Below are 57,514 nucleotides of genomic sequence, written 5' to 3' on the forward strand. Positions count from 1 at the left end.
CTCGGCGTCAGCGAAGGTCATCTGCTTCATGGGGAAACTCAGCGGGTGGAATCCGGGTATTTTGCCAAAATCTGGAAGTCTTCTTCAGAGTTTCCCTAGCGTTTTAAGGGCGTAGCATTTGCCGGAAACGGGTGCCCAGCCGAGGCAGTGGCGGCCTGGTGGGCCAAGCGAGGCCAACCCGAGGGCTGAGACTTGAGCCACACACTTGAGGTAACGTGCCCCTTTTTGCGGAGCCTGATCATGCCTGTTAGCCGTTATGTTTCTTTCGCGTTACTGCCCTTGCTTGCCAGTTGCCAAGTGTTTACTGAGCAGCCTGCGTCACCCGTAGCGGCCGATACGCGCCTACAAGGTGAACTGAGCCTGAATGCCGGGCAATTGCGCTTTCGCCCCTGCCAGGAACAGCGTCAGTTTGTGCTGAAAGATACCGACGCACTGGGTTTAAGCCGTGATGCAGCCGCACTGATGAGTGACGGCCACAGCGCGCTGTATGTGGACATGCGCGGGCAGTTGCAAGCCAGCGCACAAACGGGTGTCGACGGGCAATTTCTGCCCAGCCAGGTCTACCGCGTGCAAGCAGAAGGTCACGGTTGCAACGACATCAACTTCGTCCGCACAGTATTGCGCGCCAGTGGCCATGAGCCGGACTGGAGCGTCGCGGTCAGTCGTGAGGGTTTGATCCTCAATCGTCCGGGATTGGAGCCGCAGGCCCTGCCCTACTTGGAAGAGCAATTGCCGGAAGGCCGCTTGAGCCTGAGCAGCGAAGCCAACGGTCAACGTCTCGAATTATGGGTGGCCAAACAACGCTGTGTGGATGGCATGAGTGGCGCGGTGCAGCATATGAGCGCCGAATTGCGCCTTAACGGTGAAGTCCTGCGTGGCTGCGCTTACTTGGGTGGCGCACGCAACGACTGAGACACCTGTGCCATCGCGCCGATGACTGAGATAGATCAGCCCAGCGCGGGGTGATTGACCTAAGCTGAAAGGGAAGTCAGCCAAAGGAAGATCACTATGCTGCGTATTGCCATTAACGGCTATGGACGGATCGGTCGCTGCCTGGTGCGCGCCTTGTATGAGCGCAACCTTGACCAGCAGATCCAGCTTGTTGCAATCAACGACCTGGGTGAGCAAAGCACCCTCGCCCACCTCACACGTTTCGACTCCACCTTCGGTCGCTTTCCCGGTCAGATTGAACTACACGGCAACGAGTTGCGGGTCAACGGCCAGCCCATTCAACTGCTGCGTGAAGCGGAGGTCAGCAACCTGCCGTGGCATACGCTCGGGCTTGATGCGGTGCTGGAATGTTCGGGCAAGATGAAAAAGCGCCCCCAGGTCGAGCAGCATCTGGCCGCTGGCGCTCCGCGCGTACTGCTCTCGCACCCACTCGACAGTGCCGATTTAACCGTGGTGTATGGCGTCAACCATCACCTGCTAGGCACGCAACAGATTGTCTCCAACGCCTCTTGCACCACCAATTGCCTGGCACCGCTGGTCAAGGTGCTGCATGAGGCCGTGGGCATTCGCCAGGGCTTGGTCAACACCATCCACTCTTATACCAATGACCAGAACCTGCTGGATAAAACCCACAGCGACCTTTACCGCGCCCGCGCAGCGGCCTTGTCGATGATTCCAACCAGCACCGGCGCGGCCAAGGCCATTGGCTTGGTGATGCCAGAGTTGGCCGGTCGCTTAGATGGGCTGTCGATTCGTGTGCCGACGCCGAATGTGTCGCTGGTTGACCTGAGCTTTACCTGCGAACGGCCCGCCAGCCGTGAGGCGATCAATGCGGCGCTGGTGCACGGCGCGCAGCAGATGCCGCCGGGGGTGATGGAGTGCAACGAACTGCCGCTGGTCTCCAGCGACTTCAACGGCTACCCGGTGTCGTGCGTGGCGGATCTCAACCACACCCGCGTGCAGGGCGAATTGGTCAAGGTGCTCGCTTGGTACGACAACGAGTGGGCCTTCGCCAACCGTATGCTGGATGTGCTGCTGGCCTGGGTTAAGCATTAACAGCATCGCCAGCGCGCGGTCACCGGCAATCGCGCCACACAAGCGAGCGACGCTTATTCGCGCGTATAATCGCCGCCTTTTACAAAGCTGCCGGGTTGCCTCCGGCCCTGAATGTGGACCGCACCATGCTACGCATCACCGAACTCAAGCTGCCGCTCGATCACACCGAAGACGCCCTGCGCCCGGCCATTGTCCAGCGTCTGGGCATTGCCGACAGCGAGTTGCTCGACTTCACCCTGTTCAAGCGCAGCTACGACGCGCGTAAAAAATCCACCGAACTGCATTTCATCTACACAATCGATTGCCAACTGAGCGATGAAGCCGTTGTGCTGCAGCGCCTGGCGGATGACCGGCATATCAGCATCGCCCCTGACACCGCCTATAAGCCTGTTGGCCATGCGCCGGACGATCTAGCCGAGCGGCCGCTGGTGGTGGGCTTTGGTCCGTGCGGGATTTTCGCCGCGCTGATTCTGGCGCAAGCGGGGCTCAAGCCGATTGTGCTGGAGCGCGGCACCGAAGTGCGCCAACGCACCAAAGACACCTGGGGCCTGTGGCGCAAGAATGTGCTCAACCCGGAGTCCAACGTGCAGTTTGGTGAAGGCGGCGCAGGCACCTTCTCCGACGGCAAGCTCTACAGCCAGATCAAAGACCCCAAACATTACGGGCGCAAAGTGCTGCAGGAGTTCGTCAAAGCCGGTGCACCGGATGAGATTCTCTACGTCAGCAAGCCGCATATCGGCACCTTCCGCCTCACCGGCGTGGTCGCCACCATGCGTGAAGAAATCAAGGCACTGGGCGGCGAAGTGCGTTTTCAGCAGCGCGTCAGTGATGTGCTGATTGAGGGCGACCGGCTGGGTGGTCAACTCAAGGGCGTGGTGCTCGACAGCGGCGAGCAGATCCTCAGTCGTCAGGTGATTCTGGCCCTGGGCCACAGCTCGCGAGACACCTTCCGCATGCTGCATCAGCGTGACGTGTTTATGGAAGCCAAGCCCTTCTCCGTGGGTTTTCGGATCGAACACCCGCAGGGCTTGATCGACCGCGCCCGCTTGGGCAAATACGCCGGTCACCCCAAGCTCGGCGCCGCCGATTACAAACTGGTGCACCACGCCAAAAACGGCCGCTCGGTCTACAGCTTCTGCATGTGCCCAGGCGGTACGGTGGTCGCGGCGACTTCCGAGCCGAACCGTGTGGTAACCAACGGCATGAGCCAGTACTCGCGTAACGAGCGTAATGCCAACGCGGGCATCGTGGTCGGCATCACCCCGGAGCAGGATTATCCCGGTGGCCCGCTGGCCGGTGTGGAGTTGCAGGAGCGCTTGGAGTCGCAGGCTTATTTGCTCGGTGGCAGCACCTACGAAGCGCCGGGGCAATTGGTCGGCGACTTTATCGCCGGCAAACCGTCGAGTGCGCTGGGCAGTGTCGAGCCGTCCTACAAACCCGGCATTAAGCTGGGCGACCTGGCTTTAGCGCTGCCGGATTTTGCCATCGAGGCCATCCGTGAAGCGCTGCCGGCCTTCGGTAAGCAAATTAAAGGGTTTGATATGCATGACGCGGTGCTGACTGGCATCGAAACCCGCACCTCCTCGCCGCTGCGCATCACCCGTGGCGCGGACATGCAGAGCCTCAACGTGCGCGGTTTGTATCCGGCTGGCGAAGGCGCGGGTTACGCCGGCGGCATTCTCTCCGCCGGGGTGGATGGCATTCGCGTGGCCGAAGCGCTGATTCGCGACATGCTGGGGATTGCAGAGGCTTGATCCGCCGCTGATGCCAAACTTGATCGCCGCTAAAGCGCCTCCCACGAAACCGCGCAGCTCGTAGCCCGGATGGAATCCGGGACGGGTTTGGCAGGCGCTGGATTTCCCGGATTGCATCCGGGCTACGGTGATTCAGTCACTCCAACCTTGTAGGAGGGGCTTTAGCCGCGAATGGGCTGGCAACTGCTCGCCGCTGAAGCGCCTCTCACAAAGCCGCGCAACCTTATTGCGCTAAAGCCCTGCGCTGGGCAGATCGATTGGCAAAGGGATACCGCGCTCGGCGCAGTCGGCCACGGCTGCGATGAGCTCAGTCAGCTCGAAACCCTGAGCACTGAGCCAGGCAGGGTTGTAGTAGGTATCGGCATAGCGTTCGCCGCCGTCGCAGAGAATCGTCACCACGGAACCGGACTCCCCCGCCGCGACCATGCGCTTTGCCACCAGCAACGCGCCAATCAGGTTGGTGCCGCTGGAGCCACCCACTTTGCGCCCTAAGCGCTGCGCCAGGTAGTGCATGGCCGCCAGCGATAAGGCATCCGGTACTTTGCACATGGCATCAATCACCGACGGCAGAAACGACGCCTCGACGCGTGGGCGGCCGATGCCTTCGATGCGCGAGCCGTGGTTTAGGCTCAAGCGGGCATCACCGGTGCGGTAATAATCAAAGAACACCGAGCGCTCTGCGTCGGCACACAACACCCGCGTACTGTGCCGGCGATAGCGCACATAACGCCCCAACGTCGCCACAGTACCGCCTGTGCCGGGGCTGGAGACCAGCCAGCTCGGCTCGGGGAAGCGTTCACTGCGCAACTGCTGGAAAATCGATTCGGCGATGTTGTTGTTGGCGCGCCAGTCGGTGGCACGCTCGGCGTAAGTGAACTGGTCCATAAAATGCCCACCCGTTTCACGGGCCAGGCGTTCGGATTCAGCGTAAATCTGCGTCGGGTCATCCACCAAGTGGCTTTGCCCGCCGTAAAAGGCGATCTGCGCGATCTTCTCCTTCGAGGTGCTGGCCGGCATGACCGCAATAAACGGCAAGCCCAACAAGCGGGCGAAGTAGGCTTCGGAAATCGCCGTAGAACCGCTTGAGGCTTCGATCACCGGCGCACCCGGCTTCAGCCAGCCGTTACACAGTGCATAGAGAAACAGCGAGCGCGCCAACCGGTGCTTGAGACTGCCGGTGGGATGGCTGGACTCATCCTTGAAGTACAACTCAACGCCCGGTAAACCCGGCAACGCCAGTGGTAATAAATGGGTGTCGGCGCTGCGCTGAAAGTCGGCCTCGATCATGCGGATCGCTTCGCGTGCCCAGGTGCGTGGGTCAGTCATCATTTATCCCTCAATCCATAACACCGGCGGGCAGCGGGCGCGGTCCTCGCCATTGGCTCAACAACACCCCGGCGAACACCACGGCCGCCGCCAACATCTGCATAAAATTCAGCCGCTCACCGAGCAGCACAATGGCAAACAGCAAGGTGAATACGGGAATCAGATTGGTAAAGCCTGAGGCCTGACTGGCGGGCAAACGGCTGACACCAAAATTGTAGAGGCCATAAGCACCCACCGTTACCACAATACCGAGGTAGACGACTGCACCCAACGCCAAGGGGCTGACGCTGCTTGGTATCGGCGCACTGAAAAACGCCAGCGGGAAGAAAAACACGCTGCCGACAAAGGCCACCATGGCCGTCAGCAGAAATGGCGAATAACGCGCCGACAGGTGCTTGAGGATCAAGGTGTAGCCCATGGCGCAGAGCATGGCGAGCAACTCATAGAAGTTGCCCAGCACCGGGTTACTGGCATGCTCATCGGCACTGCCGGCCAGACTCAGCCAGACTGCACCCGCCATAGCGATGAGGAATCCCGCCCAGGTGGTGCGGCTAACCTGCTCGCGCAGGAAGACATACGCGCCCACGGCCACCAGCAGCGGTAACAACGCCGTGACCATGCCCGCCTGAGCGGCGCTGGTGTATTGCAGGGCCAAGGCTTCAAAGAGGAAGTACAGACAGGGTTCACAGGCCGCCAGGCCCAGCAGGTACTTCCAGTCGCCGGCGCGGTAATGCATCTTGCCGCGCCAGCGCCAGGCCAGCAAAAATACCAGGCTGCCCAAAGCCATGCGGCCAAAGATCACCCACATCGCCGGCAATTCGGCAAAGGCCACTTTCAACGCAATAAAGGAACTGCCCCATAACGCCATGGCGACGACCAGGCAGGTCATCGCCACCGCTCTTCCCTGCCCTTGCCCCTGCATACGGCCTCCTGATCAAAGGCTGCAGTGTAAAGGGCCGATCAGGTGGCTGACAGGTACAGTCAGCCAAGCGAACTGTGTGCGTTTACTGATCCCAGGGCTTGCCGCGAGTCTGCTCGCTGATGCGCAGCTTTTGCTGCAGCGCGGCCTTGGCCAGCATGTGCGCGCTAACTGGCGCGGTGATAAACAGGAACAGGGTAATCAGCAGTTCATGCAGGCTCAGGCCATTACCTTGCGTGCTGAAATACAGCATCGAGGCCAGCACCATACCGCCCACACCCAGCGTCGTGGCTTTGGTTGGGCCATGCAGGCGCATGAAAAAATCCGGCAGGCGGTAGAGGCCGATTGCACCTACCAGTGCAAACAGACTCCCCAGTAGCAGGAACAACGCCACCAGCGCTTCGATCCAAAATGCCATCAGATAATCCTCACTCGATGATATCGCCGCGCAGCAGGTATTTCGTCACTGCCACTGTGCCGATGAAGCCCATAATCGCAATCAACAAGGCAGCTTCGAAATAAAGCGTTGAATTCAACCAAATGCCAAACAACACCAGCAATGCAATTGCGTTGATATACAGCGTATCGAGCGCCAGGATGCGATCCGGCAGATCCGGCCCAATGACCAGGCGAGCCATGGTCAATACCAGCGCCAGACCAATGATCACCAGGCATACGGGAATTACGTAGGCGAGCATGTGAATACCTCCAACAGGGGCGCTTCGTAACGCTGTTTGATTTCCACAACCAGGGCCTCGGTATCCGCCACATCCAGGCTGTGTACCAGCAGGGTCTTGCGGTCATCGCTGAGATCAGCAGAGACGGTGCCGGGGGTTAACGAAATGATGCTCGCCAACATGGTCAGCGCCAATTCATCCTCCAGCAGCATGGGGATTTCTACAAACGCAGGCCGCAGCTTGGCAGTCGAACCCAGGATCAGCTTGGCCACCTGCAGGTTGGCGGTGACGATATCGAGCAAAATGCGCAGCAGAAACAAGCACAACTTGATGGGCTTATAGACCCGCGGTGGGTTGATCCAGAACAGCTGAGTGAGCAGCGGAATCGTCCAACCCAGGAAGGCCCCCAAGATCCAGTGCCCGATGCTGAAATCGTTAATCAATAACAGCCACACCAGCATCAAACTCACGCTGAGCAGCGGATGGGGTAACCAGCGGCGTGCTCTCATTGCGCAGCTCCCGATTCAATGATCTGACGATACAAAGCCAAGTCATGGAGCTGGCTGGCCGTTGCCTCAACGTAACTGAGCAGCGGCGCAGCACCGACCATCAATGCCAGGCTAAGCACAAGCAAGCCAGCGCAGGCAAAAAGCCGGCCGTGGTCAAGTTCGGCACTGCCCAACTGACTCAGCCCAACACGCCAAAACAGCGTACTGCCTGCACGACTCAGCGCCACCAGGGTTAGCAAGCCGCCGCCAAGCACCACCGACCATAGCAACACCGCCTGCACTCCAGGCTCCACCGACCGAAGCAACAGAAGTTTGCCTAAGAACCCGGAAAGAGGCGGCAAACCGGCCAGCGCAATGGCGCCGAAGAAGAATAAACCGCCCAGCACGTGCGGATTCTGCAATGCCGGACCCTGCACCAATAGACCTTGCTTATCACCACGTTGACGGGCGATCAGGTCGGCCAGCAGGAACAGTCCTCCGGCAACCCAGGTGCTATGCACCAGATAAAACAGCGCCGCTGCCAGGGCTTGTTCAGTGCCAATGGCGATACCCGCAAGCAAGGTACCGACCGACACCACCACCATATAAGCCAACAGACCTTGCAAGCTAACGGCTGCCAAGGCGCCTATAACCCCCAGTGCGAGGGTCAGAAGCGCAAGGGGCCAGAGCCAGTCATTGGCCATGTTGGCCAGGCTGCCGGCCTCGTCGCCAAAAATCAGGGTGTAGACGCGAATGATCGAATAAAGCCCAACCTTGGTCATGATCGCAAACAGCGCCGCAACCGGTGCGGAGGCCGAGGCATAGGCCTTGGGCAGCCAGAAATACAGCGGCAGAAACGCTGCTTTAAGACCAAACACCACCAGTAACAACATCCCGGCAGCGCCCAAAAGCGCCGCATCTTCCGGGCCGGCTGCCGCCACACGAATCGCCATATCGGCCATATTCAGGGTGCCGGTGATGCCATACAGCACCCCAACGGCGAGCAGGAAGAACGAGGAGCCCACCAGGTTCAACACGACGTAATGCAAGCCCGCCCTGACGCGATCCACGCCACCGCCATGCAGCAGCAGTGAGTACGAGGCGATAAGCAGAATCTCAAAGAACACGAACAGGTTGAACAAGTCCCCGGTGAGGAAGGCACCGTTAATGCCCATCAGTTGGAACTGGAACAACGCGTGGAAACTCTTGCCGCGCTCATCGTCGCCCCGAATCGCATACAACACGGCAAAGCTGGCAAGCACCGCCGTCACGACGAGCAACAAGGCACTCAGGCGATCCAGCATCAAAATAATGCCGAACGGGGCGACCCAGTTACCGACCGCGTAGGTGTAAAGCACATCCTGATTGGCCAACCAAACCAAGTAGCCACTGAGCGGCACCAGCAGCAACGTGGACAGCATTGAGATGCGTCGCTTCAAACTGGGACTCAGACTCGCACCGAGTAACAGCAGGCTGCCGGCAAACATCGGCAGCAGAACGGGCAGGATTAACGCGTGGTTCATGGATTAGGCTCCTGACCGTCAACGTGATCTGTTTGTGTTTCACCCACGCTGCGCAGCGCCAGCACGACGACAAAGGCGGTCATGGCAAAACCAATCACAATGGCCGTTAACACCAACGCCTGCGGCAGCGGGTCGGCATAACCATCACCCTTGCCGATGACCGTTACCACGCCGCTTTGTAAGCGGCCCATGGCAAACAAAAACAAATTGACGGCATAGGAGATCAAGGTCAGACCCAGCACCACCGGAAAGGTCCTTGCCCGCAGCAACAGATAAACACCACTGGCCGTAAGAATGCCCAGGGTAAGAGCAAAAATGGCTTCCATCTCAGAGCACCTCTTGTTCAGCTTTTTCCTGGGTCAGTTTGCCCAGGTTGGCGAGAATCAGCAGGGTCGCGCCGACTACGGTGAGGTAAACGCCCAAATCAAACAGCATGGCCGTGGCCAACTCGATTTCACCGATCAGCGGAATATCGAAGTAACCAAACGCGGATGTGAGGAACGGTCGATCAAACAACCAACTGCCCACCCCGGTGAGGCCCGCCACCACCACACCCAAGCCCGCAATCGCCTGGTAGTTGAGCGGCAGCCGCGACTGCGTCCACTGAACACCACTGGCTACGTATTGCAAAATCAAGGCTACGGCCGTCACCAACCCGGCAATAAAACCACCGCCTGGTAGGTTATGGCCACGCAGGAAGATAAACACCGACACCAGCAGTGCCATCGGCAGCAGGATGCGCGACAGCGTGGCGAGGATCAGCGGATGACGATCACGCGCCCACGAGCGGCCAGCCGCATCCACGTTCGGCTGAGACAGGCGTAGCCCGTTCAGCAAGGCAAAGATACCGGCGGCAGCAATGGCCAAGACCGTCACTTCGCCCATGGTGTCAAAACCGCGGAAATCCACCAGGATAACGTTGACCACGTTTTTACCGCCGCCCCCTGAAACGCTGTTTTCAAGGAAGAAGGTCGAAATACTGTCATAGGGTCGGGTCAATACCGCAAAGACCAACATGGCCACCATCAGGCCAGTGCCGCCGGCGAGCAAGAAATCACGCAGGCCACGCAGACTGCTGGACTCCGCACGGGTGTGTGCCGGTAAAAAGAACAACGCCAGCATCAGCAGGATGATGGTGACCACCTCAACCGACAGCTGAGTCAACGCCAGATCAGGCGCTGAATAACGTGCGAATGCCAGCACCACCATCAGCCCCACCACACTTAGCATCAATAGCGAAACCAACCGCTGGCGATGAAACACGACGGTGATCAGAGCCGCCAAGGCCATAATGGCCAAACCCAAGGTCGTCATACCCTCGATCGCCGTTAATGGCAGCGGACCGCTGATTTGCGGCAGCGCACTCAAACCATGTGTGACCACAATCAGTGCGGCACCGAGCATTAATGCCAGGTAACGCTGCAACGAGGCATTCTCCAGCCAACGCGTCAGGGCGGCACAGGCGCTGACCACAATCACCACGCCACGGTCGAAAATCAGCTTGGCATCGACACTGGGTAATCCGGCGTACCAGCGAAACATGGGCTGACGGAACACATAGAGAAGAATGCCGCCAAACAGGGCGATGACGCTCATCAGCAGCGGTAAGTTAAAACCATGCCAGATCGACAGGCTGTAACTCGGCACATCGCCGCCCAAAGTGGCAGCTGCTGCTGCAGCCAGCAACGGAGCTACCGTGTAAGCCGGCACCACGCCCACTAGCAGGCAGAGGAACACCAGAATCTCGACCGGCACCTTCATGTAGCGCAGGGGCTCATGAGGTGGGTATTTAGGTAAATCGACGGGCTCGCCGTTGAAAAATACGTCATGGATAAAGCGCAGCGAGTAGGCCACCGAGAACACGCCGGCCAGGGTGGCCGCAGCCGGTATCACCCAATTGAAACTGCCCAGCAGATGCTGGTTGAGCGTTTCGGTAAAGAACATCTCTTTGCTGAGGAAGCCGTTAAGCAGCGGCACACCGGCCATCGCCGAAGCGGCGACCATCGCGAGCACGGCCGTGTGCGGCATGTACTTCCACATGCCGTTAATACGCCGCATATCGCGACTGCCGGTTTCGTGATCGATGATGCCGGCCGCCATAAACAGCGACGCTTTAAAAGTGGCGTGGTTGATGATGTGAAACACCGCCGCCACCGCCGCCAGGCGCGTATCCAAACCAAACAACAAGGTAATCAGCCCCAGATGGCTGATGGTCGAATAGGCCAGCAAGCCTTTGAGGTCATGCTGAAACAGCGCCATGCCAGCACCCACCAGCAAAGTCACCAGGCCGGTGATGCTGACGATGTAGAACCACCACTCTGAGCCTGCCAGCGCCGGATACAAACGCGCCAATAGGAAAACACCCGCCTTGACCATGGTCGCCGAATGCAAGTAAGCCGACACCGGCGTGGGCGCAGCCATGGCGTGTGGCAGCCAGAAATGGAACGGGAACTGTGCTGATTTGGTAAACACCCCCAGCAGCACCAAAATCAGCGCCAGTGGGTAAAGCGCATGGGCGCGGATGATATCGCCAGCCGCCAACACCTGCGTCAGCTCATAACTGCCGACGATATGACCAATCAGCAAAATGCCGGCAAACAACGCCAAACCACCACCACCGGTGACAGCCAGGGCCATGCGCGCGCCTTTGCGTGCATCCGAGCGTGATCCCCAGAAGCCGATCAGCAAAAATGAAGAGAGGCTGGTCAACTCCCAGAACATCAGCATCAGCAGCAGATTTTCTGAAAGCACCACACCGAGCATCGCGCCCATGAACAGCAGCAAAAACGCGTAAAAACGCCCCATGGGCTCAGATTTGGACAGGTAATAACGGGCATACAGGATAACCAGCAGGCCGATACCTAAAATCAGCAGGGCAAACAAAAAGCCCAAACCATCAAGACGCAGGCTGAGGTTCAACCCAATTGCAGGCAACCACTCCAACTTGACCTTGAGTAACTCACCCGCGAACACAGCCGACTGTTGTGAAAGCAACAAAACCAGGCCGACAAGAGGGGCAATTGCTGCCGCCGTCGCGCATGCGGAACGCCCCAAGCGTTCGGCAAACAGCGGTAAAAACATGCCTAAAAATGGCAACGCGATAATCAGCGCAAGCGTCATACAAAACCCCTTTTCTCGAACCAGACCATTAAGACTGGCCAGCTGAATTTAGAACCAGCTCATTGCGGCAATCCACGGCGCTAACCGTGACCCCATCCGACCTGACAGCACCCTGCATCAGGGATAGAGGGTATCCCACCCCAACGCGAGCGATTATCCATAACTATCGCCCAGCCGTCATGGATAGAATTATTTCCAAACACTCCGCCTCTGAGCGCCAGCCGAGTTGTGCAACCCACTGATAATTCGTCAGTTACTGAAACGCAAGGCAATAAAAAACCGGACCAGCCTGCACTGATCTGGTTTTAGGGTCACTCAGCGGGAAACGCGGCTGGTGCCATTCACGGTCAGGATGCGTACACGCTCGCCAACGCGGAAAATCTGGTTTTCCTCAACTTCTTGCACATAAGCACGCAGGCTGCCGTCATCTTCACGCACGGTAATTTCAACGCCCTGGGCGCGGGTCAGCCCCTCTTCGGTCATCGCGCCCAGCAAACCACCGGCCACAGCACCAACAACGGCTGCGACTGCGCTGCCACGACCACCACCAACGCCACTGCCAGCCACACCGCCAATTACAGCGCCAGCACCGGCACCAATCGGGGTTTTAGTGCCTTCAATTTTGACCGGACGCAGCGATTCGATGGTACCCATACGAACAGTTTGCACCGCGCGGGCTTCGTCACGCGAATAGCTATCGCCGGTGAGGTTGGAGGCACAACCACTGAGCAGAACCAGTGCAGCGCACGAGGCGGCCAGAGCAATCAATTTACGCATTATCTTTTCTCCAATTGAACAGGCCTTCTACGACGCCTGAGAGGTCGAACTGTCAGCGGCAACTATAGAGCAAAACCCTTGCATTAGGCTTACAGGCACAAACGAACAAGACCTATAAACGTATACATCGAGCAGGGTTAATGCGTTAAACCAACCGACTCAAGATCAGACCAGCCAACAAAGCTGAAGTTTACTTGTTGCAGGTCAGTGGCCATGTGGCTCATAGGCCGTTTAAATGCGTTCAGGCCTGCAGAGATCGTCAGGCACTTGCATGAGGATGCTATGGATTACTTTATTGTCGCTATTACCACGGTGGCCGGGCTGTATTTTCACGGGTGGCTTTATGTGCGAATCAAACGCTGGATGGACCGGGATCTGGCCTTATCACTGGCGGGTGACTCGCCCGCCAAACGTGAGTACATGCTGCAACGCCTGCAGGAAGCGCAATCGACAGGCATCAAGCGCAAGGCGCTGCACATCTGGCTGCAACAGGCCGCTGAACACTACAACGGCCAGTAACCGAAGCATCAAGGCGCCAGACGTTCACGCACCCAGGCACCGTCTTGCAGGCGATAGTTGAGGCGATCGTGCAGACGACTGGAGCGCCCCTGCCAGAACTCAATGCGCTCCGGCAATAAACGATAACCGCCCCAGTGCGGCGGGCAATGCGGTGCACGGTCTAGGAAGCGCTGTTCGGTTTCGGCCAGCAGACTCTCCAACTCAGTGCGATCAGCAATCACCTGGCTCTGGGGTGACGCCCACGCGCCCAGTCGGCTGCCCAGTGGCCGCACTTGAAAATAAGCATCACATTCAGCGGCGGTGACGCGCTCCACTCGCCCCTCAATACGCACCTGACGCTCCAGGCTGGGCCAGAAAAAGGTCATGGCGGCAAAAGGATTAGCGGCCAAATGCTGGCCTTTAGCGCTGTCGTAGTTACTAAAGAACGTGAAGCCGCGAGCATCCAGGCCCTTGAGCAGCAACACCCGGCAATGCGGCCGGCCTTGCGCGTCCACCGTGGCCAGGGTCATGGCATTAGGCTCAACCGGCAATTGCTCGGTTTTTACCGCATCGGCAAACCATTGCTCAAACAGCGCAAATGGGGCTTGCGGGGCTTGCGCTTCGCTCAGGCCATCACGGGTGTAGTCACGGCGCATGTCAGCCAGGGTTTGGGTCATTGACGGATCCTCTCAATCAGAAGTGACCCAGCTTACCCGCGAGCGCCGTGCTTGGCTTGATCTGCGGCAAAAAACCGCTGCGTGAAATTACTGACCTTTTGCCGGCTTATCCGCTTTGGCCACGGCTTTGGCATTTTTGTCAGTAACCGGTTTTACCGCAGCCACAGCTGTGGCCGGTGCTGGCTTGCTGTACTTGGCGATCAGGGCGTTGAGGGTGTCTTTTGACGTTAAGAGGATTTCCACGCGGCGATTAAGCGCACGCCCCTGCTGACTGTCGTTGGCCGCGCGCGGCATGTCGGAGCCCAGCCCTTTGACCATCAGCCGGTTTTGCTTAAGGCCACTCAAACGGAAAATTGAGGTGAACGCGCGGGCGCGTTGATGGCTCAACTCTTGATTAGCCTTCAACTCACCACTGCTGTCGGCATGACCGAGGATCAGCACGCCGATGGTTTCGTCCTTCTCCAGCAGCTTGGCCATGCGGCTAAGTGGCGACAGGGTGCTGGGCAGCATCATGTGCGGGCGGTCTGGGTTAAATGACCCTTGCACCGGGGCCGTAACCACCAACAGATTTTCACGACGTTCAAATTCGAAGTGCGTGCCTTTGATGGCTTCACGCACTTTCGGCTCGTATACATCTAGCCAAGCCTGAGTGACAGCAGGCGCAGGCATGGCAACTACTTTTTTGGGCGCTGGCTTTTCTGTTTTCTCAAACGCGCTGCAACCGCTGATCAACACACACAAAGCGATGGCAAGGGTTTTGTTAAAAGGCATCGGGAATCCACACATGATTAGCAAAAAGCCGTTAGCGACCTGCGTTGTTTCAGCGCAGGCCTGATTTGACCGGCAGTTTAGCCGAGCCTGCTACAAACAATCAGCCAGCAAACGCGCAAGTTTTTGCGCACGCGGGTCCATCAAGACGAACGGTCCCAGGTTATTAGTAACAAAACCAAACGCCACGTCGCGCTCCGGGTCGGCAAAGCCAATCGACCCGCCTGCACCCGGATGACCAAACGCACGCGGGCCTATGCCATAGGTGGCGTTGGCCACATCGGGCTGGTCCAGCATGCAGCCCAAGCCAAAACGTGTGCGGGTCAGCAGGGTTTTGTCTTCACCCACAGCATGCTCACGGGTCAACTCGTTGAGCAATTCGCTTTCTAGCAACCGACCATCAAGTAATCCCGTGTAAAAACCGGCCAGGCTGCGGGCATTGCCGTGACCATTGGCGGCCGGCTGCTGCATGCGTCGCCATTCAGGCTTATTGGTGCTGGTCATGATCGATGGCGGATTGGTGAATGCACGAGTGCTCATCGCAGCGGGTTCGCTCATCATGGTTTTCAGCAGGCGCTGGGCAGCGGCATCACCGAAGTTGCCTTTGCCGCGAGAGATGATGGCCACGCGCTCGAAGTCTTCATCGGCCAGGCCCACATGAAAATCCAGCCCAAGCGGCGTAGCGGTACGCGCGACAATGGATTCACCCGGCCCTCGCCCTTCAACCCGGCGCAGCACTTCACCCACCAACCAGCCATAAGTAATAGGCGCATAACCATGCCCCTCGCCCAAGGCCCACCAGGGCTGCTCGGCAGCCAGCGCTCGGGTCATGGTGGGCCAGTCATACAGCGCTTCGGCGGGCAGCATTTGGCGCAAAGCGGGCAAGCCCGCCTGGTGGCTGAGCAGGTGGCGCAAGGTGATTTTTTCTTTGCCGTTTGCCGCGAATTCCGGCCAGTAGCGTGCGACAGGGGCATCCAACTCCAACTTGCCCTCACCCACCAACTGCAGGACGGTAACGGCAGTAAAGGTTTTGGTGCAGGAGAACAGGTTGAGGATGGTGTCACTGTGCCAGGCGTGCTGACCCTCTTTATCGGCAACCCCCGCCCATAAGTCGACCACGGTTTCCCCGCCAATCTGCACACACAGTGCCATACCGCGCTCTTGCGGGTCGTCGAACAGGGCCGCAAATGCATCCCTCAACGCCTCAAACTTGAGGTCAAAATAGCCCTGAATTTGCACCACGCTGTTTACCCCACCGATCTCAATACTGGGTCAAAAGTTAAACCATTGTTTCACCGCGCACGGGCACGTTCACCTTACGCTCGATTGGTAATTGCTCGTCAGGGTGCCGGATTTGCCTCTGCTGGCTGCAGTTTGAGGATCATTGCGGCTGCATCCAAATTGGCTTGTCGCACACGCTTAACAAAATCATCCCAAGGCCGATCGGTAATCGCGACAAGGCCCAGGTGACCATTTTCACCATCCAGTAGACGCCCGGTAACGGGCTGATCGAGATACTGAAACCAGTGCGCACCGACTATCTGCGGCTCATCAAGCGCTCTGCTGAGAAAGTGCGCATAGGCTGGGCCACGTTCTTGTTCTTTGTGAACTTCGGCAACGCCTCCCCAGAAGGGACCGCGATCACGCGAGCCAAAATGAAACTCGGTGACCATCAGGGGTTTGTCTAACGGGCGCAAGGTGGCGAAATCAAAACCATGCTGTGGCTCGCGGGTGTAAAAGTTGAAACTCAACACATCACAAAACTGCGCACAGGCCTCAACGGCTTCGGGGATGCTGCTTGCAAAACGCCCGCCCAACAGCATGTGGTTAGGTGCGTGCCATTCGAGCGAGTCGGCAATGGTTTTGAAATACGTGTCGGCGTAGAGACGCAAAAACGCCTGCATATCACGCTCAATGGCCGGGTGCTCGGCATTCGGCAAGGGCGCATCGAAGCCGGGATCTTCCATTAATTCCCACGCCGGCAGTTCTATGCCCCACGCCCGCGACAGCCCTGAATGATTACGATACTTGTCGCGCAATTGCTTCAAAAAGGCGCGTTTAGCGGGCACATCCGTTGTCAGACGCAATGTGGCATAGGCCAGCGCATACCGACCACGAGGGTCATCAACAGCGCCCGACCATGCCAATTCGTTATCCGCAAAATACCCGAGCAACCAGGGGTTTTCGCGGTGATCACGTGAGGCGATAGCTACCGCGCGCTCTGTTGCCATCGCAAAACGCGGATCAAACGGATCAGGCATCGCGCCCCACCAGTCAACCCCGGTGCTGATGGTCGCGTAGTCACCATGAATCGACAGCGGAATGCTGAAAGGCATGGCTGCGTCGCCACCAAAATCTACCTCGCTCCAATTACCCAGGGTATTAAAGCCCCAGGCTTGCAGGCGCTCGACGCTACGAGCGCGCCAGGCGGCAGGATTTTGCTGCGCGTCTGTGCGCTGCAAATTAGCCTGATAGAAGTCAAACCAAAGCCCATTGGCAAAGGCCCGCCCTTGGTTAGCACCGGTAGAGCTGCGGCTATCGGCGGTGCCAAAGTAAGCCGCCAGTGGATCGCCGGCCTTCGGCAACTCGCTGAACATCGCCTCACGCTCAGCCACATAGGTCGCACTCTGTTGCGCGGTGACCGCGTTAACACCCAGCGAGTAGAAAGGGTTGCCCTCGGGTGTCACCAGAAACCAGCGCTCACCACGTTTTTCTGTGCGGAAGAAGCCGCTTGCAGTGAACGATGCTCCACCGGTCCAACCGCCGAATTTGTCTTGTGCGGGGCGCTCTGCAAGCCAAGCCTGCAGTTGCTTACGTTCGGCGATTGCCGATTGCTGCAGTTGTTCATCCTTTTTAATTTTGCCCGGCCAATCGGCACGCGTGAACTGGCCATAACGGTCAACAATTGCGGCATAGGCAGCGTCCGTCACTGACTCAGCGGTGACCCCGAACTGGCTGATTAGCAGATGCTGCACGGCTTTGGGCTGGGGCATGGTCACCGCCAGCGACTTAACCTGGCTCAGGTCTAGCGCACCACTGACCGTATCGGCGAGCAACATGCGCTGCCCTTTATCAACCCAAGGCATTGGCACGCCTGCGCGCATCCCTTGGTCGCGGGGCGAAGTTGCCTGCAGGGGAATCAGTACGGTTTGCACAGGACCTGCGGGCAATGCAATGCGCGTAGTCAAACGCTGGCCGTCAACGCTTTCAATCGACACATCCAGGGTCAATGCCCAGTCCATGGCGTTTTGAATGCGCAGTTTGACCATTTTTTGTTGAGACCAGTCCCAGGCAGCGCTTTGCGGCGTTAGCGTCAGCCCGGGGTTTTCACTGGGATGAAACGTCACACGGCGCAACACTTCACCTTGCTGCGTGGGCTCGCCTTTTACGCTGGGAAGTTCTGCGTTCTGCGTAGTGACCTTTACGGCATCAAGCGGCCTGACAAAGTTGAACAATTCAAGGGACTCTGCCGAAAACGCTGCGCCGCAATAACCTAAAAAGGCCAACTTAAGAAACACTGTTTGCAGCCTGCGCTTGACCTTCACCTGCTTACTCCTTGACTCACGGCACTAAAGAGAACTGAGGGAGGCATATGTTGCCTCTTTAAAAATACGGTTTTGCGGTACGACCTGTAGATTTTGCCCGTGACATTCTGACGATTTCCAGCGCAGTGCCATGACGTGCTGGCCCACTGACCTGCGGCAACGTCCTAGTCACTGATTTCTCGCCGAAACGGCGGCAAGGCATTGAGGATCGACTTGCCATAACGCTGAGTGACAACCCGGCGATCAAGCAAGGTGATGATGCCGCGATCCGCCTCGGTGCGCAGCAAACGACCGCAGGCCTGAACCAGACGCAAGGAGGCATCCGGCACGGCAATCTCCATAAACGGATTGCCGCCGCGTGCTTCGATCCACTCGGCCAAGGCCGCTTCAACAGGGTCATCCGGCACCGCGAAGGGAATTTTGGCGATCACCACATGCTCGCAATAGGCCCCAGGTAGATCGACCCCTTCGGCAAAACTGGCCAAGCCAAACAACACGCTTTCCTCGCCGGAATCGACCCGCGCTTTATGCTTGTTTAGGGTTTCCTGTTTGGACAGGTTGCCTTGGATAAACACGCGCTTGCGCCAATCGCGTTCAAGGCCTTCGAACACGTCCTGCATTTGCTTACGCGAGGAGAACAGCACCAGGGTGCCGCGCGAGCCTTCAACTAAACCCGGTAATTCACGAATGATCGCCGCCGTGTGCTGCACGGCATCACGCGGATCAGCGTTGAGGTTAGGGACTCGCAGCACACCGGCGTCGGCGTGATGGAAAGGGCTCGGCACTACAGCGGTCACAGCGACTTTCGGCAACCCGGCGCGCATGCGATAACGATCAAAAGTGCCCAGCGCGGTAAGGGTTGCTGAGGTTACCAGCGCGCCGTAGGCAACATTCCACAGGTTACGCCGCAAGGTTTCTGCGGCCAGGATCGGGCTGGCATTGACCTCGATATCGAACAATGCGCCACTTTCGGCCAGGGTCAACCAGCGCGCCATGGGCGGGCTGTCTTCAGGGTCTTCGGCGGTAAACGCCAGCCACAACTCCCAGTTGCCCTTGGCCCGCGCCAGCAAGCTGCCAAACAGCGGATACCACTCTTCGGCCTGGTGACTAGCGATACCGACAGCGCCCTCACCATCCATGACCTCTTTGAGCTGCTCAGTCACACCAGTGAACAGATCATTGAGCTTGGAAAAGCCCTTCTTCAACTCCAGCCCCAGCTCGGTCAAGTGCTCTGGCACCACACCACCGACAAAACGATGGCGCGGCCGCTCTCGGCCCTGCATATCTTCGCCCGGCTTGAAGTCAGCCACCTGCTCGCAAGCGGCGAACATAAATTGCTGCTGGGTTTTCAGCTCCCGCGCCAACTCCGGCACTTGCTCGATCAACCGGCCTAGATCGCCGGGCAGCGGGTTTTGCGCCAGCAACTTGGTCAGATTTTTGTCGATCTGGGTCAGCCAGTCGGCAGTTGAACGCAACCGAGTGAAGTGCGCGAAATGACCGATGGCCTTGTCCGGCAGGTGATGGCCTTCGTCGAACACATAAAGCGTGTCACGCGGATCCGGCAGCACCGCACCGCCGCCCAACGCCAGATCAGCCAGGACCATGTCATGGTTGGTGACGATCACATCGACCTTGCCCATGCCCTCGCGTGCCTTGTAGAACGCGCACTGCTGGAAGTTGGGGCAGTGCCGGTTGGTGCATTGGCTGTGATCAGTGGTCAGTTGCGACCAGCGGGCGTCTTCCAGCTCTTCGGGCCAGCTGTCGCGATCACCGTCCCATTTATTGCCCGCTAACTTTTCAATCATGGTGTTGAACAGCTTCTGACTCTGCTCATCCACATCGATTTTAAAACCTTCCTCCTCGAACAATTGCGCCGTGGCACTTTGCGCTTGGCCTTCCTGCAGCAGGATGTCGAGCTTGGACAAGCACAGGTAGCGGCCGCGCCCCTTGGCTAGGGCAAAGCTAAAGGTGAGCCCGCTGTTACGCATCAGATCCGGCAGATCCTTGTGCACGATCTGCTCTTGCAAGGCCACGGTGGCGGTGGCAATCACCAGTCGTTTACCCGCCGCCTTGGCTGTGGGGATCGCCGCCAGGCTGTAGGCCACGGTTTTCCCCGTACCGGTGCCGGCTTCAACCGCTACTACCGCAGGTTCGCCCAGGCGTCGGCCTTCGTCATCGGTGTTGATGGCACCCAGCACTTTGGCAATTTCGGCAATCATCAGGCGCTGGCCATAGCGCGGCTTAAGCGATTTGGCTTCGAGAAAACGCGAATAGGCGCCCTGGATCTGGGACTTGAGTTCGGTACTGAGCATGGCGTGTCGGCAAGAAAGGCTGGATAAATTTTCAGTGTTTGCAGTCGGCGGCTATCATAGCGCGCTAATCGATCCGGCGCTGAACCGCTTGCCGTGCTGCCAACCCTGGAGTTTTCGCATGACCCTGTATGCGTTTGTTTATAGCCTGCACTTACTGGCAGCCCTGATCTGGGTTGGTGGGATGTTCTTTGCCTGGATGATTCTGCGGCCTGCTGCTGTCAGTGCGCTGGATGCACCTCATCGGCTCAGGCTATGGGCCGCCGTGTTTCCCAGGTTCTTTCTCTGGGTATGGGCGGCGGTGTTGGTGCTGCCCGTGACGGGTGTCGGCATGTTGGATCTGCGTTTTAGCGGCTTCGACAGCGCACCGCGCTACGTCAACATCATGATGGGCTTGTACCTGGTGATGCTGGCGCTTTTTTTGCGCATTCAGGTGCTGCAACTGCCGCAACTGCAACGCGCCGTGACGGCTGAAGATTGGCCAACGGGCGGCGCGGTATTGGGGCGGATTCGCCGACTGGTGGGGATCAATCTACTGATCGGCCTGCTGGTGGTGGCCATCGCTGGCACAAGGCCTAGCTTTTGATTCTTACTGAAGCCCCATCACTGCAGGCTGGCAGCGATGGGGCTTCGATATCAACTAGAAGCGAATCACGTTAATCGCACCGGCAGGCCCTGCCTCACCGGCGCGCCCAACCTCACCGGGCTTGCCGTCGCCAGCACCAGCCGTGCTGTAAAGCCAACAGCCTTTACTCGCTCCACCTTCGCCACCGGCGCCAGCCGCACCCGCAGCACCACCATCACCGCCTTCCAAGCGCACCTTTAACTGGTCAATAGGAAAGTCATGCGGCACTTCCAGGCGCACCTGCGCCCCGGGCGCTCCCGTTTGACCATCCCCACCATCTAAACCGTCATGGCCTCGACTGGCCTCGCCCCAAGCACAACCGCCGGCCTGACCATCGGCACCCGCCAATCCCATGTGACCGGGTGCGCCCTTGCCGCCACGGGCATCGATGAGCAAGTCCGCGACAGAGGCCTTATGTAACCGCAAGTGCAGATGTCGCCCCGGCATTGCCGGTTGATCGCCACTCCCCGAGGCACCTTGGGCATTGATCTGCACACCACTGGCCAGCGCAGCGGCAACCGCCTCAAGGCGCAGCGGGCGCTCGTCCGGCGCAATCGCGAGCCGCGCTTCACGCCCCAAGCGAAGCTCGCCTACGCGCAACTCGGTGACGCCAGCGGGGATAAACAAGGTGCCATGATCTGCGATGTGTAAACGCTCCAGCACCAGAACGCTGGCACTGCTGGGCAGGCGCATCAGCGAGTTCGTGGGCACCTCAATGACCGTTTGCGCCACCGCCAGCGGAGAGAACAGAGCAACTGCAACCATCCAATTACGCATTTTCAGCCTCCACATGCTGTTCACCCTGGGCAGCTTCGCTGCTCTCTTTTTCATGACTGACTTGAGCGAGCTTTGTGGGCAAAGCAGCCAAGTGAAAGATGCCAAACAGCATCACCAACACCCTCGCCAGATGGGGGTTGGCGCAAACCGCCAACCTTTTATCAAACAGCCACAACTCAAGTGCATGCACCAGCAGCACAACAGCACCGACTGAGTTAAGCAGCAGTGCAAACGGGCTGGCAAAAGGCTGAAGCAGATTGAACAAAACGATCCCCCAAAAGACAGCGGTCAGTACCTTGCCCGCCAGCAAAAAAATCTTCATGCACGCCCCCGCAGTTTTTTATTTGGCTGCACCTTAACTGCTTTGCTCTAGGGCCGCTAGAAGACCGCAGCACCGGCACAAAGCAATCGCAACTAATGTGGATAAACAGGCCAACACACGGCTTGATCCAACTGTCCTCAAGAAAAGAACAACGATCGCCACGCGCTTTTGCATGCGCACAAGAAATGCAGGCAATAAAAAACCGGCCCCTGAACGGGGCCGGTTTTTAGAAGAGCAGTCAGATCAGGCGATCAAGGACGCGCTTCTACTTCTGCTTCCACACGACGGTTAACCGCACGCCCTTCAGCACTGGCGTTGTCAGCCACAGGACGGCTTTCACCGTAGCCCACAGCATTCACGCGATCAGCACCCACGCCATACTGATTAACCAGAACATCGCGCACCGCATTGGCGCGGCGCTCTGACAACGTTTGGTTATAGGCATCGCTGCCTACGGCGTCGGTGTGGCCTTCAACCACGGTAGTGGTTTGCGGGTACTGAGTCAGGAAGTCAGCCAGGTTTTTAATATCGCCATAGCTTTCAGGCTTAACCTGAGCCTTGTCGAAGTCGAACTTAACATCCAACTCCACGCGCACAGCTTCAACCGGCTCGGCCACAACCACCACTTCTTCAACCACCTCTTCGACCACCACAACCTGCTCTTCGCTGGCGCCGTGCACCCAGCAATACGCGGCGGCCATGCCTGCACCGGCCACGGCACCGCCGCCTGCCCACGCAGAACTTTCAATCGCCCCGAGTGCCGCACCACCAACCCCGCCGACTGCAGCGCAGGTTGGCCAGTCGGTTTTTTGCAGGCCGGCGCAACCGGTCAAAAAACTGCTAGCGACAATCAGGGGTAACGCTTTCCTGGTGATGCTCATAAGTCCGTCTCCTATTGGTAAATCGGTTTAAAAACCGATAAGCATTCAGTAAAGACGTGTGTGACAAAATATGCCAGGCGATACGCAAATACAGGCCCGACTAGGCCTGCTCGAGGTTGCAAGGTAGTCTTTACAGCCACAGCGAGGTCTTCTTATGTCAGCAACCCTTTCATCGCGTACACCACAGCAAGCCCTGGCCGCATTGTTGGCCCGCTACATCCCGCAGCGTCTTTTGCTCATCGGCAATCGCGAATTGCCCGCTATTGATGCATTTCTGAGCGCTCACCCCGAATGCCAGCTAGCCCACGCGCAACCTGGCACGCTGCCCGATGAACTGGCCGCAAAACGGTTTGACCTGGCACTGGTGGTTGACTGCCTGGAGCACATCGATAAGCGCACAGGCCTGCAATTGTTGGGCGGCATACGCAACCTGAATGCCAGCCGAATTGCCGTGTTGGCCGACTTAACCGCTTGCGATTGGCAAGAAACCGACTTCTTCGCCCTCGCGTTACAGGCCAGCGAGCGCTTTGAGCGTGATGAACAAGTGCTGCATTTGTTCACCTACGACCTGCTCGACTACAAGCAAGTGCCCGACTGGCTCAACGCCAAGTTCTGGGCCAACCCGGAGAATTTTGGGAAGTATTGGTGGTAATGCTATGAGCAACAACCTATGCCCCTGTGGCAGCGGTCAAGTGCTTGCGCAGTGCTGCAGTCAGTTGCATCAAGGCATGCCCGCAGCCTCTGCGGAAGCCTTGATGCGCTCACGTTACAGCGCCTACGCCTTGGGCTTAATCGACTATTTGCGGCGTACGACCCTGCCCGCGCAGCAGAGCCTCCTTGACCTAGAAGCCATATCGGCCTGGAGTCTCGGTAGCACCTGGCTTGGTTTAACAGTTGAAGACAGTACGCCGGTGCCTGGCGACCCGAATCATGCCTACGTAACCTTTACCGCCCGCTGGCGTGAAGGCGAACATGAACACAGTCATCGTGAGCGCTCGGCCTTTGTTGCGCATGGGGGCAACTGGTATTTCATTGATCCAACTGTTGATCTAAAAGTCGGCCGCAACGACAGCTGCCCCTGCGCCAGCGGCCTGAAATTCAAGAAATGTTGCGCCGCCTACATGTAGGCGGGCGAATAGGCTAATCCTGTAGTTTCAAGTGCGAAATATCAGGCAACGGGCCAGCTGCGGGCCTCTTTAGCTCACCCATATCGCTGCCGGTTGGTGCCAGGCTGAACTGCGACAAATCAAGCGTTGGGGCTACTGCAACCGGCTTGTCATCCTGCAAATCATCGCCCAACGCAGCTATGCCAAAATCCGGCGCATCAACATCGCTAAACGCCGCCATGTATTCATCACGCGGAGCAACCTGCAAACGCTTAGGCACTGATTGCTCAGCTACAGCTGGCACGGGCGAATCACTAGCTGGTTCAGGGGCCGCAGCCAATTCGATTTCTTCGACTTCAACATCGAGGTTGACCACTTCAGCCACTGCACCGGCGCGCTCAAGGGTCGAGCGGTATTTCTCTGCACCCGCCTCATCAAGGTTGGTCTTGATGACTATTCGGCGTCCGGAAAACAACAGCGCAATGCGCTGCTCGTCTGCCTGAAACAACTTGGCCAAATTAGCTTTTACCAGCGCCAGTTCAGCACCCGGAACCAGTTGCGCGCTAAAAGCAATTTCATAACGGGCCATGGTCACACTCCTGTCCTAATAGTCACTCAGTATGGCGCAGGTTTTTTTACCGTCACAACAGGTTGCAGCCAAGCTCTTGCTTGTTACATTGATGCGTCATTCGGAGTATGTAATGTTTTATCAGGCGCAAACGATAAGAATTCTCAGCCTATTAGTATCTTTCGTCCTTCTATTTGGGCTTGGTGGCTGCTCATCTTCAGGTGATTTTAAATCTCCTGAGGTTCGGCTTATAAAAGTTGACGTAGTAAAAGCCAAACTGCTTGAGCAGCATTTCACGTTACGTTTCCGCATTGATAACCCCAACAGCTTCAGCCTGCCTGTTCGCGGTATCGACTACGTTGTGCATTTAAACAAGGTAAAGCTTGCTGAAGGAGAATCCAGCGTCTCCTTCACCGTGCCAGCTCACGGCCACCACAACTTCTCCGTACCTGTTCGCACGAACCTTTGGCGGCACCTGCGGCAAATCGTCAAAGCCCTGGACAAGCCCGACCAGCCTATTTCTTACCAATTGCAGGGTGCCGTCAAAACCGGCTGGCTGTTCGGACAAAGCGTGCACATGTCGCGCAATGGCGAGATAATTCCAGGCGATTACATCCCGGAGTAAAACCGCATGACCCAGCAAGACCACATTCACGGCCCCGACTGCAACCACGAGCATGATCACGACAGCCATGATCACGGTCACGTACACGGCCCACACTGCAATCACAGCCATCAGGAGCCCGCACGTAACGCGCTGAAAGATGTTGGCCGCAACGATCCCTGCCCTTGCGGCAGCGCCAAGAAATTCAAAAAATGCCACGGCGCTTGACCCCGCAATGAGCACACTCAGCCTGCTGTTATTACTTACCGCGACGTTGCTAACTGCAGGGCTAGGCTTATACGCCCTAACGCTCTGGCGACGGGTGTGGCGCAAGCAAAAAGCCCAGGCTGAGGCAGCGCAGGCACATAAAGAGCGCCTGGGCGGCGATTTGTTCATCCTCAATAGCAGCTTGTTAGAAGGTCAGCTGCCTCTGATCGAAGGCGCTATCCGGATCAAGGTACTGCTGGATAACTACGACATCGCGCTCAGTCAAAGTAAGCAATGCGAAGTGTTTCACCAGCTCTTTGCTGCTACCGCTCACGTTCCCACCCATGCCGAATGGAAAGCGCTGGATAAAAGCGCACGCCGCCAGCATGAACTGCGCTTTAGTGAGCTTGAGTTGCAACACAAAGCGGCTGCCCGCGCCGCTGCGCGCTGGTTGCTGGATGAAGCGCTACCGCCACTGCGCAAAAGCGCCTGATCAGTCGACCCGCCTTGCCAGGCAAACACCCGCTCGTTAACGTGACACACCGAACGGGTTAACCTGCTTTCGTCGCGTCCTGCCCCACCCATTCCGCCTACCCAAGGAGCACGCTGCATGCTAGCGCGCAGATTACGTCCAATGGCCCACCTCAGCTTTGCCGCCTTTTTAACGGCGGTGGTCACACTGACGGGCTGCCAGTCGTTTCTCAACAGCCGCTACAGCAACAGCGTGCCCCCCGACCAAGGCATCGTTCAGGTCAAAGGCCTGGCGCAGAGTGTGGTGATCCGCCGCAACCCGCTGGGTATGCCGCTGATCGAAACCACTACCTTCCACGATGCGTTGTTCGCCTTGGGCTATGTGCATGCCAGCGATCGCCTAAGCCAAATGGTCGGTCTGCGCTTGATGGCCGAAGGGCGACTGGCAGAAATGGCCGGCCCGGGCGTGCTGGAAATGGACCGCTTTATGCGCGCGGTCAACCTCAAAAAAAGCGCCGAGGTGCTGTACAGCAACGCTTCACCGCGTATGAAGAAGTTCTTCGAGGTCTATGCACGCGGGGTCAACGCTTACCTGTTCCGCTACCGCGATAAATTGCCGATGGACCTGGCTGAATCCGGCTATCGCCCGGCTTACTGGAAACCCGAAGACTCCGTACTGGTGTTCTGCCTGCTCAATTTTGGCCTATCAGTCAATCTGAAAGAAGAAATCGCCGCGCTGACCCTGACGCAAAAAGTAGGCAGCGAACAACTGGCTTGGCTGCTGCCGACCTATCCCGACGAGCCACTGCCCTTTGAAGAAACGGCCAAGCTCAAAGGCTTGGATCTGCGCGGCCAATTGGCTGAGCTGAATGCCGTCAGTACGGCCGTGAACCAATTTAGCGATGCGCACATGCTCGGCGTCGCCGCGTCCAACAACTGGGCCTTTACTCCGCAACGCACCCGCAGCGGCAAGAGCCTACTGGCCAACGACACTCACCTGCCGTTGTCGATGCCGTCGGTGTGGAACTTTGTGCAGATCCGCTCGCCGAAATTCCAGGCAGCCGGCGTGTCGATTGCTGGTGTGCCAGCCATAGTGGCGGGTTTTAACGGCAAACTGGGTTGGGGCATGACCATGGTCATGGGCGACAACCAAGACCTCTTTCTTGAGCAAATCAAGCGACAAAACGGCCGTATGCACTACTTGGCTGACGGTAATTGGCTGCCGGTGCGCGAGCGTCAGGAAACCTTCTTCATCAAAGGCCAGCGCCCAATCCGCGAAACGCTCTATGAAACCCGTCATGGCCCGTTACTGAACTCGGTTTTGGGCGAGCGCAAGCACACGCTGCAACCGATGCAGCTCAGCAGCGGCTTTGGGCTGGCGCTGAAAACCACGCAGCTCGAAGCCGATAAGAGCCTGGATGCGTTCTTTGATCTGTCGCGGGCGCAGTCGGTCGAGCAAGCCTTTGAAGCCACCCGCGAAATCCGCGCCATGCCGCTGAATATCGTCTTTGCAGACGCCCGGCACATCGGCTGGCAGGTGACCGGGCGCTACCCCAACCGCCGAGCAGGCCTGGGCTTGGTGCCGTCCCCCGGCTGGGGCAATGAATTTGCCTGGGATGGTTTTGCCGACCCCATGCTCCACCCCTATGACCAGGACCCGCCACAAGGCTGGCTCGGCACCGCCAACCAGCGCACTGTGCCACGCGGTTACGGCATGCAGCTCTCCAACTCCTGGTTCTATCCAGAGCGCGCCGAACGCATCGCCGAGCTCGCGGGCACCGGCAGGCATGACAGCCAAAGCATGATTGCCATGCAGTACGACCAGACCTCGCCATTTGTCGCCAAGTTGCAAACCATGTTCAGCGCGCCCGGCATGGCCGAGGGCCTTCAAGCGGCCATCGCAGCACTGCCCGCCGCCGAACGCAGCAAAGCCCAAGAGGCCTTCAACCGCCTGATGAAATTTGACGGCAAGCTGACGGCCAGTTCGGCGGACGCCGCCTTGTACAGCGCATTCTTGCACCAGAGCGCACGGGAGACCTTCCTAGACGAACTGGGCCCGGAAAGCAGTCCGGCCTGGCAGGCGCTAGTCGATACGGCCAACAACTCCTATTCAGCGCAGGCAGACCACCTGCTCGGCCGCGAAGACAGCCCATTCTGGAACGACATCCGCACCGCGCAGAAAGAAGACAAACCCGCCATCCTCGCGCGCAGTTTAGCGGGGGCTGTAACCCTACTCGAAAGCAAACTGGGCAGTGAGCGCAGCGCCTGGCAATGGGGCAAATTGCATACCTACAACTGGATCAGCGAAACGACCCAGCTCGCCCCTCACATGAGCGCCAGCCAGCGCACCAGCATCAACGCCCTCAAGGGTTATCTGGACAGAGGCCCCTATCCGGCTGGCGGCGATCACTCCACCCTCAACGTCGCGGCTTACCAGTGGGGTGATAATTTTGATACTTGGCTCATTCCCGCCATGCGTATCGTCGTTGACTTTGGCCGTGAAGAGCCATTGATCGGCCTTAACAGCTCTGGTCAGTCCGGCAACCCGGCTAGCAAACATTACGCTGATGGCATCGACGCCTGGCTTAAAGGCAACTACATGAGCTTCCCATTCCAGTCGCAGAACCTCGATAAGGTTTACGGCAGCAGACGTTTGCTGCTCACGCCAGGTAAATAATTCATAGATGACCGTTCGTCGGCAGCCGTTGAACCAATTCAGCGAATGCCCCTCTGAGTAAGTGGACTTACTCCACACATCATCGTTTTAGGGCGCTTCTGGCGCCCTTTCTTTTGCCTGAAATATGCCTGCCTGCGCTGAAAATCCTCGCTGAGGCCATAAGCCTACGCAATCTCCTGACAAAGTCTCTCCGCTCTGGCGTGCACTTCTTGGCCACTTCAACGTAAGCTTTGCCCTTCGAGCAAACCGGCCCATCCGCCGCGTGGTTATGCCCTGTGTTCCGCTTTCTGTGAGGTTTTTGAAATGAGCAACCGCCAAGCCGAAATTGCTGCCGCACTCGATGTCGTGCCGCCTTTTGTCGATGAAGCCGCATTGGTCGCGCAAATCAACGCACGCAAGACGTTCATCAAGAACTGTCTGAAAAACTCCGGGCTCAAAGTACTGGTGCTGGGAATCAGTGGTGGCGTGGACTCGCTCACCGCCGGTCGCCTGGCGCAGTTGTCAGTGGAGGAGTTGCGCGCTGAGACCGCCGACAGCGGCTATCGCTTTATTGCCGTGCGCCTGCCACATGGCACGCAACACGATGAGCATGACGCACAAGCCTCGTTGCAGTTCATTCGCGCCGACGAAGAAGACACGGTGAATATTGCTGACAGCGTGCAAGGCCTTGGTGAGCAGGTAACCCATCTGCAAAACCTCAGCGATGCCCGGCGTGATTTTGTCACCGGTAATATCAAGGCACGCATCCGCATGGTGGCTCAGTTCGCCATTGCCAATGCCAACAACGGCTTGGTGATCGGCACCGACCATGCGGCTGAAGCGGTCATGGGGTTCTTTACCAAGTTTGGCGACGGCGCCTGCGATCTGGCACCGCTTTCGGGTCTGGTCAAAGGCCAGGTCAGGGCTATTGCCAGTCATTTAGGCGCGCCGGACCATCTGGTACATAAAGTGCCAACAGCCGATCTTGAGGAGCTTCGTCCGGGCAAACCCGATGAAGAGGCGCATGGCGTTAGCTACGCCGAAATCGACGCGTTTCTGCATGGCCAAGCGGTGCGTGAAGAGGCCTACACGATTATCGTGCGCACCTATGACGCCACTCGTCACAAGCGTGAACTGCCGCTGGCTCCCTGAAACTGAGTTGCATTCATCCGTCAGTTTGATAGCCAAGAAAAAGCCGGGCATTGCCCGGCTTTGCATTTCCCGAAGCCGATTAGGCCCGTGGCAGAGTAACGCCCAACTGGCCTTGGTACTTACCGCCGCGATCTTTGTAAGACACTTCGCACGCTTCATCCGATTGCAGGAACAGCATCTGTGCCACACCTTCGTTGGCGTAGATCTTCGCCGGCAAGGTGGTGGTATTGGAGAATTCCAACGTCACATGCCCTTCCCACTCAGGTTCCAGCGGCGTGACGTTAACGATGATGCCGCAGCGCGCGTAGGTGCTTTTGCCCAGGCAGATGGTCAGCACATCACGCGGAATACGGAAAAACTCCACCGTGCGCGCCAGCGCGAAGGAGTTAGGCGGAATGATGCACACATCGCTTTTCACATCGACGAAGCTTTTCTCGTCGAAATTCTTCGGGTCAACAGTGGCTGAGTTGATGTTGGTAAACACCTTGAACTCATCGGCACAGCGAACGTCGTAGCCGTAGCTGGAAACCCCGAAGGAAATCAGCGGTTGCGCGCCTTCGGCACGCACCTGGCGCTCGACAAAGGGTTCAATCATGCCGTGCTCTTGCGCCATGCGGCGAATCCACTTATCCGATTTGATGCTCATGGCGTGTGTCCTGCTGTAGGCGAAGGGTGAAAAGTGTTCGCATCTTACCGGGGCTGGCTGCCGGGTTCAAAGGCTGTTATGCCCTCGTTGCAGCAGCATTTGATCATTCTATTTATCGATAAATAACAGAAAGATGCACAGAGCATTCGCGCTTCACGACAAAAGCAGGTATGGTGATTCCACTGTGCTGCATGTGTCACCGCGAATCGCTACTTGATGCCTAGATTTCGATCAAACATCGTCCGACTCCTAGTACTCGTTGCACTCAGTCCCGGCCTGGGCTTTTCCAGGGCTGTTATTACTTTTGTTAGGAGACATTCAAATGTCCAATCGTCAAACTGGCACCGTTAAGTGGTTCAACGATGAGAAAGGCTACGGCTTCATCACTCCGCAATCCGGTGACGATCTGTTCGTACACTTCAAAGCTATCCAGAGCGATGGCTTCAAGAGCCTGAAAGAAGGCCAGCAAGTGACTTTCGTGGCCACCCGTGGTCAGAAAGGCATGCAGGCTGAGGAAGTTCAGGTTGTATAACCTGCACTAACCTAGCTTGATAAAGAGCCCCGCCTAGTGCGGGGCTTTTTTATGGCCGCTATTTAAGGTCAAGTACATACCTTGACGGCCACCCAGAGGCAGCCGTCGCGAGGACGCATCAGTCTTCGCTGATCTCAATGCTCGGCATTGCTTGCTGCGCGCCACCCTGAGCGATGCGGGCACCTACGCCACGGGCAATCTCCTGGTAGATCATGGCGATCTGGCTTTCCGGATCAGCAATAGCAGTCGGTTTGCCGCCGTCAGACTGCATGCGAATCGCCATCGACAATGGCAAGGAGGCCAGCAGATCAACACCAAACTGCACGGCCAATTTCTCGCCGCCACCTTCGCCAAACAGGTGCTCAGCATGGCCGCAATTCGAGCAAATGTGCACGGCCATGTTTTCCACCACGCCCAGCACCGGAATATTGACCTTACGGAACATCTCCACGCCTTTTTTGGCATCCAGCAGCGCCAGATCCTGCGGTGTAGTAACGATCACAGCGCCAGCTACCGGCACCTTCTGCGCCAGAGTCAGTTGGATATCGCCGGTGCCTGGCGGCATGTCGACCACCAAATAATCCAGATCATCCCAGGCGGTCTGGGTGATCAGCTGCAGTAGCGCACCGGAGACCATTGGCCCACGCCACACCACCGGGGTGTTCTCGTCAGTGAGAAAAGCCATGGACATGACTTCCACACCATGGGCCTTTAGCGGCACAAACCACTTCTGATCTTTCACGTGCGGGCGTGTGCCTTCCGCAATGCCAAACATGATGCCCTGGCTCGGGCCATAAATATCCGCATCAAGAATGCCGACCTTGGCCCCTTCGCGTGCCAGCGCCAAGGCCAGATTCGCCGCCGTAGTGGATTTGCCCACCCCACCTTTACCGGATGCCACAGCAATCACGTTCTTCACATTGCTCAGCGCCGGCACCTGATCCTGCGCTTTGTGCGCCTCGATCACGCAATCGACCTGCACCTGCGCACGCTCAACACCGTCGAGATTCTCCAGGGCCATCTGCAGCATCTGCGCCCAGCCGCTTTTGAAAAGGCCGGCGGCGTAACCCAATTGCACGCGCACCTTAACCTGCCCACCCTGAATATCCACTTCACGCACACAGCCGGCACTGACCGGGTCCTGATTCAGGTGCGGATCGGTGTATTGGGACAACGCGGCTTCGACTGCTGCTCGGGTAACGACACTCATGCAAGGCTCCGAAAGACTGAGTAAATCAGGCGGGCATCATACCAGCAGAGACAAGCCGGCGGTTTCAAGCAGCAACCCCACCGGCTTTTACCGGTGGCTTATGGCTTGCAGCTTGCTGCTGCTTTATAGTTACCGGCTTCCTTGAGTCACCAGCGCAGTCGATCCCCATGAGCCAAGCCCGCAAGATTCTCGTTACCAGCGCCCTGCCCTACGCCAACGGTTCAATCCACCTTGGCCACATGCTCGAGTACATTCAGACCGACATGTGGGTGCGTTTCCAGAAGCTTCGCGGCAACCAGGCCATCTACGTCTGCGCTGACGATGCGCATGGCTCAGCCATCATGTTGCGCGCCGAGAAAGAAGGCATCACGCCAGAACAGCTGATCGCCAACGTGCAGGCCGAACACACCGCTGACTTCGCCGACTTTAGCGTGGCCTTCGATAACTACCACTCGACTCACTCGGACGAAAACCGCGAGCTGGCGTCTTCGATTTACCTCGCTCTGCGCGACAAGGGCCATATCGCCACCCGTTCGGTGACCCAGTATTTCGACCCTGAAAAGGGCATGTTCCTCGCTGACCGCTTTATCAAAGGCACCTGCCCCAAGTGTGCGGCCGAAGATCAATACGGCGACAACTGCGAAAAATGCGGTGCCACCTACGAGCCGACCGAGCTGAAGAACCCGCGCTCGGCCATCTCTGGCGCGGTGCCGGAGCTGCGTGACTCCAAGCATTTCTTTTTCAAGCTGCCAGACTTCGAGGCCATGCTCAAGCAATGGACCCGCAGCGGCGCACTGCAAGATGCCGTGGCCAACAAAATCGCCGAGTGGCTGGACTCCGGCCTGCAGGAATGGGACATCAGCCGCGATGCGCCGTACTTTGGCTTTGAAATCCCCGATGAGCCGGGCAAGTACTTCTACGTCTGGCTGGACGCACCGATCGGCTATATGGCCAGTTTCAAGAACCTTTGCGCCAAGCGTCCGGAACTCGACTTCGATGCGTTCTGGGGCAAAGACTCCACCGCCGAGCTGTACCACTTTATCGGTAAAGACATCGTCAACTTCCACACCCTGTTCTGGCCCGCCATGCTCGAAGGCGCGGGCTACCGCAAGCCGACCGCTGTGGCAGTACACGGTTACCTGACCGTCAACGGGCAGAAGATGTCCAAGTCGCGCGGCACCTTTATCAAGGCGCGTACTTACCTCGACCATCTGAACCCCGAGTACCTGCGCTACTACTACGCGGCCAAACTGGGCCGTGGCGTGGATGACCTCGACCTGAACCTGGAAGACTTCGTACAGAAGGTCAATTCGGATCTGGTCGGCAAGGTGGTCAACATCGCCAGCCGCTGCGCCGGGTTTATCCACAAAGGCAACAATGGCCTGCTGGTGGCCGGTAATGCCGCACCCGAACTGACCGACGCCTTCCAAGCGGCTGCCCCGAGCATCGCTGAAGCCTATGAAGCGCGCGATTTTGCCCGCGCCATGCGCGAAATCATGGCCCTGGCCGACCGTGCCAACGCCTGGATCGCCGATAAAGCGCCCTGGTCGCTGAACAAGGTTGAAGGCAAGCAAGACGAAGTGCAGGCCATCTGTGCGCTGGGCATCAACCTGTTCCGCCAGCTGGTGATTTTCTTGAAGCCGGTGCTGCCGCAACTGGCCAGCGATGCCGAGGCGTTCCTCAATGTCGCGCCATTGACGTGGGATGACCACCAAACGCTGCTGGCCAATCACCCATTGAATCCTTTCAACGCCCTGCTGACCCGTATCGAGCCTGCGAAAATTGAAGCCATGATCGAAGCCTCCAAAGAAGACCTCGCCGCCAGCGAAGCCGCCCCTGTTGCAGCGGGCAATGGCGAGCTGACGAAAGACCCACTGGCCGCCGAAATCGCCTTTGACGCATTCGCTGCAGTAGACCTGCGCATTGCGCTGATCGAAAAATGCGAGTTCGTCGAAGGTGCTGACAAGCTGCTGCGCCTGACTTTGGATATTGGCGACGCCAAGCGCAACGTGTTCAGCGGCATCAAGAGCGCCTACCCAGACCCAAGCAAACTGGAAGGCCGCCTGACCTTGTGCGTGGCGAATCTGGCAGCGCGCAAAATGAAATTCGGCGTGAGTGAAGGTATGGTTCTGGCGGCCGGCCCCGGTGGCGAGGAAATCTACCTGCTCAGCCCGGACAGCGGTGCCAAACCGGGTCAGCGCGTTAAGTAAACCTGAGACCCGATAGCACAGTCGGCCAGCTTTGGCTGCGCTAGCCTTATCGCAACACCTCAGGATGGCTGATCCAGCTTGTATGGCTGGATCGGCTTACCGATAATAGCCACCCCTTTCCTGCGGCCTTTGCCCGTCCATCAATGGAACCCGCAATGACCGAACTCGCCTTGATCATGGTCAGCGCCATCCTGGTTAACAACTTCGTGTTGGTCCAGTTCCTTGGCTTGTGCCCCTTCATGGGTGTTTCGAAGAAAATCGAAACCGCCATCGGCCTGTCGTTGGCCACCACCTTCGTGCTGACACTTGCCGCCATGTGCAGCTACCTGGTGCAGCAGTACGTGTTGAAGCCCTTGGACATCGAATACCTGCGCACCATCAGCTTTATTCTGGTGATTGCAGTCGTGGTGCAGTTCACCGAAATGGTGGTTAACAAGACCAGCCCGCTGCTCTACCGCGTGCTGGGCATCTTCTTGCCGCTGATCACCACCAACTGCATCGTGCTGGGCGTGGCGCTGCTGAATGCCAACAAGGCTGAGTTCACCTTCATCACCGCCACCGCCAACGGTTTTGCTGCTGGCCTTGGCTTTTCTCTGGTGTTGGTGCTGTTTGCGGCCATGCGTGAACGCATTGCGATTGCCGACGTGCCAAAATCCTTCCAAGGCGCAGCCATTGGCATGATCACCGCAGGGCTGATGTCCCTGGCGTTTATGGGCTTTACCGGGCTGATCAAGCTATGAGTCTGGTGCTGATTGCGGTGCTTGCCCTGCTCGCTCTGTGCCTGGTGGCCGGGGCCATTCTCGGTTTCGCCGCGGTGCGCTTCAAAGTCGAAGGCAACCCGATTGCCGAGCAAATCAACGCACTGCTGCCGCAAACCCAGTGCGGCCAGTGCGGCTATCCGGGCTGCAAGCCTTACGCCGAGGCGATTGCCGGCGGCGACAAAATCAACAAGTGCCCACCCGGCGGCGAAGCGACCATTCAAGCGCTGGCCGACCTGCTGGATGTCGAGCCTGAACCGCTGGACGCCGTCGAAGGCGAAAAACCGCAAATGGTCGCCTACATTCGCGAAGCAGAGTGCATCGGCTGCACCAAATGCATCCAGGCCTGCCCGGTGGACGCCATCGTTGGCGCGGCCAAGCAGATGCACACCGTGATCGTCAGCGAGTGCACGGGCTGCGATTTGTGCGTCGAGCCGTGCCCGGTGGACTGCATCGACATGATCGAAGTGGGCAGCAACCTGCAGAGCTGGAAATGGGAAAAACCGCTGTCGGCTGGCCAGTTGATTGCCACTGATCGGGAGCACGCGGCATGACAGCACTGCCCAAAACCGAAGGGCTGATCTGGGACATTCCCGGCGGTATTCACCCGGCCGAATGCAAGGAATTATCCAACCGCGTGGCGATTCAGCCAGCGCCCTTACCCGTACAGCTGATTTTGCCGCTGGGCCAGCATATAGGCGCGGCAGCAGAGCCTTTGGTTAGCCTCGGTGAGCGTGTACTCAAGGGCCAACAGATTGCCGCGGCCAATGGTTTTGTCAGCGTACCGCTGCACGCGCCAACCTCTGGCACAGTGAGCTTTATCGGCCCGCAGCCTTACCCGCATGTATCCGGGATGCTCGCGCCGGCCATCGTCATTGAAACGGACGGCCTTGAGCAGTGGTGCCCGCTTGAGCCCTGCCCTGACTATCGCCACCTTGATCACGGCGAATTGATTGAGCGGATCCGGCAGGCTGGCATCAGCGGCCTGGGCGGAGCAGGCTTTCCGACTGCGGTGAAACTCAACGCGCGGCCGACGCAAAAAATCCACACCCTGATCATCAACGGCACCGAGTGCGAGCCTTACATCACCGCCGACGACCTGTTGATGCGCGAGCGAGCCGCCGAGCTGATCAGCGGCATCGACATTCTGGTGCAACTGATCCAGCCGGATCAGGTGTTGATTGGTATCGAGGACAACAAACCTGAAGCCGTCGCTGCGGTGCGCCTTGCGCTGAGCGAACGCAGCTATCAGTTGAAAGTTTTCCCCACCAAGTATCCGTCCGGTGGCGAGAAGCAGCTGATCCAGATTCTGACTGGCGTGGAAGTCCCCAGCGGTGGCCTGCCGGCAGACATAGGCATGCTCTGCCAGAATGTCGGCACGTGCGTGGCCATTCACGACGCCATCATCCATGGTAAACCGCTGATTTCGCGCATCACCACGCTCACCGGCGAAGCCCTGGCCAAACCGATGAACGTTGAGGTGCTGCTCGGCACCCCGGTGGGCGAACTGCTGGAGTTTGCTGGCCTCGACCCCAGCAAGCTGAACCGGCTGATCATGGGCGGCCCGATGATGGGCTTTACCCTGCCTGACATGGCCGTGCCGGTGATCAAAACCACCAATTGCCTGTTGGCATCCACCACAGCCGAGCTGCCGCCACCGCCACCGGCCATGCCCTGCATTCGCTGTGGCGAGTGCGCCGAGGCTTGCCCAGCCAGCCTGCTGCCGCAGCAACTGCACTTCTTCGCCATGGGCCAGGAGCACGAGCAACTCAAGGCGCACAACCTGTTCGACTGCATCGAATGCGGTGCCTGCGCCTATGTCTGCCCGTCGAGCATTCCGTTGGTGCAGTACTACCGCGCCGCCAAGGCGGAAATTCGCGACCTGGAACAAAAGCAGCTCAAGGCCGAACATTCCAAGCAACGCTTCGAGCAACGCCAGGAGCGCCTGCGCCGCGCCGAAGAACAGAAAGAAGCCGAACGCCAAGCCCGCGCTGCCAAAGCGGCGCAAGCCAAAGCCGCTCAGGCTCAAGCGGCAGCCAGCCCAGAGAGCAGCGAGAGCGCTGTCGTCAAACCAGCCGGGTTAACTGATGAGCTGAAGAAACTCAAGATCGAAGCCAGCATGGCGCAGGTCGCACTGAAAAAGGCCGAGAAACAAGTGGCGGCTCACGCCACTGCGGAGTTGCAGGCGCAGGTCGATGAATTGCGCCTCGCCGCCGCAGCGGCACAACAAGCACTCGACACCGCCACAGCGGCTAATCCGCCTGCCCCAGCGGTGGTTGCCGATGACGGCACGCTGAAAAAAGCCAAGATCGACGCTGCCATGCTCCGCGCGCAGGTGCGCAAGCTGGAAAAACTCGAAGCCCCGAGCGCCGAGCAGCAAAGCGAACTCAGCCAACTGCGCAGCCAACTCGACGCCGCTGAAAAACTGCTGGCCAGCTTCGACAGTGCACCAGCCCCGACTGCGGCTAAAGCACCCGCCGATGACAGCGCGCTGAAAAAAGCCAAGATCGACGCCGCCATGCTCCGTGCGCAGGTGCGCAAGCTGGAAAAACTCGAAGCCCCGAGCGCCGAGCAGCAAAGCGAACTAACGCAACTGCGCAGCCAACTCGATGCCGCTGAAAAGCTGCTCGCCAGCCTCGACAGTCCAACAGCAACGCCCACAAAGACGCCTGCGGCAGAAGCCCCTGATCCGCTGAAAAAAGCCAAGATCGAACTGGCGATGAAGCGTGCTGAGCTGAAGAAAGCTGAGAAAGCCGGCAGCGATGAGGCCACTCTGAATGGCCTGCGCGAGGCCTTAGCGGCAGCCGAGCAGGCGCTGCTTCAAGCAGAAGAAGCCTCCGGTAAGCCCGTGCCAGAGCTGGTGCGCACCGACAAGCAGCCGATCGATGAAACCACCCGCGCCTTGAAAACGGAGGTGGCCTTTGCCCGCGCTGATCTGCGCAAGCTGGAACGTGATGAAAATGCCGCACCCGATGCTCTCGAGCAGGCCCGTGTGCGCCTAGCCGATGCCGAACAGAAACTGAGCGAACACCAGACGTAGCCCGGATGCAATCCGGGACAGCGCCCCCGGTTCGCGGCAACACATGGCGCCAAGAATTCCCCCGGATTGCACCCGGGCTACAGAAAAGCGCGTGGCGCGATAACGCCATGCACAGCAAGACAATCGACCGGAGCGCCAATGGCCCTGCCACGTATCACATCGCCCCACGCCAAGGGCAGCAACCGCACCCAGCAGGTGATGCTGCAGGTATTGCTGGCCACCGTGCCGGGCATCCTGGCCCTAACTTGGCTATTCGGCGCAGGCACGCTGATCAACCTGTTGTGGGCCAGTGCCTGCGCGCTGGGTTTTGAAGCGGCCATCCTGGCGCTGCGCAAACGCCCCGTGCTGTTCTATATCAAGGACTACAGCGTGTTGGTCACGGCGGTGTTGCTGGCCTTGGCGCTGCCGCCCTACTCGCCGTGGTGGCTGACCCTGGTGGCCACCGGCTTTGCCGTGGTGTTCGGCAAACAGTTGTATGGCGGCCTCGGACAAAACCCGTTCAACCCGGCCATGCTCGGCTACGTGGTGGTGCTCATCTCCTTCCCGGTGGAAATGACCAGTTGGCCAGCGCCGCATACGGTTGGCCTACTCGAAGGCGTGCAACAGATTTTCGGCATCGCCAACCTGCCCGATGGCTGGGCACAGGCCACGGCATTGGATGCCCTCAAGGTTAATAAGAGCCTGACCATGGACGAGCTGTGGGCGCAAAACCCGGCGTTCGGCTACCTGGGCGGAGCCGCCACGGAGGCGGTCAACCTGGCCTTCCTCGCCGGTGGTCTGTACCTGCTGCACAAACGCCTGTTCACCTGGCATGCGCCGGTGGGCATGCTCGCGGGCCTGGCGGTGATGAGCCTGTTGTTCTGGAACGGCTCGGGTTCAGACTCCAATGGTTCGCCGCTGTTTCACCTGCTCACTGGCGCGACCATGCTCGGTGCGTTCTTTATCGTCACGGACCCGGTCAGCGGCGCCACCAGTAACCTGGGCCGTTTGATTTTCGGTATCGGTGTCGGAGTGTTGGTCTACGTAATTCGCGCCTGGGGCGGCTACCCGGACGGCGTCGCGTTCGCCGTGTTGTTGATGAACCTGGCCGCGCCGACCATCGACTACTACACACGGCCGCGCACCTACGGTCATCGCAAGCCGACACGCGGCTTCAAGTTGGGAGAGTAACCGTGGCCCTGCCTGAAATTAGCCGCTCCATGCTGAAAAACGCCTTGGTGCTTGGGCTGTTTGCAATTGCTACCGTTGGGTCGGTTGCGATACTGCAACAAGCCACAGCAGAGCGCATCGCCAAAGCTGAGCGCGAAGCACAGGTGCGCGCCCTCAGCGAAATCCTGCCGCAAGGCAGTTATGACAACCACCTGCTGGACAACAGCCTCGAACTGCATGACCCGCTGCTGGGCAGTAAAGCGCCACAAACGGCCTATATCGCCCTGAAAGATGACCAACCCAGTGCCATCATCCTGCGCGCCACCGCGTCAGACGGTTACAGCGGGGCTATCCATCTACTCATCGGCATTCAGGCCAACGGTCAACTGGCCGGCGTGCGCGTGCTCAGTCACAAGGAAACACCGGGGTTGGGTGACAAGATCGAACTGGCCAAGAGCGTCTGGATACGGAGCTTCGAAGGCAAGTCACTGAGCAATCCCAGCGAAGAGGGCTGGGCGGTGAAGAAGGATCGCGGCGAGTTCGACCAGTTTGCCGGCGCCACCATCACACCGCGTGCCGTGGTCAAGGCTGTGCACAAGGCCCTGCAATTTTTCGACGCTAACCGGCAACAGTTGTTTGCCCAGCAGGTGAAGTCCAATGGCTAGTCCCAGCTACCGCGAAATCACCCTTAACGGGCTGTGGAAAAACAACCCGGCGCTGGTGCAGCTGCTTGGCCTTTGTCCGCTGCTGGGCGTCAGTAACTCGGCGGTCAACGCATTGGGCTTGGCGCTGGCCAGCGCCGTGGTACTGATCTGCTCCAACACGGTGGTGTCGCTCGCGCGTGGCGTGGTCAACACCGCCGTGCGCCTGCCCGCGTTTGTGATGATCATTGCCGCCCTGACCACCTGTATCGAACTGCTGATGCAGGCCTTCACCTACGAGCTGTACCAGATTCTTGGCATTTTTATCCCGCTGATCACCACCAACTGCGTCATCCTCGGCCGCGCTGACGGCTTTGCCGCAAAGAACGACCCAGCCCGTGCCGCCTATGACGGCTTGATGATGGGGCTGGGTTTTGGCGTGGTGCTAGTAATGATTGGAGCGCTGCGCGAGCTGTTCGGCACCGGCGCGGTGTTTGCCAATATGCACCTGCTGTTCGGCCCCATAGCCGCCAACTGGCAGCTGACACTCATCCCTGAGTACAAAGGCTTTCTGCTGGCCATCCTGCCGCCGGGTGCTTTTATCGTCTTGGGCCTGCTGATTGCCGGTAAGAACCGCATCGACGAAGCCGTGGCTGAACACGCCAAGGCGCAACAGGTTGAAGCCCCCGTGCAGAGCCGTCGCGTACGCGTTACTGGAGTGATCGAGTGAACGCCGCCAAGCGCTATGAAATCTTCCGCCGCCTGCACGAAGACAACCCCGAGCCCAAGACCGAACTGGCCTACAGCACGCCGTTTGAACTGCTGGTCGCGGTAACGCTCTCTGCTCAGGCCACCGACGTCAGCGTCAACAAGGCCACGGCCAAGCTGTTCCCAGTGGCCAACACCCCGGAGGCAATTTACGCCCTGGGCGTCGAGGGGCTGAGCGAATACATCAAGACCATCGGCTTGTACAACAGCAAGGCGAAGAACGTCATCGAAGCCTGCCGTATCCTGATCGAGAAGCACGGCAGCCAGGTGCCGGACAACCGCGAAGACCTTGAAGCCCTCCCCGGCGTGGGCCGCAAGACCGCCAACGTGGTGCTCAACACCGCGTTTCGCCAGTTGGCGATGGCCGTGGACACGCACATTTTCCGCGTCAGCAACCGCACCGGCATCGCCCCTGGCAAGAACGTGCTGGAGGTGGAAAAGAAGTTGATGAAGTTCGTGCCCAAGGAATTTCTCCTCGACTCGCACCACTGGCTGATCCTGCACGGCCGCTATGTGTGTCAGGCACGTAAGCCGCGTTGTGGCAGTTGTCGCATCGAGGATTTGTGTGAATTCAAGGGCAAGACTTCAGACGATTGATTCGCCAGCTACTCTCTCTATCAGCTGATTGAAAAAATCTTTTTTACCCGCCCCTTGTTTGCCGTTATAAGGTGCGCAAATGGCCGTGCTGGCCTGGAGTGAAATTGATGAGCACCGATAAAGAAGAACTCGAGCTGGACGAAGACTTTGTTGCCGAAGACGCTGACGATGGCGATACCCCGGTTGAGGTGGCGAAAACCAACCTGACCAAGCGTCGCATCATCGACAACTTCCTCGAAGAGCGTCGTTTGCACAAACAACTCTCCGAATACGACTTCGATTTATAGCCCGATAGCTGATACCACCAAAGCCCCGCGCCTATGCGGGGCTTCGCATGTAAGCGTGATCAGTCTTTGCGCGAAGGCGACAACAACTCGATCTTGTAGCCGTCCGGATCTTCAACAAATGCCAGGATGCTGGTGCCGTGCTTCATCGGCCCTGGCTCACGGGTGATTTTGCCGCCACGCGTGCGAATGTCTTCGCAGGCCTTATAAACATCGGCGACTTCCAGCGCGATATGGCCATAGCCGGTGCCGAGCTCGTAACTGTTAACCCCCCAGTTATGGGTCAGTTCGATCACGCTGTTGTGTGCCTCATCACCGTAGCCAACAAACGCCAGGGTGAATTGCCCTTCCGGGTAGTCCTTGCGCCGCAGCAGGGTCATGCCCAGCACTTCGGTGTAAAAGGCGATGGATTTGTCCATATCGCCGACGCGCAGCATGGTGTGCAGCAGTCTCATCTGTTCTCTCCTCATCACTGGCCCGATTACACGGACCTATAAATGCAAACCCCGGCTTATGGCCGGGGCTTGGTAGGCTCAGACGCTGAGTCTATCAGAGCATCTTGCGCCCTTTACCCGCCGCGATGCGCATGCGCAGTGCATTGAGTTTGATAAAGCCGCCAGCGTCGGCCTGGTTGTAGGCGCCGCCGTCTTCTTCAAAGGTGGCGATATTGGCGTCGAACAGCGAATCATCGGACTTACGGCCGGTGATGATGACGTTGCCTTTATACAACTTCATGCGCACCACGCCGTTCACGTTAGCCTGGGAGGCGTCAATCATCTGCTGAAGCATCAGACGCTCTGGGCTCCACCAGAAACCGTTGTAGATCAGGCTGGCATATTTCGGCATCAACTCGTCTTTCAGGTGAGCGACTTCGCGGTCCAGCGTGATCGATTCAATGGCGCGGTGGCCTTTGAGCATGATGGTGCCGCCGGGCGTCTCGTAGCAGCCACGGGACTTCATGCCAACAAAACGGTTTTCGACGATATCCAGACGACCGATGCCGTTTTCGCCGCCGATGCGGTTGAGTTCAGCCAGTACGGTGGCGGGGCTCATTTCCTTGCCGTCGATGGCAACGATGTCGCCCTTGCGGTAAGTCAGCTCGATGTAGGTTGGTGCATCAGGCGCTGCCTCAGGGGAGACAGTCCATTTCCACATATCTTCTTCGTGCTCGGTCCAGGTGTCTTCCAGCACGCCGCCTTCATAGGAAATGTGCAGCAGGTTGGCATCCATGGAGTACGGCGACTTCTTCTTGCCATGACGCTCGATTGGGATGGCGTGCTTCTCGGCGTAGTCCATCAGCTTCTCACGCGAGAGCAGGTCCCACTCACGCCATGGGGCGATGACTTTAACGCCAGGCTTGAGCGCGTAGGCACCCAGCTCGAAACGCACTTGGTCGTTACCTTTGCCAGTGGCACCGTGAGAAATGGCGTCGGCACCGGTTTCGTTGGCGATTTCGATCAAACGCTTGGCGATCAGCGGACGAGCGATGGACGTGCCCAGCAGGTACTCGCCTTCGTAAACGGTGTTGGCACGGAACATCGGGTAAACGAAATCGCGGACGAACTCTTCGCGCAGGTCGTCGATGTAGATTTCCTTAACGCCCATGGCCTGGGCCTTGGCGCGGGCCGGCTCAACTTCCTCACCTTGGCCAAGGTCAGCGGTGAAGGTCACCACTTCGCAGTTATAGGTGTCTTGCAGCCACTTGAGGATCACGGAAGTGTCCAGGCCACCGGAATATGCCAGGACTACCTTGTTTACGTCGGCCATGCCATCAACTCCACGGGGTTGTGCGGGAAAACCCGTGATTCTACTGACCTAAGCGCTTGATTTACAGAGGCGCGACAGCTTGTGACGACCAGGCGACGGCCGAAAGTTGAGCATCCGGACGGATTTAACCCCTAAGAGGTGGCCGCAGGCGCGGCCGGAGCAGGCGCAGTCTCAGGTGCCTCGGGCACGTCAGCCTGCGGAACGCGCTCCAAGAGGATGGTCACGCGGCGGTTTTTGGCCCGATTGGGTTCACTGGTGTTCGGCGCTAAGGGATAACGCTCACCGTGAAAGCGCATAACGATTTGCTCGGCAGCAATACCGCTGGCTTTTAAGTACTCCATGACCGCCAACGCGCGGCGACGGGAAAGATCACGATTGGTCAGACGATTACCGCTGTTATCGGCATGACCATCGAGTTGAATACGATTGACGCTGGGATCGGCCTTGAGAAAGTCCAGCAGAATCTCAAGTTTGGCCATCGCCAGCGGGTCGAGCACCACACCACCGCCCGGAAAGCCAACCTCACTTTTACGAATTTGATCGAAATTCACCGGCAACAATTTAGCCGTACACGCCAAATAGTCGTTGTAAGCCTTGTTAAAACGCGCGGGCAGTAAACGCACTTCAATCGCCTGCCCGCCCATGGCTGTGCGGTGGCGCACCAGGGGGCTGCGCCCCTCAAGCAGGCCAGTCAACAAGCGCGTGCCTTGCTCTTGCGTGCTGTTGAACAGCACCTCAGCAGGCTGCACAGCTACTGAGCCGAGGTTTATGTCACCGCGCTGCGATTGCCACGGTGCAGCGGCGGCCAATAAGGTGGCATTGCCGGCAGCCAACCAACGTTCACGTGCTTTGAGGCTGAAAGTCACCTGCTCACCGGCACGCCGGACAAATACACCAGCGCCAAAATCAGTCACAGGTTGCGACAAACGACACTCGAACTGATCCCCCTCCACTTGCCACTCAATCTTCTCCAGACGCGTCTGGAAACTGATGGCAAAAACGGACTGGCTTGCCAGTAGGCAAAGCACCGCGAGTGGATAGGGTCGCACGACAAGCTCCAGGGAATACGGCTTACACAGTGTCTATCGGTGCAAGAAGACAAAACTTGAGCACGCACAACGCCTGCATGCCACCTATCTGCGCAGAGCGCCTGCAACAGGGCGCCGCTAAATCCACAACCGCGCTTTCAGGATGCTGCGCAGGCCCTTTTCCGGTAGCATTCGCACCACGTTTTGCCCGCCTGGAAGCCACCATGACTGACCGCCTTACCCTGCTGCGTCCTGACGACTGGCACATTCACCTGCGTGACGGTGGCCTGCTGCCACACACCGTAGCCGACGTAGCCCGCACCTTCGGCCGCGCCATCATCATGCCCAATCTGGTGCCGCCAGTACGCAATGCCAGCGATGCTCAAGCCTATCGCCAGCGCATTCTTGATGCCCGCCCGGCCGGCAGTCGTTTTGAGCCGCTGATGGTGCTGTACCTCACTGACGTGACGTCGCCTGAAGATGTCCGCAGCGCCATGGCCACCGGCTTTGTGCATGCTGCCAAGCTCTATCCGGCCGGTGCCACGACCAACTCTGATTCTGGCGTCACCAACATCGACAAGATTTTTCCGGTGCTGGAAACCATGGCCGAAGTCGGCATGCCGTTGCTGGTTCACGGTGAAGTGACGCGCAGTGAGATCGATGTTTTTGATCGCGAAAAAGCCTTTATCGACGAGCACCTGACCCGTGTCGTCGAGCGTTTCCCAACCCTGAAAGTGGTGTTTGAACACATCACCACCCGTGATGCTGTGCAGTTTGTGCAGGGTGCCGCGGCTAACGTGGGCGCGACCATCACCGCCCATCACCTGCTGTACAACCGCAACCACATGCTGGTCGGTGGCATTCGCCCGCACTTCTATTGCCTGCCGATTCTCAAACGCAACACCCATCAGGACGCCTTGCTGGATGCCGCCACCAGCGGCCACGCCAAGTTCTTCCTCGGCACCGATTCCGCACCGCATGCCCGTCACGCCAAGGAATCCGCCTGCGGCTGCGCCGGGTGCTACACCGCCTACGCCGCCATCGAGCTGTATGCCGAGGCCTTCGAGCAACGCAACGCGCTGGATAAACTGGAAGCTTTCGCCAGCCTCAACGGTGCCGATTTCTATGGCATGCCACGGCACACCGACACCATCACCTTGGTGCGTGAAGACTGGACTGCACCGGCCAGCCTGCCATTGGGCGAGCAAACCGTAATCCCGCTGCGCGCCGGTGAAACCTTGCGCTGGCGTCTGCTGGAGAGCCAAGCGTGAGTGAAGACCTGTACGACGACGAACCGGAAAACACCGGCCATTCAGGCCCGCGCCACCCAATGGCGGCTCGCTTTCGCGGTTACTTGCCGGTTGTTGTGGACGTAGAAACCGGTGGCTTCAACTGCGCCACCGATGCGCTGCTGGAAATCGCCGCCACCACCATTGGTATGGATGAAGGCGGTTTTCTCTACCCTGAGCACACCTACTTCTTTCGTGTCGAACCCTTTGCCGGTGCCAACATTGAACAGGCGGCGCTGGATTTCACCGGCATCAAGCTGGATCACCCGCTGCGCATGGCCGTGACGGAAGAGCACGCACTGACGGAAATTTTCCGTGGCCTGCGCAAATCGCTCAAAGCCAACAGTTGCAAACGCGCCATTCTGGTCGGTCACAACAGCAGCTTTGACCTAGGCTTTCTCAATGCCGCAGTGACGCGTACCGGCATTAAGCGCAATCCGTTCCACCCCTTCTCCAGCTTTGACACCGCCACTTTGGCGGGCCTTGCCTATGGCCAAACCGTGTTGGCCAAAGCCTGCCAGGCGGCGGACATCGACTTTGATGGTAAAGAAGCGCACTCGGCCCGTTACGACACCGAAAAAACCGCCGAGCTGTTCTGCGGCATCGTCAATCGGTGGAAAGAAATGGGTGGCTGGATGGATTTCGACCACTGAGGCTGGGCTAAAACGCTACCGGATTTCATCCAGACTGCCTTTGCTTCGTTGATCTGTAGCCGATAAAAAACGCCGCGATTCCTATGGGAATCGCGGCGTTTTTGTTAGTGCATCGGTTGGGTCGGGCGGCGTTCCGTTGAGACGCGCAGCGCCGACCCACATACATTGTGTTGCAACGGCCCGGATCAACTCCGGGCCATTGCGTCAGCTCAAGCGCTTTGCGCCAGGTCCATCAACTCGCGATTGGCCACAGCGTACATGGCGTAATCGGTGTTGGTGGCTGCACGCAGTTCACCCAGCATGATCTTCCAGCGATCCACTAGACGGCGGTGCTGATCCAGCCACACAGCGGCGCGCTCTTCGATATCCGCCGGGCCTTCGGCCATTTGCAGCACCGACACGGTGATGGCGCGCTGCTGCCAATCCAGGTCATCACGGAAGGCTTCACGGGCCAGCGCCTGCCAGTTGTTTTCCACTGGCAAGCTGGTGATTTGCTGCAGATACCACGACAACTCTAGCGAACCGCCAATGGCGAAGTACGCCGCTGCAACTCGATCCGGCTCCTGACCCGTGACGTCCGAGGCTTCGATAATCGGCAGCAGGGTATACAGGTGGCTGGTACCAGCCACCACACGCGCCAACTCTTCCGGCACACCGGCCTCGACGTAACCTTGGTAACGCGCCAGCCATTGTTCGCGGGCCGGGCCTTCAAGCAATTGGTCCAGGCGGCCGACCAGCGCTTCAATACGCGGCGCGAAATGCGCCACATCACGAGCAGCGTCCAACTCATTGCGGCGGCTGCGCAGGAACCAACGCGTCGCGCGGCGACCCAGGCGCATCAGTTCATCCATCAACTGCAGTTGCAGCTCGGCAGGCACCTTGTAGTCCAGCGCTTCGATCTGCTGCCACCAGTGCGGCAGACGGAACAGATCCCGCACAATCACATAGGCACCGGCCACATTGGCCGCGCTCATGCCGGTGGACTCCTTCAAGCGTTGCACAAAGGTGATGCCCATGTGGTTGACCAGATCGTTGGCGATCTGCGTGCTGACGATTTCGCGCTTGAGGCGGTGACGACGCATCGGCTCACCGAACTTCTTCGCCAGCAACGGCGGGAAGGCGGTTTCCATCTCACGGGCCAGGTACTCGTCATCCGGGACCAGGGATTTGAGCAGCGACTCCTTGAGATCGATTTTGCTGTACGAAATCAGCACAGCAAGCTCCGGCCGAGTCAGGCCCTGGCCATTGGCCGCGCGCTCATTGAGTTCGTCGTCGGTGGGCAGGAACTCCAGAGCACGGTCCAGCTTACCGGCCGCCTCCAGGGCATTCATCAAGCGCTTGTACTCACTGACCCGCTCGCGGGCGCGGCGCTCAGCCAGCGACAACGCCTGGGTCTGCTTGTAGTTGTTACCCAGCACCAGCCCGCCAACGGCGTCGGTCATTTCCACCAGCAACTTGTTGCGCTGCTTGCCGGTCATGTCTCCAGCACCGACGATTTCGCCGAGCAGGATCTTGATGTTTACCTCGTGGTCGGAGCAGTCCACGCCACCGGCATTGTCGATAAAGTCGGTGTTGCTCTTGCCGCCACTGAGGCCGTACTCAACGCGACCCAGCTGGGTCATGCCCAAGTTACCGCCCTCACCCACTACTTTGGCGCGCAGTTCGCAGCCATCCACCCGCAGCAGGTCGTTGGCCTTATCGCCCACATCGGCGTGGCTTTCCTTGCTGGATTTGACGTAGGTGCCGATACCACCGTTCCACAGCAAATCAACTGGTGCTTTGAGCAAGGCGTTGAGCAGTTCGGTCGGTGCCAGCTTGTCGGCGCTGATGTCAAAACGTTCTTTCATCTGCGCGCTGATGGCGATGCTCTTGGCGCTACGCAGGAAAATCCCACCGCCTTCGGAGATCAGCTTGGCGTCGTAATCGGCCCAACTGGAGCGCGGCAGATCGAACAGACGCTGACGCTCAACAAAGCTCTTGGCCGCATCCGGGTTGGGGTCGATAAAGATGTGCATGTGGTTGAAGGCCGCGACCAGTTGCAGGCTCTCCGACAACAGCAGGCCGTTACCGAATACGTCACCGGCCATGTCACCAATGCCAATCACCGTGACGTTGTCTTTTTGCACATCAATGCCGCATTCGCGGAAGTGACGCTGCACCGAGACCCAGCCGCCTTTGGCGGTAATGCCCATGCCTTTGTGGTCATAACCGGCCGAACCGCCCGAGGCGAACGCATCGTCCAGCCAGAAACCGTATTCGGCGGCAATACCGTTGGCGATGTCAGAGAAGGTCGCGGTGCCTTTGTCAGCCGCCACCACCAGATACGGATCATCGGCATCGTGACGCACGACGCTCTGCGGCGGCACCACAGCACCGTCTTTTAAGTTGTCGGTGATATCCAGCAAACCGCTGATAAAAATGCGGTAGCAGGCAATACCCTCGGCCAGCACGTCATCACGCGAGCCGCCGAGCGGCAGACGCCGCGGGATAAAGCCGCCCTTGGCGCCCATAGGCACGATTACCGCGTTCTTCACCTGCTGCGCCTTGACCAGGCCCAGCACTTCGGTGCGGAAGTCTTCCTCGCGGTCAGACCAGCGCAGACCACCACGCGCCACATCGCCAAAGCGCAGGTGCACGCCTTCAACGCGCGGCGAGTAGACGAAGATTTCAAACTTCGGCGTGGGCCGTGGAATATCCGGAATCGCCCGAGGGTTGAGCTTGAAGCTGAAGTAGCTCTTCGGCGCTCCGCTGGCATCGTTCTGGTAGAAGTTGGTGCGCAGGGTGGCTTTGATCAGGTCCAGGTAGCGACGCAGGATGCGGTCTTCGTTGAGCACCGCCACGTTATCCAGCGCAGCGAGAATCGCCTGCTCAAGCTTCTGCTGCTTGGCGTCCAGATCATCCGCGCTGAGCTTGCGAGCCAGGTAGAAGCGGGTTTTGAACAGACGCACCAGCTCTTTGGCGATGTCAGCGTGGTTGACCAGGGTGCTGGCGATGTAGCTCAGGTCAAAACCCAGGCGAATTTGCTTGAGGTAACGGGCGTAAGCACGCAGCAACGCCACATCGCGCCACGGCATGGCCGCCATCAACACCAAACGGTTAAAGGCATCGTTCTCTGCCGCACCACCGACGATGCTGACGAAAGCACCCTGCAAGGTGTCGTTGAGTTGCTGGATGTCCACATCCAGGCCTTCGGCATAGGTGAAGGCGAAGTCATGAATCCAGAACTCACGGCCATCGGCGCGGCGCAGTTTGTAAGGGAACTCGCCAAGGACGCGCAGGCCGAGGTTTTCCAGAATCGGCAGCACATCCGACAGCGGCAGCGGCGTGTCAGCGTGGTAGAGCTTGCAATGCAACTGCTGGCCCGCCTGGGTCAGCGGCTGGTAGAAGCTCATCACCAACTGGCGTTCGTTATTCAGGCTAAGCAGGTGCTGCATGTCCACCACCGCCGAATGCGGGGCGAAACGCTCGCGGTAACCGGCCGGGAAGCCGCCGGGGAATTCGCTCAGCACTTCAGTGCCCTGGGCCTCGCCTAGGCTCTCGACCATCAGGCTGGTGTAGTCGTCTTTCCACGAACGGCAGGCCTGGATGACCTCCTTCTCCAGACGCAGCGGATCAAGCTGCACGCGCTTGGCCGGGTCAACCTTGAGAATGAACTGCACCCGCGCCAATACCGACTCGGAGAAGAACGTCCAGAACTCACAATCAGTGGCCTGCAGACGCTCCATCAGCACCTGCTGGATCTTCATACGGGTTTCGGTGGAATACACATCGCGCGGCACATAGGCCAGGCAGTAGCAGAAACGTCCATAGGGGTCACGGCGCAGGAACACGCGGATTTTGTTGCGTTCTTGGATCTGCACGATGGCCAGGGTGGTGTTAAACAGCTCATCCACCGGGGTCTGGAACAAGTCGTCGCGCGGCAACACTTCCAGAACTTGCGACAGTTCTTTGCCCAAGTGCGCACTGCTCTCAAAGCCAGAGCGCTGCTTGATCACCGCCACCTTGCGGCGGATAAACGGAATGTTCCACACGCTCTCGGCGTACACCGCCGAGGTGTACAGGCCCATAAAGCGGCATTCCTTAATGACTCGGCCCTTGGCGTCCAGTTCGCGGATCGACACCAAGTCTGGGTAGGCCGGACGGTGCACGCGGCTCGGCACTGCGGCCTTGGCAAAGGACAACAACTGCGGCTCACGCAGGTAGGCCACTGCTTCTGGCTCGATGTGCAAGTCATCCGCCTTGAGCCCGCTGCGCAGGCGCTTGGACAGGCCCAGCAGGGACTTCTCGTCATAAACCATGCTGCCGCCTGTGGCGCTGTCAGCAACAGTGAACTCTTCATAACCGAGGAAGGTGAAGTGGTCGTCGAGCAACCATTCCATGAATACTTTGATTTCGTCCAACTCAGCGCCGTCAACCTGAATGCCAGCTTGGCTTGGTTTGACGTTGCCCAGCCAGGTCAGCAGTTCCTTGGCTTTGGCTTTCATCGGCTGGAAGTCCGCCACGCTCAAGCGCACGTCGCTGAAGACTTCGAGCAGGGCTTTTTGCAGTACCTTCAATTCACCGGCATTCGAGCAGCGGTCAATTTCCAGGAACATCAACGCTTCCTGCTGTACATCCTTGCCGTGCGCGCCTTTAGGCAGGACTTCCTGCAGCTCGCCAGATTTTTTGCGGCGCACGCTGAACACGCTGTTTTGCAAGGTATGAATGCTATAACCACGGCGGTTCAGCTCCATACGCACCGAGTCGACCAGAAACGGAATGTCGCTGTGCAGAATTTCCACGGCGGTGTGGGTGGACTGCCAGCCGTGTTTTTCGTAATCGGGGTTGAACACACGAACTTCAGGCTGGCTTGGCTTGAAATGCTCAAGCAACCGCCACGAGGACAGGGTGCACCCGACCAGATCGGATAGCCGACGCTGGGTCAGCTCTTCGAGCGCGATGATGCCGAAGAATTGCTCGGCGAACAGGGCTACTTGTGGCAGAGCCTGTTCGCTGACGTGCTGCGCCAGGGCCGTTTGCAGGTGATGCTGAAAATCGGCTTTGCTGGCCGCCGTAAAGAACGCCATGGGTGTACTCCGTTTGGCTTGTTATTCGTCTGGTGACTCGATTGGCCGTTGCGAGTAATGACCGTCGCCACAACCTTGTTGTTCAACGTTAGTCTAGGAGGCCGCGATTGCATTAAAGTGGCCGCCACATAACTCTGGCGAAATCCAAGACTCGCCGGTCACATTTATCGAGTGAGCTTAACGATGGAACACCGTGAAGCGCTTGTCGCGCTGCGACATTTTCTTTCAAGTCAGATCCTCGGCCAGGAAAAACTCATCGAAAGGCTGCTGATTGCCTTGCTCGCCGATGGCCACATGCTGGTTGAGGGCGCGCCTGGCCTGGCCAAAACCAAGGCTATTAAAGAGTTGGCCGAAGGCATTGAAGCTGAGTTCCATCGCATCCAGTTCACCCCCGACTTGCTTCCGGCCGACATCACCGGCACCGAGATTTATCGCCCGGAGACCGGCAGCTTTGTCTTCCAGCAAGGGCCGATTTTCCACAACCTGGTGTTGGCCGATGAGATCAACCGTGCACCGGCCAAGGTGCAGTCGGCATTGCTCGAAGCCATGGCTGAACGCCAGGTTTCCGTGGGCCGCACGACCTACAACCTGTCGCCGCTGTTTCTGGTGATGGCCACGCAGAACCCGATTGAGCAGGAAGGCACGTACCCGCTGCCTGAAGCGCAGCTCGATCGGTTCCTGATGCATGTGAAGATCGGTTTCCCCGACGCCAGTGTGGAACGCAAGATCCTCGCGCAAGCGCGCGGTGAAGCGCTCAACGGCGAAACCAAGCCCGAGCAACTGGTCAGCCAGCAGGCGATATTTGCCGCACGCCAGGAAATTCTCGGCCTGTACATGGCCGATGCCGTAGAAGAATATTTGGTGCAACTGGTGATGGCCTCGCGCACCCCGGCCAAGTTCGACGCGGAATTGGCTGAGTGGATTGCCTACGGTGCCAGCCCGCGCGGCTCGATTGCCTTGGACCGCTGTTCGCGCGCCCACGCGTGGTTGGCCGGACGCGATTTCGTCAGCCCGGAAGACATTCAGGCAGTGCTGTTCGACGTGCTGCGCCACCGCATCATCTTGTCGTTTGAAGCCGAAGCCGCTGGGATCGATCAGGACCGTGTGATACAGCGCATTCTCGACGTCGTGGCGGTCGCCTAACCACCATGCACGAGCAACCCACGCAACCCGGCATTCGCGTCAGCCTCGGTGAACTGATCGAGATGCGCCACCGTGTGCGTGAGGTGCAGTTGTTTTCCACCCCGGCGCGGCGCAGCCCATTGATCGGCCTGCACCACTCCAAGCTGCGTGGGCGCGGCGTGGACTTCGATCAGGTGCGCGTGTACCAACCCGGTGATGATGTTCGCACCATCGACTGGCGCGTCACCGCGCGCACTCAGGAGCCGCACACCAAGCTCTTCCATGAAGAACGCGAGCGGCCGATCTACATCATGGTCGAGCAGAGCCAGCGGCTGTTTTTCGGCTCCGCGCTGATGTTCAAGTCGGTGCTCGCCGCCCAGGCTGCGAGCCTGATTGGCTGGGCCGCGCTGGGCCATAACGACCGGATCGGCGGCCTGGTGTTTGGCGATCTGGAACACCACGAAATCAAACCACGGCGTAGCAAACAGAGCCTGCTGCAGCTACTCAGCCGCCTGGCCCGCGCCAATCAGGCGCTGGGCAATCACAGCCAAAGCAGCCGCGACAGTTTCGGCCTGGCCCTGCGCCGCGCCCGTGAGGTGCTGCGCCCCGGCAGTCTGGTGGTGATTGTCTGTGATGAGCGCACCCTGAACGACAGCAGCGAACAGCAATTGCTGCTGCTCGCCCGGCATACCGACTTGCTGCTGTTGCCGCTGTCTGACCCGCTCGACCACGCCCTGCCCAATGCCGGACTTTTGCGTTTTACCGAACACGGCGCTCAGCTCGAACTCGACACCCAAGACGCCGAACTGCGCCAGGCCTACCGCAACCAGGCCGATGCACGCAAAGCGCGCTGGCAGCGTTTGGCGCAAAAACTCGGCGTGCCTTTACTGGCGCTCAGCACGCAAAGCGAGATGATCGAGCAACTGCGTGAACACCTGAACGCCCAGCGGCCGAGGAAGACCCTGTGAACCCGCTGGAACAACTCGAACCGCTGATCGCCCCACCCGCCATCAGTTGGTGGCCACCCGCGCCCGGCTGGTGGTTGCTGGCGTTGTTGCTGCCCGCATTGCTGTGGGCGGCGATCAGGCTGTTCAACCGCTTGCGCCGCAACGCCACGAAACCGGTGACCGAAACACCGCTCGACCCATTGCGCCAGGCCGCGTTGAACGAGCTGGAACAGTTGCGTAAACCCTACGATGGCGTCGATGCCGGCCCCTGGCTGCAGCAGCTCAATGCCATTCTCAAACGCCTGTGCCGCGAACGTTATCCGCAGAGCCACAGTCACACCTTGAGCAGTCGCGCCTGGCTGGCCTTTCTTGACAGCCGCTGCCCTGCTGCCGGTCTTACCCGCTGGATGATTCTGGTCGAAGGTGCGTATCGACCACGTTGCAGCCTGGATGACAAAGCCATTGCCGGCCTGCATCAAGCGGTATCGATCTGGATTCGCAAACATGTTTGAGTTTACCTGGGCTTGGGTCTTTCTCCTCGCGCCACTGCCTTGGTTGGTGCGTGCTTTGCTGCCGCCAGCCGACAGCGGCGAGGCGGCGCTGAAAGTCAGCTTTATCAGCGAGCTTGAAGGCTTGAGTGGCCGCCGCGCGCGGGTGCGCCTGCCAGCGCTGCGCCAACAACTGCCGTTTCTGCTGGTCTGGGCGTTGTTGCTGCTCGCCTGCGCACGGCCGCAGTGGTTGGGCGAGCCTTTGCCAATGCCAGCCAGTGGGCGCGACCTGCTACTGGCCATAGACGTGTCCGGCTCGATGGATTACGCCGACATGCGCTGGGATGATCAGGAGATCAGCCGCCTGGGCTTGGTCAAACATCTGATGGGCGATTTTATCGACGGTCGTCAAGGCGATCGGGTGGGTTTGATCCTGTTCGGCAGCCGCGCCTACCTGCAATCGCCCCTGACCTTTGACCGGCAAACGGTGCACACCTGGCTGGATGAAGCGCAGATCAATATCGCCGGCCCGCAAACCGCCATTGGTGACGCCATTGGCTTGGCGGTCAAACGTTTGCGCGAGCGTCCCGCCGAAAGCCGCGTGCTGGTGTTGGTTACCGACGGGGCCAACAACGGCGGCGAAATCGATCCCCTCACAGCAGCGCGATTGGCCGCCAAAGAGCAGGTTGTGATTTACACCATCGGCGTGGGTGCCGACCCCGAAGAGCGCGGCGTATTCGGTCTGCTGGGCTTCAGCCCCGACATTGACCTGGACGAACCCACCCTCACCGCCATTGCCGACGCCACCGGCGGCGATTACTTCCGTGCACGCAACAGTGAAGAGCTGCTGGCCATCGAAAGCACCCTCGACCGCCTGCAACCGGTGGCGCAAAAGCCCACCTTGGCGCGCGCAACACAGGTGCTGTATCCCTGGCCATTGAGCCTGGCGCTGCTACTGAGCGTGCTGATGGCCAGCCAACGCTTGTGGCCTCAGCAGGTGCAACGCTGGCGTCATCGGCTGACACGCTTAAGGGGCCAGGCATGATCGAATTGAGCAGCCTCTGGCCTCACTGGCAGCGCCCTTTCTGGCTTCTGCTGCTGCCGCTGCTCGGGCTGTTGCTCTGGCGGCTCTGGCACCTGGAAAAACGCAGCGGTCGCTGGCAAGCCTTGCTGCCGGCGGCCTTCCACGCCGCCCTGCTGACCCGCACGGATGGCCGCAGCAGCCGTCTGCCTTGGGTGGCGCTGGGTCTTGCCTGGCTGCTGGCCGTGCTGGCCTTGCTGGGCCCAAGCTGGCAGCGCATCGAACAACCCAGTGCCAAACCGGCTGATCCGCTGGTGGTGCTGCTGGAACTGACCCCGGAAATGCTCGCCAGCGACGCATCGCCCAATCGCCTGGCACAGGCCAAGCGCAAACTGCTGGATTTGCTCGAAGCCCGTCAGGATGCGCAAACCGCCATCGTCGTTTACGCCGGCAGTGCACACACCCTAGTGCCGCTGTCCGACGACCTGAGCACCAGCCGCAACCTGCTTGATGCGATCAGTCCGGCGATCATGCCCGAGCCCGGTAAGCGTGCCGACTTGGCCGTCATCAGTGCTTTGCAATTGCTCGACCAGGCCGGCCAGGGCGAAGGCCGTTTACTGCTGCTGACCAGCCGCCTGGACTCAGCCCAGCACCAAGCCATTGGCCAAGCCCTTAAACGGCGCAACGAGCGCCTACATATTCTAGGTGTCGGCAGCAGCCAAGGCGCGCCGATCATTCAGGACGACGGCTCGTTCCTCAAGGATGCACAAGGCGCCATTACGCTGCCGCGCCTGGACAGCAGTGGACTGGCGCAATTAGCCCATGAGCTGGGCGGTCGTTATCAAACACTCACCCTGGACGATCAAGACCTGCGCAACCTCGGCCTGTTGGACGCACCACAACACGTACGCCGCGATGGTGAGATGACCCAACTACAGGCCTGGGCTGATCAAAGCCACTGGCTGCTCCTGCCACTGTTGTTACTTGCCGCTTGCGCGGCGCGACGCGGCTGGCTGCTGTGCCTGCCCCTGCTACTGCTGCTCACGCCGCAAAGCAGTTATGCCTTCAGCTTTGAAGACCTTTGGCTGCGCGCCGATCAGCAAGGCCAGCGCCTGCTCGACGCCGAACAACCCGCAGAAGCCGCAAAACGCTTCCAAGACCCACGCTGGCAAGGCCAGGCGCTCTACCAAGCCGGCGATTACGCGGCAGCAGCCGAGCGCTTTGCCACGGGTGATAGCGCCAGCGACCATTACAACCGTGGTAATGCCTTAGCAAATAGCAATGAACTGGAAGCGGCGCTCGACGCCTATGAGCAGGCATTAGAACGCCAGCCCGACCTGACTCAGGCCAGCAAAAACAAAGCCTTGGTCGAAGAACTGCTGCGCCGAAAAGAGCAGGAGCAGGAAAAAACCGACGATAACGCCGAGCCAGAGGCCGAGCAGAAGCCAACCGAGGCCCCCGCACAGAGCGGCCAGGCGCAAACGGATTCACCACCTCAAACCCAGACAACAGCCCCTAAAGACGCCGCCCCGAACAACGAACCACCAACCCCGCCACCGCCCAGCAGCCGCGAAACGCCGGAGGCAGCGCCCAGCGACGGCAAACCGGCGCAACCTGAGCCTGGCCCAGCGCAGGACGCCAGCGCAGAGCCCGCACTGGATGACGAACAGCGCCAGGCGCTGGAACAATGGCTGCGGCAGATCCCTGATGATCCGGGCGAACTGCTGCGCCGCAAATTCAGGCTGGAACAACAACAGCGCCAGGAACAATGACCATGAGCCGACTGCTCTGCACTCTGCTGCTTAGCCTGCTGGCACTGTCTGCCAGCGCACAAAGCCTAACCGCCAGCGTTGATCGCACGCGCCTGAATGCGAGTGAAAGTGTTGAGCTGACCCTCGAATCGAATGATGCCACCTTATTTGGCAAACCTGATTTGCAGCCGCTTAACGAGTTGTTCGAGGTGCTCGGCACGCGCCAGGTTAATCGCCTGAGCAGCGGCAGCAATGGCGCACAGGCCAGCACCCGCTGGATCATCACCCTGCAACCCAAACACAGTGGCTACGTGGTGGTGCCACCGCTGCGCCTGGGTGAGTTGCAGAGCAACCCCATCACCCTGCATGTGCAGCAAGGCAACCAAACCGACGGCAGCCAACTGGCACCGGTGTTTATCGATGCCAGCCTCGATCAGGAAAGCATTTATGTGCAGGCCCAGGCAGTACTGACCCTGCGTATTTACCATTCCGTATCGCTTTACGACGACAGCAGCCTAAGCCTGCTGGAAATCCCCCAGGCCCGGGTTGAGCCGCTGGGCGAGCCGCGCACCTATGAAAAAGATATCGGCGGCATCCGCCATGGGGTAATTGAACTGCGTTATGCGATTTTCCCGCAGGAAAGCGGCGAACTGCTGATCCCTGGTCAAGCCTTTAGCGCCACAACGGTGGAACGCTCCAGCAGCAACTTCAATCCATTCGGCCCTCGTCCTGGCCGTGTGGTACGGGTTAAATCACCGGAAATCCCCTTGCAGGTCCGCGCTAAACCGGC

The 57,514-nt window shown here is 58.9% G+C and carries 54 protein-coding genes and 1 pseudogene (1 of these 55 cut by a window edge); 31 read left to right on the forward strand and 24 right to left on the reverse strand.

Going from position 1 to position 57,514, the window contains the following annotated elements; all coding sequences use genetic code 11:
- Positions 1-240 precede the first annotated feature (240 nt).
- The 3 genes from AUK77_RS09905 (at position 241) to AUK77_RS09915 (ending at position 3,761) form a co-directional block, all read left to right on the forward strand.
- Complete coding sequence (locus AUK77_RS09905; protein ID WP_296128948.1) at positions 241-912, forward strand: hypothetical protein; 672 nt, start codon at positions 241-243, stop codon at positions 910-912.
- A gap of 96 nt (positions 913-1,008) precedes the next feature.
- A complete protein-coding gene (gene gap, locus AUK77_RS09910; RefSeq protein WP_296128951.1) occupies positions 1,009-2,007 on the forward strand; it encodes a type I glyceraldehyde-3-phosphate dehydrogenase in 999 nt (332 codons plus the stop codon).
- Between the two features lie 125 nt (positions 2,008-2,132).
- The gene (locus AUK77_RS09915) at positions 2,133-3,761 is read left to right on the forward strand and encodes an NAD(P)/FAD-dependent oxidoreductase (RefSeq protein WP_296128954.1); all 1,629 of its coding nucleotides are present in this window, start codon (positions 2,133-2,135) and stop codon (positions 3,759-3,761) included.
- Between the two features lie 231 nt (positions 3,762-3,992).
- Here AUK77_RS09915 and AUK77_RS09920 read toward each other — a convergent pair whose 3' ends face one another.
- The 9 genes from AUK77_RS09920 to AUK77_RS09960 form a co-directional block, all read right to left on the reverse strand.
- The gene (locus AUK77_RS09920; RefSeq protein ID WP_296128957.1) at positions 3,993-5,087 is read right to left on the reverse strand and encodes a PLP-dependent cysteine synthase family protein; all 1,095 of its coding nucleotides are present in this window, start codon (positions 5,085-5,087) and stop codon (positions 3,993-3,995) included.
- Positions 5,088-5,097: 10 nt separating this feature from the next.
- Positions 5,098-5,976, reverse strand: coding sequence for a DMT family transporter (locus AUK77_RS09925; protein ID WP_296128960.1), 879 nt, complete (start codon positions 5,974-5,976; stop codon positions 5,098-5,100).
- 115 nt (positions 5,977-6,091) lie between these two features.
- Positions 6,092-6,424, reverse strand: a complete 333-nt coding sequence (locus AUK77_RS09930) for a Na+/H+ antiporter subunit G (RefSeq protein ID WP_296128963.1) — start codon at positions 6,422-6,424, stop codon at positions 6,092-6,094.
- 10 nt (positions 6,425-6,434) lie between these two features.
- On the reverse strand, positions 6,435-6,704 hold the full coding sequence (locus AUK77_RS09935) for a K+/H+ antiporter subunit F (protein ID WP_296128966.1): 270 nt from the start codon (positions 6,702-6,704) through the stop codon (positions 6,435-6,437).
- The gene (locus tag AUK77_RS09940) at positions 6,689-7,192 is read right to left on the reverse strand and encodes a Na+/H+ antiporter subunit E (protein ID WP_296128968.1); all 504 of its coding nucleotides are present in this window, start codon (positions 7,190-7,192) and stop codon (positions 6,689-6,691) included. The genes AUK77_RS09935 and AUK77_RS09940 overlap by 16 nt, the downstream gene beginning before the upstream one ends.
- Complete coding sequence (locus tag AUK77_RS09945) at positions 7,189-8,694, reverse strand: monovalent cation/H+ antiporter subunit D (protein WP_296128970.1); 1,506 nt, start codon at positions 8,692-8,694, stop codon at positions 7,189-7,191. Before AUK77_RS09945 ends, AUK77_RS09940 begins: the two co-directional genes overlap by 4 nt.
- Complete coding sequence (locus AUK77_RS09950; protein WP_296128973.1) at positions 8,691-9,020, reverse strand: Na+/H+ antiporter subunit C; 330 nt, start codon at positions 9,018-9,020, stop codon at positions 8,691-8,693. The genes AUK77_RS09945 and AUK77_RS09950 overlap by 4 nt, the downstream gene beginning before the upstream one ends.
- 1 nt (position 9,021) lies before the next feature.
- Positions 9,022-11,814 (reverse strand): monovalent cation/H+ antiporter subunit A, encoded by a 2,793-nt coding sequence (locus tag AUK77_RS09955; RefSeq protein WP_296128977.1) that lies wholly within the window; start codon positions 11,812-11,814, stop codon positions 9,022-9,024.
- Between the two features lie 315 nt (positions 11,815-12,129).
- Positions 12,130-12,591, reverse strand: a complete 462-nt coding sequence (locus AUK77_RS09960; protein WP_296128979.1) for a glycine zipper domain-containing protein — start codon at positions 12,589-12,591, stop codon at positions 12,130-12,132.
- Positions 12,592-12,873: 282 nt separating this feature from the next.
- Between AUK77_RS09960 and AUK77_RS09965 the strand changes: the two genes are divergently transcribed.
- The gene (locus AUK77_RS09965; RefSeq protein WP_296128982.1) at positions 12,874-13,110 is read left to right on the forward strand and encodes a hypothetical protein; all 237 of its coding nucleotides are present in this window, start codon (positions 12,874-12,876) and stop codon (positions 13,108-13,110) included.
- Between the two features lie 8 nt (positions 13,111-13,118).
- Here AUK77_RS09965 and pdxH read toward each other — a convergent pair whose 3' ends face one another.
- Together pdxH and AUK77_RS09975 are read right to left on the reverse strand one after the other, a co-directional pair.
- The gene (pdxH, locus tag AUK77_RS09970) at positions 13,119-13,766 is read right to left on the reverse strand and encodes a pyridoxamine 5'-phosphate oxidase (RefSeq protein WP_296128983.1); all 648 of its coding nucleotides are present in this window, start codon (positions 13,764-13,766) and stop codon (positions 13,119-13,121) included.
- Between the two features lie 87 nt (positions 13,767-13,853).
- Positions 13,854-14,501: an OmpA family protein gene (locus AUK77_RS09975; RefSeq protein WP_363079383.1), complete on the reverse strand. Its 648-nt coding sequence runs from the start codon at positions 14,499-14,501 to the stop codon at positions 13,854-13,856.
- Here AUK77_RS09975 and AUK77_RS09980 point away from each other — a divergent pair.
- Positions 14,434-14,601: a hypothetical protein gene (locus tag AUK77_RS09980; protein ID WP_296128991.1), complete on the forward strand. Its 168-nt coding sequence runs from the start codon at positions 14,434-14,436 to the stop codon at positions 14,599-14,601. The two genes, AUK77_RS09975 and AUK77_RS09980, sit on opposite strands and share 68 nt — an antisense overlap.
- A gap of 26 nt (positions 14,602-14,627) precedes the next feature.
- Here AUK77_RS09980 and AUK77_RS09985 read toward each other — a convergent pair whose 3' ends face one another.
- The 3 genes from AUK77_RS09985 to dinG form a co-directional block, all read right to left on the reverse strand.
- Positions 14,628-15,773: a serine hydrolase domain-containing protein gene (locus AUK77_RS09985; RefSeq protein ID WP_296129370.1), complete on the reverse strand. Its 1,146-nt coding sequence runs from the start codon at positions 15,771-15,773 to the stop codon at positions 14,628-14,630.
- Positions 15,774-15,874: 101 nt separating this feature from the next.
- Positions 15,875-18,040: a beta-agarase gene (locus tag AUK77_RS09990; protein WP_296129373.1), complete on the reverse strand. Its 2,166-nt coding sequence runs from the start codon at positions 18,038-18,040 to the stop codon at positions 15,875-15,877.
- A gap of 203 nt (positions 18,041-18,243) precedes the next feature.
- A complete protein-coding gene (dinG, locus tag AUK77_RS09995) occupies positions 18,244-20,391 on the reverse strand; it encodes an ATP-dependent DNA helicase DinG (protein WP_296128994.1) in 2,148 nt (715 codons plus the stop codon).
- Between the two features lie 118 nt (positions 20,392-20,509).
- On the opposite strand from dinG, the gene AUK77_RS10000 reads away from it, so the two are divergent.
- Positions 20,510-20,974: a CopD family protein gene (locus AUK77_RS10000; RefSeq protein WP_296128998.1), complete on the forward strand. Its 465-nt coding sequence runs from the start codon at positions 20,510-20,512 to the stop codon at positions 20,972-20,974.
- A 54-nt stretch (positions 20,975-21,028) separates the two neighbouring features.
- On the opposite strand, the gene AUK77_RS10005 is transcribed toward AUK77_RS10000, so the two are convergent.
- From AUK77_RS10005 to AUK77_RS10015, 3 genes and pseudogenes are all read right to left on the reverse strand, one after another.
- On the reverse strand, positions 21,029-21,790 hold the full coding sequence (locus AUK77_RS10005) for a collagen-like protein (protein ID WP_296129001.1): 762 nt from the start codon (positions 21,788-21,790) through the stop codon (positions 21,029-21,031).
- Entirely contained in the window at positions 21,783-22,100 is a 318-nt protein-coding gene (locus tag AUK77_RS10010) for a DUF1145 domain-containing protein (RefSeq protein ID WP_296129005.1), read from the reverse strand. Before AUK77_RS10010 ends, AUK77_RS10005 begins: the two co-directional genes overlap by 8 nt.
- A gap of 263 nt (positions 22,101-22,363) precedes the next feature.
- A pseudogene (locus AUK77_RS10015) lies at positions 22,364-22,714 on the reverse strand (OmpA family protein); the annotation flags it as partial.
- 433 nt (positions 22,715-23,147) lie between these two features.
- Here AUK77_RS10015 and AUK77_RS10020 point away from each other — a divergent pair.
- Both AUK77_RS10020 and AUK77_RS10025 read left to right on the forward strand, forming a co-directional pair.
- Positions 23,148-23,645, forward strand: coding sequence for a DUF6231 family protein (locus AUK77_RS10020; RefSeq protein ID WP_296129007.1), 498 nt, complete (start codon positions 23,148-23,150; stop codon positions 23,643-23,645).
- Positions 23,646-23,649: 4 nt separating this feature from the next.
- The gene (locus AUK77_RS10025) at positions 23,650-24,120 is read left to right on the forward strand and encodes a YchJ family protein (protein ID WP_296129012.1); all 471 of its coding nucleotides are present in this window, start codon (positions 23,650-23,652) and stop codon (positions 24,118-24,120) included.
- 13 nt (positions 24,121-24,133) lie between these two features.
- Here the strand turns inward: AUK77_RS10025 and AUK77_RS10030 are convergent, their stop codons facing one another.
- A complete protein-coding gene (locus AUK77_RS10030; RefSeq protein WP_296129015.1) occupies positions 24,134-24,688 on the reverse strand; it encodes a hypothetical protein in 555 nt (184 codons plus the stop codon).
- A gap of 112 nt (positions 24,689-24,800) precedes the next feature.
- Here AUK77_RS10030 and AUK77_RS10035 point away from each other — a divergent pair, with 112 nt between their 5' ends.
- The 5 genes from AUK77_RS10035 to nadE all read left to right on the forward strand — a co-directional run bounded on the left by AUK77_RS10035 (position 24,801) and on the right by nadE (position 29,757).
- The gene (locus AUK77_RS10035; RefSeq protein WP_296129376.1) at positions 24,801-25,292 is read left to right on the forward strand and encodes an LEA type 2 family protein; all 492 of its coding nucleotides are present in this window, start codon (positions 24,801-24,803) and stop codon (positions 25,290-25,292) included.
- 6 nt (positions 25,293-25,298) lie between these two features.
- Positions 25,299-25,499 (forward strand): SEC-C metal-binding domain-containing protein, encoded by a 201-nt coding sequence (locus AUK77_RS10040; protein WP_296129018.1) that lies wholly within the window; start codon positions 25,299-25,301, stop codon positions 25,497-25,499.
- A 7-nt stretch (positions 25,500-25,506) separates the two neighbouring features.
- The gene (locus AUK77_RS10045) at positions 25,507-25,971 is read left to right on the forward strand and encodes a DUF2489 domain-containing protein (protein WP_296129019.1); all 465 of its coding nucleotides are present in this window, start codon (positions 25,507-25,509) and stop codon (positions 25,969-25,971) included.
- 117 nt (positions 25,972-26,088) lie between these two features.
- Positions 26,089-28,626, forward strand: a complete 2,538-nt coding sequence (locus AUK77_RS10050; protein WP_296129022.1) for a penicillin acylase family protein — start codon at positions 26,089-26,091, stop codon at positions 28,624-28,626.
- Positions 28,627-28,929: 303 nt separating this feature from the next.
- Positions 28,930-29,757 (forward strand): ammonia-dependent NAD(+) synthetase, encoded by an 828-nt coding sequence (gene nadE, locus AUK77_RS10055; protein ID WP_296129026.1) that lies wholly within the window; start codon positions 28,930-28,932, stop codon positions 29,755-29,757.
- 79 nt (positions 29,758-29,836) lie between these two features.
- Here nadE and dcd read toward each other — a convergent pair whose 3' ends face one another.
- Complete coding sequence (dcd, locus tag AUK77_RS10060; protein WP_296129028.1) at positions 29,837-30,403, reverse strand: dCTP deaminase; 567 nt, start codon at positions 30,401-30,403, stop codon at positions 29,837-29,839.
- Between the two features lie 322 nt (positions 30,404-30,725).
- On the opposite strand from dcd, the gene AUK77_RS10065 reads away from it, so the two are divergent.
- Positions 30,726-30,935, forward strand: a complete 210-nt coding sequence (locus tag AUK77_RS10065; RefSeq protein ID WP_004423761.1) for a cold-shock protein — start codon at positions 30,726-30,728, stop codon at positions 30,933-30,935.
- A gap of 118 nt (positions 30,936-31,053) precedes the next feature.
- Here AUK77_RS10065 and apbC read toward each other — a convergent pair whose 3' ends face one another.
- Positions 31,054-32,145 carry an iron-sulfur cluster carrier protein ApbC gene (gene apbC / locus AUK77_RS10070; RefSeq protein ID WP_296129030.1) on the reverse strand — a complete coding sequence of 364 codons (1,092 nt, stop codon included), beginning with the start codon at positions 32,143-32,145 and terminating at the stop codon, positions 31,054-31,056.
- A gap of 167 nt (positions 32,146-32,312) precedes the next feature.
- Here apbC and metG point away from each other — a divergent pair, with 167 nt between their 5' ends.
- The 9 genes from metG to AUK77_RS10115 all read left to right on the forward strand — a co-directional run bounded on the left by metG (position 32,313) and on the right by AUK77_RS10115 (position 41,595).
- Positions 32,313-34,355, forward strand: coding sequence for a methionine--tRNA ligase (gene metG / locus AUK77_RS10075; protein ID WP_296129033.1), 2,043 nt, complete (start codon positions 32,313-32,315; stop codon positions 34,353-34,355).
- Between the two features lie 155 nt (positions 34,356-34,510).
- Entirely contained in the window at positions 34,511-35,095 is a 585-nt protein-coding gene (gene rsxA / locus AUK77_RS10080; RefSeq protein WP_090252381.1) for an electron transport complex subunit RsxA, read from the forward strand.
- On the forward strand, positions 35,092-35,667 hold the full coding sequence (gene rsxB, locus AUK77_RS10085) for an electron transport complex subunit RsxB (RefSeq protein WP_296129035.1): 576 nt from the start codon (positions 35,092-35,094) through the stop codon (positions 35,665-35,667). The genes rsxA and rsxB overlap by 4 nt, the downstream gene beginning before the upstream one ends.
- On the forward strand, positions 35,664-38,153 hold the full coding sequence (rsxC, locus tag AUK77_RS10090) for an electron transport complex subunit RsxC (protein WP_296129038.1): 2,490 nt from the start codon (positions 35,664-35,666) through the stop codon (positions 38,151-38,153). The genes rsxB and rsxC overlap by 4 nt, the downstream gene beginning before the upstream one ends.
- A gap of 138 nt (positions 38,154-38,291) precedes the next feature.
- Entirely contained in the window at positions 38,292-39,323 is a 1,032-nt protein-coding gene (locus tag AUK77_RS10095; RefSeq protein ID WP_296129041.1) for an RnfABCDGE type electron transport complex subunit D, read from the forward strand.
- A gap of 29 nt (positions 39,324-39,352) precedes the next feature.
- The gene (gene rsxG, locus AUK77_RS10100; protein WP_296129378.1) at positions 39,353-39,967 is read left to right on the forward strand and encodes an electron transport complex subunit RsxG; all 615 of its coding nucleotides are present in this window, start codon (positions 39,353-39,355) and stop codon (positions 39,965-39,967) included.
- Positions 39,960-40,673 carry an electron transport complex subunit E gene (locus AUK77_RS10105; protein ID WP_296129044.1) on the forward strand — a complete coding sequence of 238 codons (714 nt, stop codon included), beginning with the start codon at positions 39,960-39,962 and terminating at the stop codon, positions 40,671-40,673. The genes rsxG and AUK77_RS10105 overlap by 8 nt, the downstream gene beginning before the upstream one ends.
- Positions 40,670-41,308: an endonuclease III gene (gene nth, locus AUK77_RS10110; RefSeq protein ID WP_296129046.1), complete on the forward strand. Its 639-nt coding sequence runs from the start codon at positions 40,670-40,672 to the stop codon at positions 41,306-41,308. Before AUK77_RS10105 ends, nth begins: the two co-directional genes overlap by 4 nt.
- 107 nt (positions 41,309-41,415) lie before the next feature.
- Complete coding sequence (locus tag AUK77_RS10115; protein WP_296129049.1) at positions 41,416-41,595, forward strand: PA3496 family putative envelope integrity protein; 180 nt, start codon at positions 41,416-41,418, stop codon at positions 41,593-41,595.
- Between the two features lie 59 nt (positions 41,596-41,654).
- Here AUK77_RS10115 and gloA read toward each other — a convergent pair whose 3' ends face one another.
- The 3 genes from gloA to AUK77_RS10130 form a co-directional block, all read right to left on the reverse strand.
- Entirely contained in the window at positions 41,655-42,047 is a 393-nt protein-coding gene (gloA, locus tag AUK77_RS10120) for a lactoylglutathione lyase (protein ID WP_296129052.1), read from the reverse strand.
- Positions 42,048-42,141: 94 nt separating this feature from the next.
- On the reverse strand, positions 42,142-43,359 hold the full coding sequence (locus AUK77_RS10125; RefSeq protein WP_275963156.1) for an argininosuccinate synthase: 1,218 nt from the start codon (positions 43,357-43,359) through the stop codon (positions 42,142-42,144).
- Positions 43,360-43,490: 131 nt separating this feature from the next.
- Entirely contained in the window at positions 43,491-44,408 is a 918-nt protein-coding gene (locus AUK77_RS10130) for an OmpA family protein (protein ID WP_296129055.1), read from the reverse strand.
- Between the two features lie 203 nt (positions 44,409-44,611).
- Between AUK77_RS10130 and pyrC the strand changes: the two genes are divergently transcribed.
- The gene (pyrC, locus tag AUK77_RS10135; protein ID WP_296129057.1) at positions 44,612-45,658 is read left to right on the forward strand and encodes a dihydroorotase; all 1,047 of its coding nucleotides are present in this window, start codon (positions 44,612-44,614) and stop codon (positions 45,656-45,658) included.
- Positions 45,655-46,329, forward strand: coding sequence for a ribonuclease T (gene rnt, locus AUK77_RS10140; protein WP_296129060.1), 675 nt, complete (start codon positions 45,655-45,657; stop codon positions 46,327-46,329). Before pyrC ends, rnt begins: the two co-directional genes overlap by 4 nt.
- 209 nt (positions 46,330-46,538) lie before the next feature.
- Here the strand turns inward: rnt and AUK77_RS10145 are convergent, their stop codons facing one another.
- Positions 46,539-51,395, reverse strand: a complete 4,857-nt coding sequence (locus tag AUK77_RS10145) for an NAD-glutamate dehydrogenase (RefSeq protein ID WP_296129063.1) — start codon at positions 51,393-51,395, stop codon at positions 46,539-46,541.
- A gap of 183 nt (positions 51,396-51,578) precedes the next feature.
- Here AUK77_RS10145 and AUK77_RS10150 point away from each other — a divergent pair, with 183 nt between their 5' ends.
- The 6 genes in view from AUK77_RS10150 to AUK77_RS10175 are tightly spaced (at most 5 nt apart) and all read left to right on the forward strand, a layout consistent with a single transcriptional unit that may run on beyond the window.
- The gene (locus tag AUK77_RS10150; protein ID WP_296129066.1) at positions 51,579-52,538 is read left to right on the forward strand and encodes a MoxR family ATPase; all 960 of its coding nucleotides are present in this window, start codon (positions 51,579-51,581) and stop codon (positions 52,536-52,538) included.
- Positions 52,539-52,543: 5 nt separating this feature from the next.
- On the forward strand, positions 52,544-53,485 hold the full coding sequence (locus tag AUK77_RS10155) for a DUF58 domain-containing protein (RefSeq protein WP_296129070.1): 942 nt from the start codon (positions 52,544-52,546) through the stop codon (positions 53,483-53,485).
- Positions 53,482-53,976, forward strand: a complete 495-nt coding sequence (locus AUK77_RS10160) for a DUF4381 domain-containing protein (RefSeq protein WP_296129072.1) — start codon at positions 53,482-53,484, stop codon at positions 53,974-53,976. Before AUK77_RS10155 ends, AUK77_RS10160 begins: the two co-directional genes overlap by 4 nt.
- Complete coding sequence (locus AUK77_RS10165; RefSeq protein WP_296129074.1) at positions 53,969-54,997, forward strand: VWA domain-containing protein; 1,029 nt, start codon at positions 53,969-53,971, stop codon at positions 54,995-54,997. Before AUK77_RS10160 ends, AUK77_RS10165 begins: the two co-directional genes overlap by 8 nt.
- Positions 54,998-55,002: 5 nt before the next feature.
- A complete protein-coding gene (locus tag AUK77_RS10170; protein WP_296129381.1) occupies positions 55,003-56,745 on the forward strand; it encodes a VWA domain-containing protein in 1,743 nt (580 codons plus the stop codon).
- Positions 56,746-56,747: 2 nt separating this feature from the next.
- Positions 56,748-57,514, forward strand: partial view of a BatD family protein gene (locus tag AUK77_RS10175; protein ID WP_296129076.1) — the 5' end (the start) only. 871 nt of this gene lie beyond the right edge of the window; 767 of the gene's 1,638 nt are visible here — the first part of the coding sequence; the start codon lies at positions 56,748-56,750; its stop codon lies beyond the right edge, outside the window.

It is taken from the genome of Pseudomonas sp. Ga0074129 (genome assembly GCA_001465025.1).
In the GTDB taxonomy this organism is placed as follows: domain Bacteria; phylum Pseudomonadota; class Gammaproteobacteria; order Pseudomonadales; family Pseudomonadaceae; genus Aquipseudomonas.

Coding starts and splice junctions, on each gene's coding strand:
- AUK77_RS09905 (WP_296128948.1), top strand. CDS start 241: ATGCCTGTTAGCCGTTATGTTTCTTTCGCGTTACTGCCCTTGCTTGCC.
- gap (WP_296128951.1), top strand. CDS start 1,009: ATGCTGCGTATTGCCATTAACGGCTATGGACGGATCGGTCGCTGCCTG.
- AUK77_RS09915 (WP_296128954.1), top strand. CDS start 2,133: ATGCTACGCATCACCGAACTCAAGCTGCCGCTCGATCACACCGAAGAC.
- AUK77_RS09920 (WP_296128957.1), bottom strand. CDS start 5,087: ATGACTGACCCACGCACCTGGGCACGCGAAGCGATCCGCATGATCGAG.
- AUK77_RS09925 (WP_296128960.1), bottom strand. CDS start 5,976: ATGACCTGCCTGGTCGTCGCCATGGCGTTATGGGGCAGTTCCTTTATT.
- AUK77_RS09930 (WP_296128963.1), bottom strand. CDS start 6,424: ATGGCATTTTGGATCGAAGCGCTGGTGGCGTTGTTCCTGCTACTGGGG.
- AUK77_RS09935 (WP_296128966.1), bottom strand. CDS start 6,704: ATGCTCGCCTACGTAATTCCCGTATGCCTGGTGATCATTGGTCTGGCG.
- AUK77_RS09940 (WP_296128968.1), bottom strand. CDS start 7,192: ATGAGAGCACGCCGCTGGTTACCCCATCCGCTGCTCAGCGTGAGTTTG.
- AUK77_RS09945 (WP_296128970.1), bottom strand. CDS start 8,694: ATGAACCACGCGTTAATCCTGCCCGTTCTGCTGCCGATGTTTGCCGGC.
- AUK77_RS09950 (WP_296128973.1), bottom strand. CDS start 9,020: ATGGAAGCCATTTTTGCTCTTACCCTGGGCATTCTTACGGCCAGTGGT.
- AUK77_RS09955 (WP_296128977.1), bottom strand. CDS start 11,814: ATGACGCTTGCGCTGATTATCGCGTTGCCATTTTTAGGCATGTTTTTA.
- AUK77_RS09960 (WP_296128979.1), bottom strand. CDS start 12,591: ATGCGTAAATTGATTGCTCTGGCCGCCTCGTGCGCTGCACTGGTTCTG.
- AUK77_RS09965 (WP_296128982.1), top strand. CDS start 12,874: ATGGATTACTTTATTGTCGCTATTACCACGGTGGCCGGGCTGTATTTT.
- pdxH (WP_296128983.1), bottom strand. CDS start 13,766: ATGACCCAAACCCTGGCTGACATGCGCCGTGACTACACCCGTGATGGC.
- AUK77_RS09980 (WP_296128991.1), top strand. CDS start 14,434: ATGGCAACTACTTTTTTGGGCGCTGGCTTTTCTGTTTTCTCAAACGCG.
- dinG (WP_296128994.1), bottom strand. CDS start 20,391: ATGCTCAGTACCGAACTCAAGTCCCAGATCCAGGGCGCCTATTCGCGT.
- AUK77_RS10000 (WP_296128998.1), top strand. CDS start 20,510: ATGACCCTGTATGCGTTTGTTTATAGCCTGCACTTACTGGCAGCCCTG.
- AUK77_RS10005 (WP_296129001.1), bottom strand. CDS start 21,790: ATGCGTAATTGGATGGTTGCAGTTGCTCTGTTCTCTCCGCTGGCGGTG.
- AUK77_RS10020 (WP_296129007.1), top strand. CDS start 23,148: ATGTCAGCAACCCTTTCATCGCGTACACCACAGCAAGCCCTGGCCGCA.
- AUK77_RS10025 (WP_296129012.1), top strand. CDS start 23,650: ATGAGCAACAACCTATGCCCCTGTGGCAGCGGTCAAGTGCTTGCGCAG.
- AUK77_RS10030 (WP_296129015.1), bottom strand. CDS start 24,688: ATGGCCCGTTATGAAATTGCTTTTAGCGCGCAACTGGTTCCGGGTGCT.
- AUK77_RS10035 (WP_296129376.1), top strand. CDS start 24,801: ATGTTTTATCAGGCGCAAACGATAAGAATTCTCAGCCTATTAGTATCT.
- AUK77_RS10040 (WP_296129018.1), top strand. CDS start 25,299: ATGACCCAGCAAGACCACATTCACGGCCCCGACTGCAACCACGAGCAT.
- AUK77_RS10045 (WP_296129019.1), top strand. CDS start 25,507: ATGAGCACACTCAGCCTGCTGTTATTACTTACCGCGACGTTGCTAACT.
- AUK77_RS10050 (WP_296129022.1), top strand. CDS start 26,089: ATGCTAGCGCGCAGATTACGTCCAATGGCCCACCTCAGCTTTGCCGCC.
- nadE (WP_296129026.1), top strand. CDS start 28,930: ATGAGCAACCGCCAAGCCGAAATTGCTGCCGCACTCGATGTCGTGCCG.
- dcd (WP_296129028.1), bottom strand. CDS start 30,403: ATGAGCATCAAATCGGATAAGTGGATTCGCCGCATGGCGCAAGAGCAC.
- AUK77_RS10065 (WP_004423761.1), top strand. CDS start 30,726: ATGTCCAATCGTCAAACTGGCACCGTTAAGTGGTTCAACGATGAGAAA.
- apbC (WP_296129030.1), bottom strand. CDS start 32,145: ATGAGTGTCGTTACCCGAGCAGCAGTCGAAGCCGCGTTGTCCCAATAC.
- metG (WP_296129033.1), top strand. CDS start 32,313: ATGAGCCAAGCCCGCAAGATTCTCGTTACCAGCGCCCTGCCCTACGCC.
- rsxA (WP_090252381.1), top strand. CDS start 34,511: ATGACCGAACTCGCCTTGATCATGGTCAGCGCCATCCTGGTTAACAAC.
- rsxB (WP_296129035.1), top strand. CDS start 35,092: ATGAGTCTGGTGCTGATTGCGGTGCTTGCCCTGCTCGCTCTGTGCCTG.
- rsxC (WP_296129038.1), top strand. CDS start 35,664: ATGACAGCACTGCCCAAAACCGAAGGGCTGATCTGGGACATTCCCGGC.
- AUK77_RS10095 (WP_296129041.1), top strand. CDS start 38,292: ATGGCCCTGCCACGTATCACATCGCCCCACGCCAAGGGCAGCAACCGC.
- rsxG (WP_296129378.1), top strand. CDS start 39,353: ATGCTGAAAAACGCCTTGGTGCTTGGGCTGTTTGCAATTGCTACCGTT.
- AUK77_RS10105 (WP_296129044.1), top strand. CDS start 39,960: ATGGCTAGTCCCAGCTACCGCGAAATCACCCTTAACGGGCTGTGGAAA.
- AUK77_RS10115 (WP_296129049.1), top strand. CDS start 41,416: ATGAGCACCGATAAAGAAGAACTCGAGCTGGACGAAGACTTTGTTGCC.
- gloA (WP_296129052.1), bottom strand. CDS start 42,047: ATGAGACTGCTGCACACCATGCTGCGCGTCGGCGATATGGACAAATCC.
- AUK77_RS10125 (WP_275963156.1), bottom strand. CDS start 43,359: ATGGCCGACGTAAACAAGGTAGTCCTGGCATATTCCGGTGGCCTGGAC.
- pyrC (WP_296129057.1), top strand. CDS start 44,612: ATGACTGACCGCCTTACCCTGCTGCGTCCTGACGACTGGCACATTCAC.
- AUK77_RS10145 (WP_296129063.1), bottom strand. CDS start 51,395: ATGGCGTTCTTTACGGCGGCCAGCAAAGCCGATTTTCAGCATCACCTG.
- AUK77_RS10150 (WP_296129066.1), top strand. CDS start 51,579: ATGGAACACCGTGAAGCGCTTGTCGCGCTGCGACATTTTCTTTCAAGT.
- AUK77_RS10155 (WP_296129070.1), top strand. CDS start 52,544: ATGCACGAGCAACCCACGCAACCCGGCATTCGCGTCAGCCTCGGTGAA.
- AUK77_RS10165 (WP_296129074.1), top strand. CDS start 53,969: ATGTTTGAGTTTACCTGGGCTTGGGTCTTTCTCCTCGCGCCACTGCCT.